This is a genomic window from Shewanella sp. DW31 (assembly GCF_015767295.1).
GTDB lineage: Bacteria > Pseudomonadota > Gammaproteobacteria > Enterobacterales > Shewanellaceae > Shewanella > Shewanella oncorhynchi.
Window position 1 is genome coordinate 1 of the sequence record NZ_JADWMP020000017.1, and the last position, 57,671, is coordinate 57,671.

General features: G+C 44.8%; 51 protein-coding genes (1 of these 51 running past the window's edge). 32 read left to right on the top strand and 19 right to left on the bottom strand.

Going from position 1 to position 57,671, the window contains the following annotated elements; genetic code table 11:
• Nucleotides 1–218: 218 nt before the first annotated feature.
• The 4 genes from GWI56_RS14405 to GWI56_RS14420 form a co-directional block, all read right to left on the bottom strand.
• Entirely contained in the window at nucleotides 219–2,483 is a 2,265-nt protein-coding gene (locus GWI56_RS14405) for an EAL domain-containing protein (RefSeq protein WP_198573272.1), read from the bottom strand.
• Between the two features lie 148 nt (nucleotides 2,484–2,631).
• On the bottom strand, nucleotides 2,632–3,846 hold the full coding sequence (locus tag GWI56_RS14410) for an RsmB/NOP family class I SAM-dependent RNA methyltransferase (RefSeq protein WP_198573273.1): 1,215 nt from the start codon (nucleotides 3,844–3,846) through the stop codon (nucleotides 2,632–2,634).
• Between the two features lie 143 nt (nucleotides 3,847–3,989).
• Nucleotides 3,990–5,261 (bottom strand): sugar MFS transporter, encoded by a 1,272-nt coding sequence (locus GWI56_RS14415; protein WP_173496672.1) that lies wholly within the window; start codon nucleotides 5,259–5,261, stop codon nucleotides 3,990–3,992.
• Nucleotides 5,262–5,402: 141 nt separating this feature from the next.
• On the bottom strand, nucleotides 5,403–7,025 hold the full coding sequence (locus GWI56_RS14420; RefSeq protein ID WP_198573274.1) for an alpha-glucosidase: 1,623 nt from the start codon (nucleotides 7,023–7,025) through the stop codon (nucleotides 5,403–5,405).
• 494 nt (nucleotides 7,026–7,519) lie between these two features.
• On the opposite strand from GWI56_RS14420, the gene GWI56_RS14425 reads away from it, so the two are divergent.
• The 5 genes from GWI56_RS14425 (at nucleotide 7,520) to GWI56_RS14445 (ending at nucleotide 15,846) form a co-directional block, all read left to right on the top strand.
• On the top strand, nucleotides 7,520–10,342 hold the full coding sequence (locus GWI56_RS14425; protein WP_198573275.1) for a TonB-dependent receptor: 2,823 nt from the start codon (nucleotides 7,520–7,522) through the stop codon (nucleotides 10,340–10,342).
• Between the two features lie 120 nt (nucleotides 10,343–10,462).
• Nucleotides 10,463–12,712, top strand: coding sequence for a glycoside hydrolase family 13 protein (locus tag GWI56_RS14430; RefSeq protein WP_242068411.1), 2,250 nt, complete (start codon nucleotides 10,463–10,465; stop codon nucleotides 12,710–12,712).
• Nucleotides 12,709–14,925, top strand: coding sequence for an alpha-amylase family protein (locus GWI56_RS14435; protein ID WP_198573276.1), 2,217 nt, complete (start codon nucleotides 12,709–12,711; stop codon nucleotides 14,923–14,925). The genes GWI56_RS14430 and GWI56_RS14435 overlap by 4 nt, the downstream gene beginning before the upstream one ends.
• A gap of 142 nt (nucleotides 14,926–15,067) precedes the next feature.
• Nucleotides 15,068–15,451, top strand: coding sequence for a VOC family protein (locus GWI56_RS14440; protein ID WP_198573277.1), 384 nt, complete (start codon nucleotides 15,068–15,070; stop codon nucleotides 15,449–15,451).
• Nucleotides 15,452–15,636: 185 nt separating this feature from the next.
• On the top strand, nucleotides 15,637–15,846 hold the full coding sequence (locus tag GWI56_RS14445; RefSeq protein WP_168825107.1) for a hypothetical protein: 210 nt from the start codon (nucleotides 15,637–15,639) through the stop codon (nucleotides 15,844–15,846).
• Between the two features lie 81 nt (nucleotides 15,847–15,927).
• Here GWI56_RS14445 and GWI56_RS21735 read toward each other — a convergent pair whose 3' ends face one another.
• The 3 genes from GWI56_RS21735 to def all read right to left on the bottom strand — a co-directional run bounded on the left by GWI56_RS21735 (nucleotide 15,928) and on the right by def (nucleotide 18,078).
• Nucleotides 15,928–16,227: a hypothetical protein gene (locus tag GWI56_RS21735; RefSeq protein ID WP_347339140.1), complete on the bottom strand. Its 300-nt coding sequence runs from the start codon at nucleotides 16,225–16,227 to the stop codon at nucleotides 15,928–15,930.
• Nucleotides 16,228–16,510: 283 nt separating this feature from the next.
• Entirely contained in the window at nucleotides 16,511–17,356 is an 846-nt protein-coding gene (gene rhlP, locus GWI56_RS14455; RefSeq protein WP_198573278.1) for a rhombotarget lipoprotein, read from the bottom strand.
• Nucleotides 17,357–17,586: 230 nt separating this feature from the next.
• The gene (gene def / locus GWI56_RS14460; RefSeq protein ID WP_011789520.1) at nucleotides 17,587–18,078 is read right to left on the bottom strand and encodes a peptide deformylase; all 492 of its coding nucleotides are present in this window, start codon (nucleotides 18,076–18,078) and stop codon (nucleotides 17,587–17,589) included.
• A 279-nt stretch (nucleotides 18,079–18,357) separates the two neighbouring features.
• Between def and GWI56_RS14465 the strand changes: the two genes are divergently transcribed.
• Both GWI56_RS14465 and GWI56_RS14470 read left to right on the top strand, forming a co-directional pair.
• Nucleotides 18,358–18,786: an MGMT family protein gene (locus tag GWI56_RS14465; protein ID WP_198573279.1), complete on the top strand. Its 429-nt coding sequence runs from the start codon at nucleotides 18,358–18,360 to the stop codon at nucleotides 18,784–18,786.
• A 216-nt stretch (nucleotides 18,787–19,002) separates the two neighbouring features.
• Complete coding sequence (locus GWI56_RS14470) at nucleotides 19,003–19,794, top strand: DUF3108 domain-containing protein (RefSeq protein WP_198573280.1); 792 nt, start codon at nucleotides 19,003–19,005, stop codon at nucleotides 19,792–19,794.
• 308 nt (nucleotides 19,795–20,102) lie between these two features.
• On the opposite strand, the gene GWI56_RS14475 is transcribed toward GWI56_RS14470, so the two are convergent.
• A complete protein-coding gene (locus GWI56_RS14475; RefSeq protein WP_113939616.1) occupies nucleotides 20,103–20,882 on the bottom strand; it encodes a class II glutamine amidotransferase in 780 nt (259 codons plus the stop codon).
• A 244-nt stretch (nucleotides 20,883–21,126) separates the two neighbouring features.
• Here GWI56_RS14475 and fadE point away from each other — a divergent pair, with 244 nt between their 5' ends.
• Nucleotides 21,127–23,574 (top strand): acyl-CoA dehydrogenase FadE, encoded by a 2,448-nt coding sequence (gene fadE / locus GWI56_RS14480; protein ID WP_198573281.1) that lies wholly within the window; start codon nucleotides 21,127–21,129, stop codon nucleotides 23,572–23,574.
• A 272-nt stretch (nucleotides 23,575–23,846) separates the two neighbouring features.
• Here the strand turns inward: fadE and GWI56_RS14485 are convergent, their stop codons facing one another.
• Nucleotides 23,847–25,004 carry a cupin domain-containing protein gene (locus GWI56_RS14485; protein ID WP_198573282.1) on the bottom strand — a complete coding sequence of 386 codons (1,158 nt, stop codon included), beginning with the start codon at nucleotides 25,002–25,004 and terminating at the stop codon, nucleotides 23,847–23,849.
• Between the two features lie 219 nt (nucleotides 25,005–25,223).
• Between GWI56_RS14485 and GWI56_RS14490 the strand changes: the two genes are divergently transcribed.
• Nucleotides 25,224–25,850: a 3'-5' exonuclease gene (locus GWI56_RS14490; RefSeq protein ID WP_105252595.1), complete on the top strand. Its 627-nt coding sequence runs from the start codon at nucleotides 25,224–25,226 to the stop codon at nucleotides 25,848–25,850.
• A gap of 117 nt (nucleotides 25,851–25,967) precedes the next feature.
• Here the strand turns inward: GWI56_RS14490 and GWI56_RS14495 are convergent, their stop codons facing one another.
• Together GWI56_RS14495 and GWI56_RS14500 are read right to left on the bottom strand one after the other, a co-directional pair.
• Nucleotides 25,968–27,014 carry a LacI family DNA-binding transcriptional regulator gene (locus GWI56_RS14495; protein WP_198573283.1) on the bottom strand — a complete coding sequence of 349 codons (1,047 nt, stop codon included), beginning with the start codon at nucleotides 27,012–27,014 and terminating at the stop codon, nucleotides 25,968–25,970.
• Nucleotides 27,015–27,118: 104 nt separating this feature from the next.
• Nucleotides 27,119–27,847, bottom strand: coding sequence for a DUF3334 family protein (locus GWI56_RS14500; RefSeq protein ID WP_028760052.1), 729 nt, complete (start codon nucleotides 27,845–27,847; stop codon nucleotides 27,119–27,121).
• A gap of 357 nt (nucleotides 27,848–28,204) precedes the next feature.
• On the opposite strand from GWI56_RS14500, the gene GWI56_RS14505 reads away from it, so the two are divergent.
• From GWI56_RS14505 to crr, 5 genes are all read left to right on the top strand, one after another.
• Complete coding sequence (locus GWI56_RS14505) at nucleotides 28,205–29,842, top strand: methyl-accepting chemotaxis protein (protein ID WP_028760053.1); 1,638 nt, start codon at nucleotides 28,205–28,207, stop codon at nucleotides 29,840–29,842.
• A gap of 208 nt (nucleotides 29,843–30,050) precedes the next feature.
• Nucleotides 30,051–30,446, top strand: a complete 396-nt coding sequence (locus GWI56_RS14510; protein ID WP_198573284.1) for an ACT domain-containing protein — start codon at nucleotides 30,051–30,053, stop codon at nucleotides 30,444–30,446.
• 28 nt (nucleotides 30,447–30,474) lie between these two features.
• On the top strand, nucleotides 30,475–30,732 hold the full coding sequence (locus GWI56_RS14515; RefSeq protein WP_028760055.1) for an HPr family phosphocarrier protein: 258 nt from the start codon (nucleotides 30,475–30,477) through the stop codon (nucleotides 30,730–30,732).
• A 178-nt stretch (nucleotides 30,733–30,910) separates the two neighbouring features.
• Nucleotides 30,911–32,614: a phosphoenolpyruvate--protein phosphotransferase gene (ptsP, locus tag GWI56_RS14520; RefSeq protein ID WP_198573285.1), complete on the top strand. Its 1,704-nt coding sequence runs from the start codon at nucleotides 30,911–30,913 to the stop codon at nucleotides 32,612–32,614.
• A 71-nt stretch (nucleotides 32,615–32,685) separates the two neighbouring features.
• A complete protein-coding gene (gene crr, locus GWI56_RS14525) occupies nucleotides 32,686–33,195 on the top strand; it encodes a PTS glucose transporter subunit IIA (RefSeq protein WP_006081821.1) in 510 nt (169 codons plus the stop codon).
• Between the two features lie 220 nt (nucleotides 33,196–33,415).
• Here the strand turns inward: crr and GWI56_RS14530 are convergent, their stop codons facing one another.
• Nucleotides 33,416–34,786, bottom strand: coding sequence for an MFS transporter (locus GWI56_RS14530; RefSeq protein WP_198573286.1), 1,371 nt, complete (start codon nucleotides 34,784–34,786; stop codon nucleotides 33,416–33,418).
• Nucleotides 34,787–35,055: 269 nt separating this feature from the next.
• Between GWI56_RS14530 and GWI56_RS14535 the strand changes: the two genes are divergently transcribed.
• From GWI56_RS14535 to GWI56_RS14585, 11 genes are all read left to right on the top strand, one after another.
• Nucleotides 35,056–35,400, top strand: coding sequence for an ArsC family reductase (locus tag GWI56_RS14535; protein ID WP_105252601.1), 345 nt, complete (start codon nucleotides 35,056–35,058; stop codon nucleotides 35,398–35,400).
• Nucleotides 35,400–36,539, top strand: a complete 1,140-nt coding sequence (dapE, locus tag GWI56_RS14540) for a succinyl-diaminopimelate desuccinylase (protein ID WP_198573325.1) — start codon at nucleotides 35,400–35,402, stop codon at nucleotides 36,537–36,539. Before GWI56_RS14535 ends, dapE begins: the two co-directional genes overlap by 1 nt.
• Complete coding sequence (locus tag GWI56_RS14545; RefSeq protein WP_198573287.1) at nucleotides 36,533–37,246, top strand: M15 family metallopeptidase; 714 nt, start codon at nucleotides 36,533–36,535, stop codon at nucleotides 37,244–37,246. Before dapE ends, GWI56_RS14545 begins: the two co-directional genes overlap by 7 nt.
• A gap of 112 nt (nucleotides 37,247–37,358) precedes the next feature.
• Nucleotides 37,359–38,189 carry an alpha/beta hydrolase gene (locus GWI56_RS14550; RefSeq protein WP_198573288.1) on the top strand — a complete coding sequence of 277 codons (831 nt, stop codon included), beginning with the start codon at nucleotides 37,359–37,361 and terminating at the stop codon, nucleotides 38,187–38,189.
• A 325-nt stretch (nucleotides 38,190–38,514) separates the two neighbouring features.
• The gene (locus tag GWI56_RS14555) at nucleotides 38,515–39,693 is read left to right on the top strand and encodes a porin (RefSeq protein ID WP_131524474.1); all 1,179 of its coding nucleotides are present in this window, start codon (nucleotides 38,515–38,517) and stop codon (nucleotides 39,691–39,693) included.
• A gap of 10 nt (nucleotides 39,694–39,703) precedes the next feature.
• Nucleotides 39,704–40,141 carry a phosphate ABC transporter substrate-binding protein gene (locus tag GWI56_RS14560; protein ID WP_028760063.1) on the top strand — a complete coding sequence of 146 codons (438 nt, stop codon included), beginning with the start codon at nucleotides 39,704–39,706 and terminating at the stop codon, nucleotides 40,139–40,141.
• 304 nt (nucleotides 40,142–40,445) lie between these two features.
• Nucleotides 40,446–41,063: a carbonate dehydratase gene (gene can / locus GWI56_RS14565; protein ID WP_028760064.1), complete on the top strand. Its 618-nt coding sequence runs from the start codon at nucleotides 40,446–40,448 to the stop codon at nucleotides 41,061–41,063.
• 193 nt (nucleotides 41,064–41,256) lie between these two features.
• Nucleotides 41,257–42,447: an 8-amino-3,8-dideoxy-alpha-D-manno-octulosonate transaminase KdnA gene (kdnA, locus tag GWI56_RS14570; RefSeq protein ID WP_198573289.1), complete on the top strand. Its 1,191-nt coding sequence runs from the start codon at nucleotides 41,257–41,259 to the stop codon at nucleotides 42,445–42,447.
• A gap of 20 nt (nucleotides 42,448–42,467) precedes the next feature.
• Nucleotides 42,468–43,538, top strand: a complete 1,071-nt coding sequence (gene kdnB / locus GWI56_RS14575) for a 3-deoxy-alpha-D-manno-octulosonate 8-oxidase KdnB (RefSeq protein WP_012197228.1) — start codon at nucleotides 42,468–42,470, stop codon at nucleotides 43,536–43,538.
• A 97-nt stretch (nucleotides 43,539–43,635) separates the two neighbouring features.
• Nucleotides 43,636–44,373, top strand: coding sequence for an 8-amino-3,8-dideoxy-manno-octulosonate cytidylyltransferase KdsB (gene kdsB, locus GWI56_RS14580; RefSeq protein WP_006081834.1), 738 nt, complete (start codon nucleotides 43,636–43,638; stop codon nucleotides 44,371–44,373).
• A gap of 45 nt (nucleotides 44,374–44,418) precedes the next feature.
• On the top strand, nucleotides 44,419–44,676 hold the full coding sequence (locus GWI56_RS14585; protein WP_198573290.1) for a DUF2897 family protein: 258 nt from the start codon (nucleotides 44,419–44,421) through the stop codon (nucleotides 44,674–44,676).
• Between the two features lie 165 nt (nucleotides 44,677–44,841).
• Here GWI56_RS14585 and GWI56_RS14590 read toward each other — a convergent pair whose 3' ends face one another.
• From GWI56_RS14590 to GWI56_RS14600, 3 genes are all read right to left on the bottom strand, one after another.
• On the bottom strand, nucleotides 44,842–45,309 hold the full coding sequence (locus GWI56_RS14590) for a hypothetical protein (protein ID WP_198573291.1): 468 nt from the start codon (nucleotides 45,307–45,309) through the stop codon (nucleotides 44,842–44,844).
• A gap of 298 nt (nucleotides 45,310–45,607) precedes the next feature.
• On the bottom strand, nucleotides 45,608–46,612 hold the full coding sequence (locus tag GWI56_RS14595; protein ID WP_028760070.1) for a rhodanese-related sulfurtransferase: 1,005 nt from the start codon (nucleotides 46,610–46,612) through the stop codon (nucleotides 45,608–45,610).
• Nucleotides 46,613–46,659: 47 nt separating this feature from the next.
• Nucleotides 46,660–46,833, bottom strand: a complete 174-nt coding sequence (locus tag GWI56_RS14600; RefSeq protein WP_198573292.1) for a hypothetical protein — start codon at nucleotides 46,831–46,833, stop codon at nucleotides 46,660–46,662.
• 144 nt (nucleotides 46,834–46,977) lie between these two features.
• Here GWI56_RS14600 and GWI56_RS14605 point away from each other — a divergent pair, with 144 nt between their 5' ends.
• Together GWI56_RS14605 and GWI56_RS21740 are read left to right on the top strand one after the other, a co-directional pair.
• The gene (locus GWI56_RS14605; protein ID WP_198573293.1) at nucleotides 46,978–47,634 is read left to right on the top strand and encodes a glutathione S-transferase; all 657 of its coding nucleotides are present in this window, start codon (nucleotides 46,978–46,980) and stop codon (nucleotides 47,632–47,634) included.
• A gap of 187 nt (nucleotides 47,635–47,821) precedes the next feature.
• A complete protein-coding gene (locus tag GWI56_RS21740; RefSeq protein WP_028760072.1) occupies nucleotides 47,822–48,019 on the top strand; it encodes a hypothetical protein in 198 nt (65 codons plus the stop codon).
• Nucleotides 48,020–48,150: 131 nt separating this feature from the next.
• Here the strand turns inward: GWI56_RS21740 and GWI56_RS14610 are convergent, their stop codons facing one another.
• Complete coding sequence (locus tag GWI56_RS14610; RefSeq protein ID WP_028760073.1) at nucleotides 48,151–49,908, bottom strand: SulP family inorganic anion transporter; 1,758 nt, start codon at nucleotides 49,906–49,908, stop codon at nucleotides 48,151–48,153.
• A gap of 184 nt (nucleotides 49,909–50,092) precedes the next feature.
• Nucleotides 50,093–50,719, bottom strand: coding sequence for a LysE family translocator (locus GWI56_RS14615; protein WP_198573294.1), 627 nt, complete (start codon nucleotides 50,717–50,719; stop codon nucleotides 50,093–50,095).
• Between the two features lie 92 nt (nucleotides 50,720–50,811).
• Here GWI56_RS14615 and GWI56_RS14620 point away from each other — a divergent pair, with 92 nt between their 5' ends.
• On the top strand, nucleotides 50,812–52,170 hold the full coding sequence (locus GWI56_RS14620; RefSeq protein WP_198573295.1) for a PLP-dependent aminotransferase family protein: 1,359 nt from the start codon (nucleotides 50,812–50,814) through the stop codon (nucleotides 52,168–52,170).
• Between the two features lie 207 nt (nucleotides 52,171–52,377).
• On the opposite strand, the gene GWI56_RS14625 is transcribed toward GWI56_RS14620, so the two are convergent.
• The gene (locus tag GWI56_RS14625; protein ID WP_198573296.1) at nucleotides 52,378–54,285 is read right to left on the bottom strand and encodes a sodium:proton antiporter; all 1,908 of its coding nucleotides are present in this window, start codon (nucleotides 54,283–54,285) and stop codon (nucleotides 52,378–52,380) included.
• A 501-nt stretch (nucleotides 54,286–54,786) separates the two neighbouring features.
• Nucleotides 54,787–55,206, bottom strand: coding sequence for a PRC-barrel domain-containing protein (locus GWI56_RS14630; RefSeq protein ID WP_028760076.1), 420 nt, complete (start codon nucleotides 55,204–55,206; stop codon nucleotides 54,787–54,789).
• A 291-nt stretch (nucleotides 55,207–55,497) separates the two neighbouring features.
• Between GWI56_RS14630 and GWI56_RS14635 the strand changes: the two genes are divergently transcribed.
• The 4 genes from GWI56_RS14635 to GWI56_RS14650 all read left to right on the top strand — a co-directional run.
• Nucleotides 55,498–55,653 carry a DUF3309 family protein gene (locus GWI56_RS14635; RefSeq protein WP_197018079.1) on the top strand — a complete coding sequence of 52 codons (156 nt, stop codon included), beginning with the start codon at nucleotides 55,498–55,500 and terminating at the stop codon, nucleotides 55,651–55,653.
• Nucleotides 55,654–55,691: 38 nt separating this feature from the next.
• Nucleotides 55,692–56,033, top strand: a complete 342-nt coding sequence (locus tag GWI56_RS14640) for a BON domain-containing protein (protein WP_198573297.1) — start codon at nucleotides 55,692–55,694, stop codon at nucleotides 56,031–56,033.
• Nucleotides 56,034–56,137: 104 nt separating this feature from the next.
• On the top strand, nucleotides 56,138–56,836 hold the full coding sequence (locus GWI56_RS14645) for a Crp/Fnr family transcriptional regulator (protein ID WP_105252418.1): 699 nt from the start codon (nucleotides 56,138–56,140) through the stop codon (nucleotides 56,834–56,836).
• A gap of 122 nt (nucleotides 56,837–56,958) precedes the next feature.
• Nucleotides 56,959–57,671, top strand: partial view of a Crp/Fnr family transcriptional regulator gene (locus GWI56_RS14650; protein WP_198573298.1) — the 5' portion only. The gene runs 55 nt beyond the window's last position; only the first 713 of its 768 coding nucleotides appear in the window; the start codon lies at nucleotides 56,959–56,961; the stop codon falls past the right edge of the window.

Genomic DNA, 57,671 nt, shown 5'->3' on the forward strand with positions numbered 1-57,671 from the left:
ATGGGCGTAATTCAGGCTATAGCCTCAAGGAACAATCACCACCGCCAGAGGCGGTGGTTTTGGGATGACAATAAAAAGAGCGCCTCGGCGCTCTTTTTATTTATTATGTTTCAATGTTTTATATCTAAAACTTGAATTATTACCTTACATCTAAACCCAATATTAAAATCAGACTGCCACTGATTAAGCCGCCCTCACATCTAGGTCAAACATCAAGGTCAAACGTCAAACCCCTTATGCAACTCAGCTTGCTTTGCCAACAGGGCAAAGAATGCAGCTTTGGGCATAGGCTTATAAAATAAATAGCCTTGAATTTCTTGAATATGATTCGCCATTACAAATTTAAGCTGGGACTCAGTTTCTACCCCTTCTGCCGTCACAGTTAAATCTAACGCATGGCTTAAACGCACTATAGCCTCCACCAACGCTTCGTGACGTTTGCCTTCATCTAATCTGTCGATAAAGCTCTTATCAATTTTAATTTGATCGATAGGGAAATTCGCCAAATAGGACAAGGACGAATAGCCAGTACCAAAGTCATCTAAGGAAATTTTAATCCCCTTAACCCGCAAACCATTAAGCACATCAATAAGATACGTATGTTGCTTCATCAGCAAAGATTCAGTGATCTCAAGGGTTAATCTATCATAGGGGAAATCAGTCACCTCAAGTTGCTCGGTAATCGCAGCAAAGGATTCCACAAAGGCATCTTGTAGTTCATGGGACCAAAACTCAAAAGTCGAGACATTCACCGATAACTTAATGGGCCAATTTCGCTCCTGCATTTCTAAAATAGTCTGCATAGCACCAAGGCGAACATCTCGACCAATATCAACGATTAAACCACTATTCTCAGCGATGGGAATAAATTCATCGGGTGGAATAAACGTTCCCTCATGCTGCCAGCGCAGCAGCACTTCAGCACGGACAATCAAGCCGGTGGTCGCATTGACTATGGGTTGGTAATAAAGCTCGAAGGTATGTTGATCTAATGCCTGCTTAAGCTGATTATGAAGGCTAGCAACACGCTCGGCATTTAGCTGCATTTGTTCAGTAAAAAAATGATATCGATTGCGACCATTTGCCTTAGAAATATACATGGCCTGATCGGCACAATTTAACAACTGTTCAAGATCGAGGGCATCTTCAGGAAAACGTGCAATCCCTATACTTACCGAGCTATAAACACCTTTTCCATCGGCTAGCACATAATGTTTTGCCACATTTTTGTTAATTGTATCTGCAATTTGTGCCAATTCTTTCTGGTTAACAACCCCAGGTAATAGCAAGGCAAACTCATCCCCTCCTAAGCGTGCAAACACCATAGTGTCATCGACACACTCGCTGATCTGTTTAACCACTTGCACTAACAATGCATCACCTTTGTCATGGCCATGGGTGTCGTTGACTTGCTTAAAGTTATCTAAATCCATCAACATAAAACTAAAGCCGGGTGTCAAACTATCGGAGGTAATTAACGCTTGGATCTGCTTGAATAACGCATTGCGGTTAGCAAGTCCCGTAAGAGAGTCATTATTGGCCTGATACTTAATCAGCTGCGCCGCTTTCTTACGTTCACTAATGTCTGAAAATAGCCATGCAAAACTGGGTTGCTGACCATTGGACTCTCGGAAGGTCGTGACGATAAGGTCAAGATAAAACTCCTCACCATTTCCCCTAAGCCCCACCAACTCACCCTGCCACATTCTGTCCTGAGCTAAATGCTCAAATAACCCCACTAATTCATTAGATTGGGATGATGCTAAAAAAATCTTAGGGTGAAAGTTAGCAATATCAGTATCTTGAGGGATAACTATATGTCTGAAAGCGGGATTAGCATAGAGAACTGCATCGTCAGAATTGGAAATAACCAGAGCAAGGGGTAACCGGTCAAAAATTTTCACAGCTAAATGCTGAAATTCCATTGCACGACTGCGTTCAATGGCTAAACTCGCCAGTCTTGCCGCCTCTGAAATGAGTTCTAAATCCTGCTCTGTTGGGGACTTTATCGTATCATAATACATGGCAAATGTGCCTAGCACTTTACCATGAGTATCTTTGATAGGTTCTGACCAGCAAGATTTAAGACCTGCACGTAATGGCAGTTCTTTATAATTAACCCAGTAAGGATGTTGGGCGATATCTTCAACGATGACACGCTGCGCATAATAGGCTGCCGTGCCACAAGAACCCACGTTGGGGCCAATTTCGACACCATTAATGGCTTGATTGTAACTGTCGGGTAAATTTGGGGCCGCACCTAATAACAAACGTTTACCGTCAACACTGAGCAGTAACACAGACCCTCTGGTTCCTACTTTTTGAGCTTCGATTTTTAAAACTAAGGCGTGCAAGATTTCATGTAGCGGTGCGCCATTGAGCAGCATAGAAAGAATACTGCTATAACAAGCTATGCTGACATTGTGGGCGAGTTTAACGTCTGCATGATCGAGCAGATCTGGAAGGTTAACGCCGTACGCCATAATTTCCTTAAGAGCAAAGTTGCAATATAAATACTGATTAACAATGTTAAATATTTATAACTTATAAGAAATTCTAGGCACTAATGTTAATTAAGTAAACCCTTTACCTGCGCGGTAAAAGGTTTACTTTAGTCTAAAAAGCAATGCTTTATTCTTGAATACGTTCAAGTTTGGCAAGGTAAAAGCCATCAAAGCCGCTATCGGCTGGGCTGATACTTTCATCCTCAATCAGGCGAAAGTTGGGGTTCTCGGCTAAAAACGCATCCACTTGACCGCGGTTCTCGCAAGGGAAGATAGAGCAAGTCGCATAGACGACTATGCCACCGACTTTGACCATGCGGCTGTAACTGCTCAAAATGTGTTTTTGCAGTTCCATTAACACGGGTAAACGCTCTACGGTATCACGCCATTTTGCATCGGGATTACGCTTTAATACACCCAAACCAGAGCAAGGCACATCAAGCAATACTCTATCGGCACTGAGCTTTAAGCGTTTAATGGTTTTACTGCTGGCGATAACACGGGTTTCGACATTGTGTGCCCCATTACGACGCGCTCGTTCCTTAAGTTTGTCGAGTTTCCATTGCTCCACATCCATGGCCAACAAGCGTCCTTTACCCTGCATTTGCGCAGCTATGTGTAAGGTTTTACCACCCGCACCCGCGCAAGCGTCGATCACTTTCATGCCAGGTTTAGCATCAAGCGCCGCCGCCACGCGCTGAGAGCCCGCATCCTGCTGCTCGAATAAGCCATCTTTAAAGCTTTGTGTACGGAACAAGGCTGAATCGGAGGTCACTTCAAGGGCGTAATCGACCCCATCAACACAGAGCGTGCTCACAAACTCAGCGGCAAGCTTAGCGGCCAGTTCATCACGAGTCACCTTAAGGCCGTTAGCGCGTAAAAAACGTTTCGGCGCAGTACTTAACGCGGCGCGCTCTTTTTCCCAAGACTCACCTAGTTGCTCACGGCCCATAACATCGAGCCACTCAGGGCAACCGTCCCACAACACAGGCTTAGTTTTCGCTTGCTCGATACGCTCAGCTAAACGCACCTCATCAACTTGCAGCGAATATTGCATTTTAGGCAGTTCAAGCCCGTGGAATAAATGCCAGGCATTAAGCAATTTAGAGCCAAAACGCTCCATCTCATCTGGACTAATTTCCGCCAGATAACAATATAAATTTAAACGACGTAGGATATCACCCGTCGTTAATGCGATACGCGCCTGCTCGGCGGGTACTAATTGCAACCCAGAAAAATGCTGAGAATAGGCCCGATCTAAGGGTTTTCCTTGGCTCAGCACCATAGTTAAGATACTGATCACTAATTCGTTCGAGCTGGCAGAAAGCGGAGAATTCAACATTTAAAAGGTCACCATGAATGATAAAACCGGAGGATCATAGGAGGTCAGGCCCTAATACGCAAGCGCGCTGGCGCCGAGTTAAGGTTAAAGCCATAAAAAAAGCGATCCTAAGATCGCTTTTTTGCCACAGTCAGTTTAACCCATTACATTTTTGAGCCTTTAGCCCCGTAGAACAGGATAAAACCATAACAAATCACGGGTAGAATAAAGGCGAGCTGAACGCCAAGATTATCCGCTAACATGCCTTGGAATAAAGGCAAAATCGCGCCGCCCACAATCGCCAAACACAGAATGCCACTGCCCTGTGAAGTGTGTGGACCTAAATCACGAAGTGCTAAGCTGAAGATCGTTGGGAACATAATCGAGTTAAATAACCCCACCCCAAGGATTGCCCACATGGCAATGCTACCACTAGTTGTCATCGCTGCAACCACAAGTAGTGCCGCCATAAAAGCATTAAATGCAAGCACTGAGCCCGCTGGTACTTTTTGCATCACCACAGAGCCAATGAAACGTCCCACCATAGCGCCGCCCCAATAATAGGCGATGTAATGGGCGGCTTCAGCTTCTGGCATACCCGCTATATGGCTTTCGCCTAAGAAGCTAACTAAAAAGCTACCGATAGACACTTCTGCGCCGACATACACGAAAATACCCACAGCACCGAGCACTAAGTGCTTGCTTTGTAAGGCACTGGTTTTACCTAGATGGGTCTGAACTTCACCTTGAACACTTTCATCATGCTCACGGATCACAGGTAAATCTAACTTCGCAAAAATCAGCGCTAAAATTGCCAAGGCGCCAGAAAGTAACAGGTATGGCAGTTTAACCACTTCTGCTTCAGCGCTCGCTTGGGCTAAATCGCCTGATACTGAACTGGCAACAGAAAGAATTAACATAGCACCAAAAAACGGTGCAACCGTTGTGCCTAAGGCGTTAAACGCTTGCGTTAAGTTCAAACGACTCGACGCAGTTTCGCGACTGCCTAAGGCATTGACATAAGGATTGGCTGCCACTTGCAGGATTGTGATGCCTGATGCCAAAACAAATAATGCACCGAGGAACAAGTTGTAAGTAGCGAGGGCCGCCGCGGGATAAAACAGCGCACAACCAATACTTGCAATCACGAGACCAGTAACAATTCCCTTTTGATAACCCAGCTTTTTCACTAAGTTACCCGCAGGGATTGAGACTAGAAAATAAGCACCGAAGAAACAAAACTGGATCAACATGGCTTGAGTATAATTCAGTGAAAACACCGCTTTAAGATGCGGGATCAGAATATCGTTCAAGCAGGTGATAAAACCCCACATAAAAAACAGTGAAGTCAATGAGATCAAGGCAAAACGATAACTGCCCGACCCATTTTCGCCAGTGCTGCTCGTGTAGCTACCGGTATTAATTGATGACGCCATAGTTATTCTCTCTGTATGTTTTTATTATCAGGAACTAATTAAGGTTACATTCCCCATGGTGCCCGTGGGCGGGTTTATATCGAACTGTGGGCTTGGGATCCCGTATCTATAACACTTCAACCGAATAAAAATGAATCATTTTCACTTTAACATTGCATAAAAGCTGGTAAATGCCGAAAACTTCAGCTGATTGTGTTCTATTTGTGCGGTTTTAAGGCCATGTCCCGTCAGCGACTCACTGATTTCAAATGCAGAGAAATCAAACTCGACCTCGGTATCACCTAAATTGAATCCCACGAACACTTTTATATCGCCTAAGGTGCGAACAAAGGCCAAAATGGGCTCCTTTGTATCAACAAATTTAATATCACCTTCAACTAACACTGGGTGTAACTTACGCCAAGCCAGAAAACGTCGATAACCGTTGAGCATGGAATCAGCATCAGATTCTTGTACATCCACAGCTAACGCTTGGTGCGCAGGTGCAATTGGCAGCCAAGGAGAAACATCACTAAAACCACTAAAGTCAGCGCCTTGCTGCCACGGCATTGGCGTACGGCAACCATCACGCCCCTTAAACATAGGCCAAAATGTTTTGCCAAAGGGATCTTGCAGCTCATGGTATTCAATTGGCGCCTCGGTTAGACCGAGTTCTTCACCTTGATAACTACATATACTGCCGCGCAGCGAACTTAGCATGGCATTGAGCATTTTGACCATGTCTGAATTCTGCTTACCTTGCCCCCAACGACTCGCTACGCGCTGCACATCATGATTGCCGATAGCCCAACATGGCCAGCCATCACCTATGCTCGCTTCCAAAGCCTCTACGGTTTGGCGAATATAACTTGCGCTGTAATCATCAGTCAGCAGCTCAAAACTGTAGGCCATATGCAGGCGATCTTCGCCCTTAGTGTAGGCAGCCATTACAGCCAAGGAGTCTTCGGCCGAGACTTCGCCTAAGGTAACCGCTCCTGGATAGCGATTGATAAGCTTTCGTAAATCTTCAATAAAAGCGATGGTTTGCGGACGGTCATTATTGTAGTAATGGTATTGATATGCGTAAGGGTTATCTTCACTGAAACCACGGCCCTGACGTTTATCCTTAGGCTTTGCCGGATTATCCCTGAGCAGTTCATCGTGATAACAGAAGGTAATGGCATCTAAGCGGAAGCCATCTACCCCCTTTTTAAGCCAAAATTCAACGTTATCCAGCACAGCTTGGCGCACTTCGGGATGATGGAAATTAATATCGGGCTGACTACGCAGGAAGTTATGTAAATAGTATTGCTGTCTGCGCGGTTCCCACTCCCAAGCACAACCGCCAAAAATCGCGAGCCAGTTGTTAGGCGCTGTACCGTCTTCCTTAGGATCGGCCCACACATACCAATCCGCCTTGGGATTCGTACGGTTTTCACGGCTCTCGATAAACCACGCATGTTGGTCCGAGGTATGACTTAATACTTGATCAATAATGACCTTAATACCTAAACCGTGGGCTTTTTCAATCAATTCATCGAAATCATGCATAGTGCCAAAAAGAGGGTCAACTTCGCGGTAATCACTGATGTCGTAGCCAAAATCTGCCATAGGAGATTTAAAGAAAGGTGAAATCCAGATGGCATCGACATTGAGACTCGCAATGTAATCCAGCTTTATGATAATGCCGCGTAAATCCCCGACGCCGTCACCATTAGTATCTAAAAGGCTACGCGGATAAATTTGGTAAATCACTGCACCACGCCACCACGTTAACTCACTCATTGTTGCCCCTTTATCATTATTCTACAGCGAACTTTCCCTAACACACTCAAGCAAACAGTTATCGTTTTGTTACTGCAGAGTAAAGTCATCGCGGCTTCTTTTGTGTTACCGAGCATACGTGAAGAGGGAAATAAGGTTCAATACACCTGCATACGTATGCAGAAAATGCAGCCAATAGTCACATGGCATCACAATGAAATTTACTTTTTATTAACAGTCACTTGATTACAAAATAAAATCATTTTATTCCCTGAGTTCACCCTCTATCACAGTCTATTCTTAACTCTGCTAGGTATTGAATACGTATGCACTCTGTTGTTCAGCTAAGAAACTCGGGAGTAGTATCTTCACCGTTGCATAACAATTTGGTCATAAACGCAGCACTTATGCAGTCAATTAAGCGCCCATATACCAAAAAAAGGCCGCAAAAATAACGCGGTGATAACGATAAACGCTCTACAAAGCGATAAAGCGACTCCAAGGGGAAGAGAGATATGATGCGATTTAAACCCAGTTTGCTAACCTTAGCGCTCATCGCCGCAGGTGCCAGTATGCACTCCTATGCGGCAGATGAAGTGACCACAGATAAGGAAGCAAAAGCAAAAGAAGCTGCTATTGAGGTTATTGAAGTTAAAGGCTTTAGAACCAGTGTCATCAAATCACTAAATGATAAACGCTTTGGAGATACCGTCTCTGAATCGATTTCAGCAGATGATCTTGGCGCCCTTCCCGATCAGTCAATCGCTGATGCACTGACTCGCTTACCAGGCGTGACCGCAGTGCGCACTGGTGGACAAGCAAGCGGCCTCAATATTCGAGGTCTTGATGGTGATTTCGTCTTTGCAACGCTTAATGGACACGAACAAGTGACAACGGGCGGTAAACGCGCGATTGAGTTTGACCAATATCCATCCGAATTAATTAGTCAAGCCGCCGTCTATAAAACACCAAAAGCCTCGCTGATTGAAGGTGGCGTCGCCGGTACGGTAGAATTAAAAACCGCAGATCCCTTAAAAAGCGACAAAGACCAATCATTTAATATCAATGCTCGCGGCAGTTTTAATGACAGAGCGGATGAGATTTCCGATGCCGATCAATATGGCAACCGTCTTAGCTTTGCCTATCAAGGCAAATTCCTTGAAGATACACTCGGTGTGGCGCTAGGCTATGCCCATTTGTACCAACCTTATGTTGCCAGTCAATTCATTGGTTTACGTTTCAACGACGATAAAAAAGATGTCAATGGCGACGGTGCTGCCGAATCAATCAGTGAAGGTTTTGAGTTACAGCAAAAAGGCGGTGATGATACACGTGATGGTTATATGGCGGCTATCCATTGGCAACCAACAGACAATCTCAGTGTAAAAAGTGATTTATTCCATTCAAAATTCACTTCCGAAAACTTTGCCCGAGGCTTTCGCGTTAAGTCATTAAAAAACGGTACTATTAGTGATGCGGTTGTCGAAAATGGTTCTATGACAGGCGGAACGGTATCAACTGATGGTACTGATAACTTTGCCGTTTTTGTTATCAATGATAACGACTCAAAATATTCAGAACTGACATCAGGCTCAGTCAATATTGAGTGGAACAATGGCGGCGCATTAACTGTCGCAGGTGATGTGAGCTATTCAAAAGCCGATGGTGAGTTCGTCAACGGCGGCACTCGTGCCGTTTTATATGATGATATAGGTAATGAAGTACGCTCAGCCGAATCAATTAATTATCAACTACATGGTTTAAGCCCGGCCGATGTCAGTTTTTCAAACGACTATACCAATACCGCGACCTTGGGTTTAAAAGAAGTGGGTATGTGGCCATACGATCAACAAAATGATCTTGTCGCCTACAAGTTAGACTTTAACTATGCATTAGATTCTGGTTTCTTAACTTCAGTTGATTTTGGTCTGCGCTACTCAGAACGTGAGTTTAATGCGCAACGTTCACAAGCCGGTTATGGTTTTGAATTTGGTAAAAACCCAACTAACCAGCCGGTGCTTCAAATGAACACTGACATGACAAATGTCGTCAACTTTGGCGGTGAATTATCTGGTTACCCTAACTTCCTTTCCGTTGATTTCAACAAAGCCATTGAGCTGGTTAACGCGCAGTTAGCGGCAACAGGACAATCCCCTTTCACCCCGACAGCAAATTGGTCTAATAACTGGACCATGATCCAAAGCGGTTCGGTCAATGAAGATGTATTAGCTGGCTATGTCCAAGGTAATCTCGAGTTTGACTTAGGCGATATGAAAGTCACGGGTAACGTGGGCGTGCGTGTTGTTCAAACAGATCAAAGCAGTAAAGGTCTACAACAAGTTGGCTATGGTCTAGGTGAAGCGATTACTGATGAACTTGGCGTGGTCAGTACCGATTATATCCGTAACGAGATAGGTAAAACCTATACCGATTATTTACCGTCACTCAACTTAACTTTCCACCTCACTGAAAATGATCAACTGCGCTTTGCTGCAGCTTCTGTGATGTCACGTCCTCCAATCGACAAGCTAAAGTCAGGCATGGGATCTTGGTATGACGATTCTGCTACACCGGGATACAAAAAGTATAATGCTTGGGGTAACACCAGTCCTCTACTCGATCCGTTTTATGCCGATCAATACGACTTATCTTACGAGCACTATTTTGAAGATTCTGAAGGTGCGGTTGTCGTAGCCTTGTTCTACAAAGATATTAAATCCTTTATCAACAACTTTACAATCCAACCATTTGATTTTGAAGGTAATGGATTTATCGTCCCAGATACTATTATCGATAATGGTGTTGAATTCCCAGTAGTGAAAGATGAAGGTCAATATCAAACTGCAATCAACAACGACAATGGCGGCTACATTCGTGGTGTTGAGTTAGGTTATACCCAAGTCTTTGATTTCCTACCCTCGCCACTCAGCGGTCTTGGCTTCACTGGCAGCTACTCGTATTCAGACAGTGAAGTGGAGTTTACCACAGATTTAAGTGGTTCAAACTTAACCATTCCATTACCAGGTTTATCAGAAAGCGTACTCAACACCACCTTGTTCTATACTCTGGACGGTTTCGATACTCGCGTCAGCATGAGATATCGTAGCAGCTATGTTTCAGAACAAGTGGCAGTTGAATCACAACTTGCTTTCTTCGATGCCGAAACGATTGTGGATTATCAAGCTTCATACGCTCTGGAAAATGGACTTAAGTTCTTATTCCAAATTAATAACTTAACTGATGAACCGAACAAAACCTATTTTGGTGAAGAACATCAGACAGGAACAATCCAATACTTCGGTAGACAGTACTTCCTAGGGTTAAGTTACTCTTTATAAACTACCCCAAATAAAGCCTGCTTCAATTAAGAAGCAGGCTTTTGCTTATATAGATTTCAGCAATGTTAAACTTCATCATGCCAGCGCATTTTACTTATTTCTCTTTAAAAGGCTTACATTATGATCCGTCAAAACCTAATGATAGCGCTTTATTTATGTTTGGTTTGCTCTTCATTTAATACGGCCTATGCAAATACCTTTGAGCCAGATATATCGACGGACGTTAAGCTTGAACCTGAGTTTTGGTGGGCAGAGATGCAAAATCCTGAGTTACAGCTGATGCTGTATAGCCGCGAACTTCCAAGCTTACCGCAGCAGATTAAGGTTGATATACAAGGAAAAGGCATCACACTTAAAAGCCTTGAGCACACTGATAACCCTCACTATTTGTTTATCAATTTAGATCTGAGTCAAGCAGTGCCGCAAACCTTTGAGCTGGTAATTTCCAACACGGACTCGGCTTCACAAACCAACACGCCTCTTTATCGCCTGCCCTATACGTTGCAAGCGCGTGTTAAGGGCAGTCGTGAGCGCCAAGGGTTTAGCAATAAGGATGTGATTTACCTTATCACGCCGGACCGATTCGCCAATGGCGACACCAGTAATGACAATCAGGCCGATATGCTAGAGCCTGTCGCGGCTAACTCTCCTAGCAATCCCAGCACCCCCTATTATCACGATGCTCGCCATGGCGGCGATATAGCAGGGATCAGCCAGCACTTAGCATATCTGGCAAAACTTGGCGTGACTCAGTTATGGATCAATCCGCTGCTTGAGAATAATCAAGCCCAGTATTCATACCACGGTTACTCAATTACCAATTTATACCGCGTCGATCCCCGCTTTGGCAGCAACGAAGATTATAAAGCCTTAGTCGCTAAGGCTAACAAGCTTGGCCTAGGGGTGATTAAAGATGTTGTGGTGAATCATATCGGCTCTAACCATTGGTGGCTCAACGATTTACCTAGCCAAGACTGGCTGAACGATGCCACAAAAACGCAGCTACATAATCGCAAATCCAAGCCTGACTTGATGCAGTCTGCCGATACTAAATCCAGTGCTATTAAATCCAGCGTTACCAGCCCCGGTTTCACCAGCCATAGGCGCACGACAGTGCAAGATCCCTACGCGGCAGCGCAAGATCATATTGATTTTGTCGACGGCTGGTTTACCGACACTATGCCAGATCTAAATCAAAGCAATCCAAAACTGGCAACCTATCTTATCCAAAACAGTATTTGGTGGGTCGAGTACGCCGGACTTTCGGGGATACGTGAAGATACTTACTCCTACGCCGACAAAGGGTTTCTCGCTAAATGGTCTAAGGCCGTAATGGCTGAGTACCCAAATTTTAATATTGTTGGCGAAGAATGGACCGCAAACCCCATCACAGTGTCCTATTGGCAAAAGGGCAAAATCAATGCCGATGGCTATACCTCAGATTTACCCAGTTTGATGGACTTCCCGCTATATGAAAAATTGATTGCCAGCCTTAATGAGCCAGAAAGCTGGGATACGGGTTTTATCAAGCTTTACGAGATGTTAGCCAACGATGTTGTGTATGCAGAACCTAGTAAGCTAGTGCTATTTGAAGGCAATCACGACACCAATCGTATCTTCAGTTTAGTGAAAGAAAATATAGACTTATACAAGATGGCCCTCACCTATGTGCTGACCGCCAAACGCATTCCGCAACTGTTCTACGGTACAGAAGTGTTAATGACCAGCCCGACAGAAGGCCGTCACGATGGCGTTGTGCGCAGTGATTTTCCCGGTGGTTTTGCCAACAGTGCCACGAATGCCTTTACCAGCCAAGGGCTGAGTGAACCCCAGCGACAAGCACAGCAATTTATCCGTACCCTACTGAATTACCGTAAACAATCCCCTGCGCTGCAATCAGGTGATTTACTGCACTTTGTGCCGCAGGATGGCATCTATGTGCAATTTCGTTGCTTATTGAATGACCCATTATCAGCTGAACAGAAAGCCGAAGCACTTAAGTCACTAACTCAACACAATTCTCAAACCCAACACAATGCCTGCACTCAGCCCTTAGCCGATAAAGTCATGGTGATTTACAATAAAAATGACAAAGCAGTCACGCTAGATGTAAACCGCTTTGCCAGTGTACTTGGCGATAGCGGCGACGCTACTGACATCATCAGTGGCAAAACCGTTTCACTCAATCAAGCGATAACATTGCCCCATGCAGGTGTCACTATCCTTGAGCTTAAAGCCAGACCGCAGCTAAATACTGGCTTACCTAGCCGTCAAACCTCTAATCATATGAGTTACTCAGCTAGCGATTTAACTCAGGCTCAAACAACTCACCCAATCAAAAACTCAACCCTAAAAGGAATTCAGTCTTGAGCTTTTTATCGCCTATCTATTCCCGAGTGACTCAGAGCCAACAAGCGGCTAAATTTCCCATAGTGGCTTTACTTATAACCAAAGCAGCGAAAGCCCAGCAGCGCCGACAGTCATCACTCAGCTTATGTTTAAACGCTCTTTTCAGCGCCTCTTTATTAACTGCCTCGCTTTTTAGCGTCTCGACCAATGCAAATACATCGGCGCAGGCGCTTGATCTTGATAATGAGTTACTGCCAAAGTCTGAGAGTGAGGTTATGACGCTTAAACCTGTGGTGTATCAAATCTTTACTCGCCTTTATGGCAATAAAAATCCAACCAACAAACCTTGGGGCACGATTGCCGACAACGGTGTCGGCAAATTTAATGATATCGACGATGTTGCACTCAATAGCATCAAGGACCTAGGCGTCACCCATGTGTGGTACACGGGCGTTCCGCACCATGCCTTGATTGGTGATTACAGTGAGATTGGCGTAAGCGCGGATGATCCCGATGTGGTAAAAGGCCGCGCAGGATCACCCTACGCAGTCAAAGATTACTACAACGTCAACCCAGATCTGGCGGTCAATCCTGCCAACCGTTTAGCCGAGTTCGAGGCGCTCATTGCCCGTACCCATCAGCACGGCTTAAAAGTGATTATCGATATTGTGCCAAACCATGTGGCGCGCCATTATCAATCCGTCAGTAAACCCCAAGGCGTGCACGATTTTGGCGAAGATGATGATACCAGTCTGGAGTACAGCAAAAACAACAACTTCTATTACGTCGTTGATAACAGTGTGAAGGGAACGAAAGGACAAGCGCATGCGTTTGAGGTGCCAAGCTTACCCGCAGAGCTTAAACCGCTGGGCGGAGAAACTCATCCCTTAAGTGACGGTAAATTCGACGAATTTCCCGCAAAGTGGACCGGCAATGGCTCACGATTAGCCAAGCCCGATGCTAATGATTGGTACGAGACAGTTAAGATTAATTACGGCGTGCGCCCCGATGGCACCTATGACTTCCCTCGCCTGCCAGCCAAATTCGCCACTTTTACTGAAGCGCAGCATTACGCTTTCTGGCAACAACATTTAGCCGAGATCCCAAGCTCTTGGATTAAATTCAATCAGATTGCCCAATATTGGCTTGCAAAAGGAGTCGATGGGTTTCGATATGATATGGCCGAAATGGTGCCAGTGGAGTTTTGGAGTTACCTCAACAGCCAGATAAAACACACTAATCCCGATGCCTTTATCTTGGCCGAGGTCTATAACCCTAAGTTGTACCGAGATTATATCCAGCTTGGCAAAATGGATTATCTGTACGATAAGGTCGATGTTTACGACACCCTAAAAGCCGTAATGGCGAGTAAAACCAGCACAGCTAATATCGCGGTGGATCAGGCAAAAGTGCAGGATATTGAATCACACATGCTGCACTTTTTAGAAAACCACGATGAGCAACGTATTGGTAATGCGGCATTTTTAGCATCGCTACAAACAAATAAACCAACGAATAGCTTCCTAGAGACCCAAGCCGTAAATCCACACTATGCCCTGCCCGCTATGGTGGTGTCGGCAACGATAGGTACTTCACCGACGTTAGTGTATTTTGGCCAAGAAGTGGGAGAAGCTGCCATCGACAATCCAGGTTTTGGTCATGCATCACGCACCAGTATTTTTGACTATGTTGGCGTCCCCGCCCATCAGCGCTGGATGAACAATGGCAAGTTTGATGGTGGACAATCAACCGTAAAGGAAGTCACTTTACGGGCTTATTATCAAAAATTACTGAACCTAAGCACAGGTAAAAATGTACCTGCGCTCTTAGGAGAATATTACTCGCTCGATGCCGGCAACCGCAGTGCACAAACCGCCACAACGGATACTCATAGCAATACAACGGATACTCATAGCAATACAACGGATACTCATAGCAATACAACGGGTTATGATGACAGCACTTTTGCCTTTGTGCGCTTTGAGGAAAATACGACCAATAAAACGGGCCAAAAACTGATTATTGTGAATAACTTTAATCAAACTCAAGCAAAGCCATTATCCCTTAAGCTGCCAAAGCCACTTATCGACCAATGGCAGTTAACGGATGGGACCTATCCACTTAAGGATTTGCTGGAAGACAATAAAGCGCAGTTGGTTGTCAAACAAGGGGAAGGACAAATTCAGATGCAACTTGTGCCGCTGTCTTCGGCCATATTCGAGCTGGAAGATTAAACGAGCAAAAGCCAAGGTGAGCTAAAAAGTGAAATCGACCGATAGCGTCACGCTAAACTGTGACGCTATCTTTTTCTAACCGTTATACTCTCAAACCTTTCTATCTTATTTGATCAACCATTAAAAATCACAAAGGAAAGCGATGTTACTCGGCATTCACCATGCAGCGATTATTTGCAGCGACTATCAAAAGTCCAAACACTTTTATGTAACCATTCTTGGCCTTACCGTGCTTGCAGAGCATTTCCGGGAAGCACGTAATTCCTATAAACTTGATTTGCAACTGGCCGATAAGAGTCAAATTGAGTTATTTTCATTCGATAATCCACCCAAACGACCAAGCTATCCCGAAGCCTGTGGACTTAGGCATCTCGCCTTTCGCGTAGCATCGATTGAAACCGCCATCGAACATCTTCATAGCCATCACATTACCGTTGAACCCGTCCGCATTGACGAATACACAGGCAGAAAATTCACCTTCTTTAGCGATCCCGACGGCTTACCCTTAGAGTTATATGAGCTATAGCACGAGTGAAATAAGGCAACATCACAGCAATAAGATGAATAAAGCTTAATTACGCTACGGGATAGTCAGCATTAGACTCAATAAAACGACGCAGCCGTTTAACCAATAGTTTAAGTAATCGATTGACTAATTTGGCGCTGTGATAAGGTCAAAGCCTACCTAGGCTAACCATTTAGGAACTCAAGATGTTTGATAATCCAGCATTATTACTATGGAGTTTAGTCTTTAGCCTCTTTGGTCTTGGCTTTTTCACCTATGGCAAACGCCAAGCGGCCCCCATCCCTTTAGTTGTTGGCCTCACCCTGATGATTTATCCCTATTTTGTCACCAATCTCGCGTTACTTATCGCTATCGGCATCGCCCTGATCGCACTGCCCTATTTTGTAAGGATATGATTTGGGGTTTATAGAAATGTTTACGAACAGATAGCTACAAAATAAATGGTGAGGCTAATACAACTTCGTATACCTCTACACTCATACCACAATAGGTTGATACAGAATCTCAGGCACTCCACGCTTCTTAAGAAAATATTGCGCCGTCTTTGTTATTTTTTCAGTATGAGAAACAGTTTTTACCTGATAATAACCGCTTAAAATTCGCTTAGTCAGCATGACCGCGAAATCATAATGTTCCTGTTGATAAGGTTCTATTACATCATTTGTTGGAATTAATTCATTTAACTCATTCATTTCTAGCCAATCCATCGCTTCAGCAAGCCAAAATAGCTTTATGGCAATGGCTAACTCGCATAATGGATGATCCGCAATTGCAATAGGAACTCATTACCATCATCTCAATTATAATGGTCCAATAAGGCATACAATTCATGTGCTGACGAGATAGTTTTTACAAGGTTTACCGCCTCTTCAACATCCTCGATTTCATAAACAATTCTATCAATAATTTCTGTCATTATATTTAAGTCCTTAATGTTTCAATCAGCCCATTTAACATAGGGTAAAGGAGTGATAAGAACTTAATACAAAGTCCGAAATAGAAATGGCCAAAACATTGAAACTCCTTTTCATTCACCTCACCCCTGATAAATGGGTTCAACTATTCTCGGCAGATGGTTAAACGGCGCACCGCAAAAATCCCCAATAGTGAAAGTATTAATAAAGATAAACTGCCACCGCCGCTGTAACCTTGTTTATGTTCAATGGTGGCAACGTGCTCTTCCTTAACCCGAGTTTTAAAACGGGCAAGCTCGTCATCTAAATTGACTATCATATCGTTCACCGCGAGATCAAAGCCCTCGTAGGATTTCTCTCTTAGGGTTGTCGTCACACCAACAGCGGTTGAACTTTCAGTTAACTGATTAATGCCTGGCGCCCTAAATAACATCTTCTGGCTACGCATATCGAAAACGGCTGTATCAACAAAGGTTTGAATCGCATTTTCATTGCCGGGGATTAAATACATGCCCACGATAGTCCAATAAAGAATGGCGGATTTGTTCTCGTGGCTTTGCATCAATTGATCGTAAGAAACCAATGCCATCACATCAACATCATGCAGGCGAGCAACCTGCTGCAAGGTTTCAAAACCTTTACCATTTTTAAGATAGGTACTTGGGATCACTTCGATACGATCGATATAGTCATATTTAACAAAGGATTTTTTCACCTTATCAAGTAATGCCATCTGAGTTCGGCTATCAATTGCATCGGCTTGCCAATGGGACGAAGGCAAGAAAGCGATGCCGACGGTAATAGGTAAACGCAGCACAGGTAAGGATGGCTGCTGGGCTTGGCGACTCTTCTCATCAGGGTATAAATATTCAACTAAGCTACTTGATACCGCATTTTTCTCAGTAGTATTACCGTTAAAAAATGCACTACAACCGCTCAGTGAAAGCATGGCGAATGAGGCTATACCACAGGCTATTACCTTAAGTTTCATTTGTTTCCCTACCGTATCCATACACTTACTGTTAATGATGAAAACTGAACCTACAACTAATGTAGATTTTGGGTTACCTTATCCATTCATCAGAGTAAAAACAAGCTGTTATGTTCACATATCACAGCATTAATCTTCCTTGATTAGATTTTAAATACAAAAAAGCCGCACTATAAATGCGGCTAGTCAATAGGTACAACCACTCTCTAAAATACAACTTAAGTCAAAAGTTAAGCGTATTTACGCACTTTTTTAAGGGCGATTTGTTGTTTTAGCATGGATAAATGTTCGATAAATACTTTGCCATGCAAATGGTCGATTTCGTGCTGCAACACTATGGCTAAAAACTCATCGGTCTCGATTTCGATAGCCTTGCCAGTTCTGTCTAAGGCTGTCACTTTAACCTTTTCAAAACGTGACACTTTAGCGCGATAACCTGGGATAGACAGACAACCTTCTTCACCGACGAATTCACCTGACTTTTCAACAATCTCAGGGTTAATCAGCACTAAAGGCTGGTCGCGACCGTCAGATAAATCGATCACGATAATGGCATCTGTACTGCCGACTTGAGTTGCCGCTAAACCTATACCATCGTCCGTGTGATACATGGTTTCGATTAAATCATCGATAAATCCCTGAACAGCTTCAATATCTTTTACAGGTTGCGCTTTACGTTTAAGGCGCTCATCGGGAATAGTTAGAATATCGAGTACAGCCATGCCAGTTATCTTCTCTCATCGAGTCAAAAAAATTGGCGCTATTATGGACTATTTGACCATTTACACAATATTTAAGCTAAAAACAGTTTAAATATTTTGTTAGTAATCGAGCTAGCCGATAAAAATATCGAGAAGTGCTTAATCCTTTAAACGTCAAATACCCTCTCATCTTCCGCTAAGCCATGCTTTACCGTTACACTAGCGTGAACTCATCAAGCAAAAGTTTTTGAGCGTGATTCTTTGTGAGTGAATACCATTAAGCTGAGGGTTAACAATTCAATGGCATCGTTTCCTAAAGAAAAATCACCACTGTATCAATATCTTGAACAAGATAAACAGAGTGTAGCGAGAAAACAGCCCCAAGCAGTGGACTTGTCTCCTATGGCGAAAATCTGGCATATCGTCGCCATGATCCCGCAGGGTAAAATCAGCAGCTATGGCAAAATTGCCGATTATGCAGGATTACCGGGACGAGCGCGTTATGTGTCAAAAGCGCTGAAAGCAGCTCCCGAACATTTGTCACTCCCTTGGCATAGGGTACTCAATAGTCAAGGCAAAATATCCTTCGAGAAAAATTCAACCTTCTTTCAAGAACAGATGGAATTATTAAGAATTGAAGGGATAACAGTGAACTGCGGCAAAATTAGTTTGTCTGAATACGAGTGGCGCCCGGATCTGGTGACTTTAGTCATGGCAATGCCATTTTAGTTTAATATATTGATCTATAAACTATTTACATCTCTATTTACAGAAACGTCGTCCTCGGCTATAACCTGCTTACAGTCGATCCGATAATTGATTTATGCTCAACTGATTGACCCAGAAACTGTGTAAGTAAGCATGCTACTCGACACTTTTTTATCAACCACTACCGACCATTCTGTAGTGATACAAGGTGAAAACCTGCGACCCAAGGAGCATTCTTTGCGTACCATTCCCACATTATTAGTGAGTTTTACCGTCCTCACTCAAAGTATGTTTGCCATGGCAGCGCCAACGCCGCTAACACCGCAGACGGCCGAATACCAAGTCAACTATGGAGACATTGAATTAGGGAAAGCCAAATACACGCTACCCAATGCCGAAGATGGCGTGTTTAAGTATCGTTTTGATAGCGATCTCAGCCTGTTATTGTTAACCGATGTGCGCCACATCTTGAGTGAATTTACTCAAAATGATACGCAGCTCAGTCCTTTGCGTTACTTACAACAACGCCAAGGTGTCGGGCCTAATTACACGGAGCAAACCGCATTCGCCAAAGCTCAAGGCTTTATTCATACACGTTACAAAGATGAAAAAGGCAAGTTTCCCTATGATGATAAAATCTTTGATCCTCTTATGGTGCAGTTGCAATTTAGGCTAGATATGATGGCAGGCAAAGAAGTGCTCGACTATAAGATGGTCAAGGACAACGAAGTCGATGAATACAAGTTTCATGTGATCGGTAAAGAACGAATGAACATCGACAGCGGCAGTTACGACACAGTCAAAATTGAAGTCGTGCGTGACAATAAAAAACGTCAAACCTTCTTCTGGATGGCGCCTGACTTAGCGTATTTGCCCGTGAGGTTAACTCACTTTGAAAAAGGCAGTAAGCAACTCGATATTAAGTTACTTAAATATCACTTCGATGAAGTGCCGAACCAAGAAACCATACCTGCAGACATTGCAGAGAAACCGCTAGTGCCTAAACTACTCGGCACGACTGAAGGTTAATCGGTAAGGCGTTGAGTTAAGATGTATAAACTTAACCCAATGATACAAAGCCTTAGCTTAACAATACTGAACTAAAGCCAAACTCATATCGAATAAAACCCAACCGTATACCTAACTGAACTATATCTAACTGAACTTAGGGCCTACCTCTAAGTTCGGTTTCGGTTAATGTTCATCGCTAATGGTTCATCACTGATTGCTAGAAGGTATGTTAGATACTGACTCGAACTTTTTAATAAAGTGACCTGAACAAAACAAAATCAACCGTAAATCCGCTCGCCCTCATTATTTAGCTCAACGGCATAACATCAGAGATCGATTAACAGCTCACCCAATCTAAACAGCTTCCAGTTACCCGGCTGCATAACGCGCCACTGTTCATTTTCGGTCAACGGGCGAGTCGCAATCACAGTCACCACATCATGGGCGGTAGTTTCCTTATCAAAATCAATCACCACATCGGTATCGATAAGTTTCGCTTTACCAAACGGCGCGCGGCGAGTGATGTAACATAAGTTATTACTGCAATAGCTCATTAAATGCTCGCCATCGCTCAATATCATGTTGAACACACCTAAGGCACGGATTTGCTCGGCCAACGTTGCGACGTAATGGAAAACTGCCAACATATCTTCAGGTTTAGTACCGCCAAACTTCTGGGCGACTTGTTCCAAAATCCAACAGAAAGCAAGTTCGCTATCGGTATCGCCTACGGGTTGATAGCGCGAGACATGAAACTTGGGCAGATAGTCCGTCAATTGACCATTATGGGCATAGGTCCAATAACGTCCCCATAATTCGCGGGTAAAAGGATGAGTATTCTCTAAAGACACACAACCGCGATTCGCCTGACGAATGTGGCTTATCACCACTTCACTTTTAATCGGGTAGGATTTGATCAATTTTGCAATATGCGATTCGCTACTCGGGCAAGCATCTTTAAAAGTACGGCTGCCTTTCCCCTCGTAAAAAGTAATACCCCAGCCGTCCACGTGGGGACCGGTTACACCACCACGTTGTGCTAATCCCGTAAAACTAAACACAATATCGGTCGGCACATTGGCGCTCATCGCCAGTAACTCGCACATATTTCTCGCCTATCATCAATCAAAAAAACTACTTATTGGCATTGTAACTAGTTGATGACATTTGTGGAATGATCAAAGCTGACAAATAATTTAAACAATTGTTTGAAAAATACTTGTATTAAAATTCTCTTAGGTTTAACTTTTATGCGACACAGGTCTGACCACAAACTATAATTGTGATCGCAATCAATAAAACACTCTATGACCTGTGGTTGGCACTCGGTCATATTTAAGGAGAATTACAGTGACTACCCTACTTTGGATCATCGCCATGATCTTAGTGCTAGGAGCCCTAGCTTACCTTCGGGTATCTTTGCTCACTGCCACTATTACAGCCGCTGTTGTGATGACAGCAGGATGGACACTCGATGTTGTCGGCCCTATCTCTTGGATCGTTTTCCTCGTGATCGCGCTGCCGTTAAATATCAGTGCATTTAGACAAAATGTGATCAGTCGTCCACTGATGAAGGTATATCGCGGCATCATGCCGGAAATGTCTTCAACAGAGAAAGAAGCGATTGAAGCCGGCACCACTTGGTGGGAAGCGGATCTGTTTGCGGGTAACCCGAACTGGAAAAAACTCCATAACTACCCAGTTGCGCGTTTAAGTGCAGACGAACAGGCCTTCCTCGATGGCCCTGTTGAAGAAGTGTGCCGCATGGTGAATCAACACCAAGTGTCACATCAACTTGCCGATCTGCCTGCCGACGTATGGCAATATCTGAAAGATCACGGTTTCTTCGCCATGATCATTAAGAAAAAATACGGCGGTTTAGAATATTCAGCTTATGCCCAATCTCGCGTGTTACAAAAACTGGCGGGCTTAAGTAGTGAATTGGCTTCAACTGTTGGCGTACCTAACTCTTTAGGCCCTGGAGAGCTGCTGCAACATTACGGCACGCCAGAACAACAAAACCATTATTTACCGCGTTTAGCCAAAGGCTTAGAAGTACCCTGTTTTGCACTGACCAGCCCAGAAGCCGGTAGCGATGCAGGCTCGATTCCTGACTTTGGTATTGTGTGTAAAGGCCAATGGGAAGGTGAAGAAGTTCTGGGGATGAAGCTGACTTGGAACAAGCGTTACATCACTTTAGCCCCTGTCGCGACAGTATTAGGCTTAGCCTTTAAACTCCGCGATCCAGAGCATCTCCTTGGCGATAAAGAAGAACTCGGCATTACTTGTGCTTTGATCCCTACCGATGTGGAAGGAGTAGAAACGGGTCGTCGTCACTTCCCGCTCAACTGCATGTTCCAAAACGGTCCGACTCGCGGCAACGAAGTATTCGTGCCATTAAGCTTCATCATTGGCGGCCCGAAAATGGCGGGTCAAGGCTGGCGCATGCTGGTGGAATGTTTGTCAGTGGGCCGTGGTATCACACTGCCATCAAACTCAGCTGGCGGCGTGAAAACCGCAGCGCTGGCAACAGGGGCCTATGCTCGCATTCGTCGTCAGTTCAAATTGCCTATCGGCAAGCTTGAAGGTATCGAAGAGCCAATGGCACGCATCGGCGGTAACGCCTATCTGATGGATGCGGTAACCACGTTGACCACTACAGGTATCGACCTAGGTGAAAAACCGTCGGTTATCTCTGCGATTGTGAAATATCACCTGACCGATAGAATGCAGAAATGCGTTATCGATGCCATGGATATTCACGGCGGTAAAGGCGTGTGTCTTGGCCCCAATAACTATTTAGGCCGTGGCTACCAAGCTGCGCCTATCGCAATTACTGTTGAAGGTGCAAACATCCTTACCCGTTCTATGATCATCTACGGCCAAGGTGCAATTCGTTGCCATCCGTATGTACTCGCAGAAATGGAGTCAGCGTTTGATACTGAATCGGGTCAAGGTTTAGCTAACTTCGATGCGGCTATCTTTGGTCACATTGGTTTTGCGACCAGTAACTTCATCCGTAGCTTTTGGTTAGGTCTGACATCAAGCCGTTTCTCTAACGCGCCTTATTCAGATAAAACCAAACGTTATTATCAACAGATGAACCGTTTCAGTGCCAACCTTGCCTTGCTCTCTGACTTAGCCATGGCAACCTTGGGTGGTAACCTTAAACGTAAAGAACGTATCTCTGCCCGTTTAGGTGACTTACTGAGCCAACTGTATCTGGCATCAGCCACGCTGAAACGCTATGAAGATGAAGGCCGTCAAACCGACGACTTGCCATTAGTACAATGGGCAGTTGAAGATGCGCTGTACAAGCTGCAAGCTTCTTTAGACGATTTACTGGATAACTTCCCTATGGGCCTTGGCGGCGTATTACGTGTGGTGATGTTCCCATTCGGTCGTCCACTGAAACGCCCAAGCGATGTGTTAGATCATAAAGTCGCTAAGATCATGCAAACACCGTGTGAAAGCCGTAACCGTTTAGGTAAAGGCCAGTTCTGGACTAATTCTGAGCACAATGCTGTGGGGATCCAAGAACAAACACTACTCGACATCATCGCGTCTGAACCGCTACATGACAAAGTCTGTAAAGCCAGTGGTAAACGTCTACCATTTATGTGGTTAGATAAAGTTGCCGCAGAAGGTAAAGCCTTAGGTGTGTTAAGCGATGCCGAAGTGCAATTACTGGAAAGAGCGGAAATTGGTCGTATGAAATCAATCAACGTTGATGACTTTGACCCAGCAGAACTGCGCCCAGAAGTGGTTTCAACCACTTCACAGGAACGTGCTGCGTAATCCACTCAGTAAGATTTAAACCACAAAAAGGAGGCTAATTAGCCTCCTTTTTTATTCCGATGACAGGGCGTGCCACAACTAAGTGAATTTAGTTGAGTTACGACCTCGACTTTGACCAATGCTTTCATTGCTCAGTATGACTGAACAGTACTATGCAAATGACATTACTATCAGTCCATTGATAAAAGATTACCATGTTAGTAAGTCGCTGACATGCCACTTTAAAAACGGTTCAGTTTTTAAACCTGTAGGGCTTTAGAGCTGATTCAGCCTTAACACTCTTCATCACTCAGGTCTTCAAAGTACCAGTAACCGAGGTTCACCCACTCAGTCAGCTGCATGAGCAAATCGGTATCAGCTAACCAGGGGGCTAAGGCGGCTTTATCTAACTGATTACTATCACACAGGAGTGGGATCACCGCGACCAATTCGGCAGAGAGCTGATACTTATCACCATTAATATAGACAACGCCTTGTCCCACATTGATATCAAAATATAAACAACGCAGTCCGCCGAGGCGAATAAGCGGCTGCTCATCGAGCCATGCGAGCACTTCGTCTTGCGTGATGTCCAACGGCTCATCGGGTAAATCGAGGGCGCATTTAGATTGAGTTAAATAGCGGCCCGAAAACTCGCTCACCAGTTCATCGGTTAACATATTAGTCAGTTGCGTGCGTAACCTCGCTAAATCGCGATTATCAACACAACCACTGCGCGTTGTCAGCTCGCGGTCTGGATCTTCAATCTGCTGTGTGCCTAAATCTTGCTCAGACAGATGATCGGCCAAAGCACTTACCATATCTTTGGCGGAAGCTGTACGATAACCTACTGAAAAACTTAAAGACTGTTCTAAGGTTATGCCGTCATGGGGGAATCCAGGGGGAATATAAAGGATGTCGCCGGGCAATAACTCAGTATCGATAATCGGTTCAAAAGCTTCTGTGTGCAGCAAAGCGGGATGCGCGGCAAACTCTTTGTGCGGCCCCAGATCGCCTACGCGCCAGCGGCGACGTCCCGAACCTTGGCAAATAAACACATCATACAGATCGATATGCGGCCCCACGCCACCGCCAGGAGTGGCAAAACTCACCATCACATCATCTAAACGCCAGCGCGGAATAAAATCAAAACATTGGATCAGGGCTTCTGCATCGGGCACCCAGTTGTTCAAGGCTTGCACGATCAAAGTCCAATCCCGTTCACCGAGATGATCGTAGGAATCAAAAGGGCCAAATTCAGCCTGCCATTGCCCCGCCTGTTGGTACACTCGCCGAGATTCCACCAGCTCATCCATGGCTAAGCCGGCTAACTCTTCGGGCGAGATTAAATCTTGAAAATGTTTGAATCCTTGGCGGATAACCAAAGGTTTTTTCTGCCAATATTCTGCTAAAAATTGCGCGGGTGTTAAGCCATTAATATCGAGTTGCATGGGTCGCTCACAAACCAAACTGTTATTCATAGAGGTAAATGCTAACAGGAAGCGAAACCAAGAAAGCTCGACCGGATCAACAAAGCATTAAGTCTTTTATCAGCGTCAATGTGATAGTGAATTTACTAACGTATTGAATTACAATCGGCTTATCTAAAAGCGTTGCACTGTCAAAGACGGCAATGCTGACACATCATTTATAGAGTCCACATAAGATCTATGCCTACATCTGCAGCTAACACTTTGGTCGTGCTCGACTTTGAAACCACAGGGCTATCGCCTAATCAAGGGGACCGCGCGATTGAAATCGGAGCTGTGCTGATTGAAAACGGCGTGATCACCCAAAGATTTTCAGAGTTGATGAACCCAGGATTTAGAATAAGTCGTTTTATTGAGGACTACACAGGGATCAGCAATCAAATGCTCAGGGATGCAGCGCCCTGCAATGAAGTGATGGCGCGTTTTGCCGACTTTATCGCCGATCATAACTTAGTCGCCCACAATGCGGCATTTGATCAGCGCTTTTTAGACGCGGAATTTGCCCAAATTCGCCATCGCTATCGAGGGCAATTTGGTTGCTCCTTGCTAGTGGCAAGACGTTTATATCAAGCGGCACCGAATCATCAGCTAGGTACTTTAGTGCGCTATAAACAGTTACCAAGCGATGGCACTTTTCACCGCGCCTTAGCCGATGCCGAAATGACTGGCCATTTGTGGCTGGCAATGCTGGCAGACCTTCAGCAAGAGTTCGGTCTCAATGCTCCCACCTTCGAGTTACTGCAAAAAATCGCCAAGAAAACCAAAGCAGATGTGCCGAAGTTTTTACGTCAATATGCGGTTAAGTGATCCCCAAAAGCAAAAAGCCGATAAATCCAAGGATTATCGGCGATGTTTCAATAAGCAAATTAAGTGCTCAACGACTTGCCAGCAAAAAACAGCAAGCTCCTAGCAATAACGGCCTGTCTATAACGGCTTAAGCGGCGCACTATCAATGCCGCAGGAACTGCGAACCACTAAGGTCGTCGGAATAAGCTGCGCACTCACCTCTTGTCCGCGGATAAGTTTGAGTACACTGTCGACTAAAATTTCACCGGCTAATTGGGTGTTCTGCTTAATGGTCGTTAATGGCGGATTGGCAAAACTCGCCACTGGAATATCATCATATCCCACCACTGCAACTTGTTCTGGGACTGAAATGCCCTTCTCTTTCAGCGCACGAATCGCGCCAATGGCAATCAGATCGCTAGCAGCAAAAATAGCATCAAACTGTGCGCCTTTGGCCATCAATGCCATAGCCGCATCGTAACCAGCACTTTCAGTGCTAATTGCCGACACTTGATTAGTGCGATCGACAGCAATATTCGCCATTTGCAGCGCTTTCACATGGCCTAAATATCTGTCCCTAAACTCGGGGCTGTGGCTCGATGCATCGCCTAAAAAGGCAAACGCTTTACGACCAAGGGAAATCAAGTGCTCTGTTGCAATCAAGCCGCCTTGATGATTATCACAACCAATGGAAAGTACTGACTTATTGTTATGCTCAGCGCCCCAGATCACAAAGTGAGTATTCTGCGCGAGCAATCGCTCCAGCTTTTGCTCGTAGTCCATGTAATCGCCGTAACCAAGCAGGATAATGCCGTCAGCTTTATTACTGTCTTCATAATCGGCGTGCCAATCGCTGGACAATTGCTGAAAAGAAACCAATAAATCATAACCTTGCTGCGCCGTTGCTCGGGTAATGGAGCCAAGCATAGAAAGGAAAAAAGGATTGATTAACGAGTCATCGTTGGTGGGGTCTTCACACAATAACAGCGCTAAGGTATGGCTATTTTGGGTACGAAGATTGCTGGCATTTTTATCGACCTTATAATTCAGCTCTTTGGCAATGGTTTGAATACGTTGGCGAGTTTCTAAATTGACTAACGGGCTGTTTCTAAGGGCACGGGAAACCGTTGACTGGGATACGCCAGCACGATAAGCAATATCAATCGAGGTCGCTTTCGATGCCATAAAGAGGATTTAACCTTAATTATTATTTTGCGTCGATACTAAAACAGTTCCACCCACTTGTATAGACGAATGCGTTAACATCCGTCTTACATTAGAGACTCTGGTTAAATGCCGAGCTGATCGAGTAAATCATCGGCTTCATTATCAATGGCACGAGTCGCAATAGCGGGTTTATCGGCCATCTTAACCCAAGGCGAAACATTCGAATTTGAGTCGTTATTTCCCCCAATCGAACTGTGCTGCTCTAACAGACTATCGGGATCGAATTCTTCATCGTAGACAAATTCATCTAAGCGAATGAATTCGGTTTTGTCCATGGCAAACTCGAGGTAAAAAATATGGTTATTTTCAGTCCTAAACGACACTCTACGGGCAACCGCATCGTCTAAGTTAGCGTCGATTGATATGGTTAACTCTTTATTAATCGTCAACATTTTTGGCTGGCTTTGGCTGATTGACGTTTGCAATTCTTTAGAAATTTTATTAATAAAATCCCCTAGAATTTGGTTCATCAGTTCGCCCATCACATTACTCACTTCATCTGACGTATGTGAAAACGCGAGCTCAGACTCAGGCATGCCCATGTTCAGCATGTAGCGACGGTAGATTTCAATCGCTGCAGAGGCGGAAAAGTTGATCACCACTAGGCCTGAAAAACCACCGTCGAAAATCGAGAAACAACCGAGATCAGGTTTAAGACGAGTACGCGCAATACTTTGTACCATACCCGCATGGGTAACATTGCTGGCACTGGTGCTAGAAAGGACGTGGGCGACTGAGTGGCATAACTTCAGTAAAATATCATCTGACGTTACGATAGTATTTGTGGTCATAATCGATTCTCAAACTGAATAATGAATTAATCTTGCGCGTAAAAGCGTAAAAAATCAAAATTAAAACAATTGATTAGCCTAATATAGCAAGATGGCAAAATTAACATAATGCTAACTTATTGATATTTAATAGATCAGATAAAACCTTCAACATAAAGCGACTTATAAAACGGCCTAACTTAATAAGAACATGCCCCATAATGCAACAGATTAAAGTTCCCTATCACTATTCCCTGCTTTAGATCAAAGAAACTCATATTTTATAACGGCTTTTACTTAATTTATGTCACAGACGATTCAATTGAGATTGATTCGCAGGTATATTGATGCACAATAATAAGCCCTTAAGGAATCCAAATGATCACGTTTTTGCGCCGGTTTACCATTTTGCAACGCTTAATGATGATGCTCCTTATGGCCGCGATAGGGACTGTGTGTTTTGCCAGTTTTTCAATTAAAGAGCAGTACAGTAATTTAATTGAGCAGAAATGGTTGCAGATAGACGGTCAGCTCGCCAGCATGTTAAGCGTGATAGATGTGCACCGTCAGGATGCGCTCAAAGGTAAGTTTAGCGAAGCAGAAGCTAAACAAATCGCCGCGGATTTAATCAATCAAACTCGCTATTCAGGTTCAGGCTACTTCATTGTTATTGATGATAATAATCAAATTCTTGCCCACGGGGATAGCGCAAATCTTATTGGCACCTCAGCATTAACCTTCAAGTTACCTAATGGCACAAATCCCTTAGCCACTATGCTGCCATTAGCGCGTGCTAAATCGAAAACAACCCTCGAATACCCTATCGCCGATCCTATGACCCGCGCGATAGAAGACAAGCTTGCTGAAGCCCGTTACTACCCACAATGGGGCTGGACAGTCATCACTGGCGCTTATCTTAGCGATGTCAAAGCTAGCTTAAAGTCAGTCATTATCGACTATCTGATTATCATGTTTTTGATTTCAGTGCCGATTTTTGCCTTCTTCCTTGTGCTTAACCATTCCATCACCTCACCATTAAATGATGCTATTGATGCCCTTGAAGATATTGCCCAAGGCGAAGGCGACTTAAGTCAGCGCATTAATGCTCAAGGTAAAGATGAGATTGCCCATCTCGCCCGCGCCTTCAACATGTTCGCCCAAAAAATTGGCGACATGGTCGGCCATTTACAACCTTTAGGCCAAGCATTAGATAAAGATGCAAAACAGCTTTTGATTGCAGTTGAAGAGTCCAATCAGAGTGCTGAACATATCCACAGAGAAACTGGCAGCGTCGCCACAGCCGTCAATCAAATGCTGTCGACCACCCATGAAATGGCGAGCAACACCCAGCAAGCGGCCGATGCGGCGAACAGCGTAAAAGAACAAGCGCAGCAAAGCCAAGTCGTGATCGACAACACAGTCAGCAACACAGAAAAACTGGTGGCAGAATTAAAAGCCTCTGAAGTCATCACCCAAAAGCTGGGCGTCGCCTCACAGCAAATCGGTAGCATTCTCGATGTGATCCGCAGCATTGCCGAGCAGACCAACTTGCTCGCCCTCAATGCCGCCATTGAAGCTGCTCGAGCAGGGACCCACGGCCGTGGTTTTGCCGTGGTTGCCGATGAAGTCCGCGCCCTTGCTACTCGCACCCAAGACTCGACCAATGAGATCCAAAAAATCATTAGCGAGATCCAATCCGGTGTAGGCTCTGTGATGAAGAGCAACAATCAAACTCAACTGCAATCCGATGAGCTGCAGGCTCAAGCCCACGAAGCGGGTAAAGCCATGGCGGCGATTCTGCAATTGATTGCCCATATCAGTGACATGAACACACAATTAGCCAGCGCCACTGAAGAGCAATCATTGGTGACCGAAGAAATTAATCGAAATATTTGTAATATTTCGGAATTAACCGAAGTCTCAGTAAAAGCTAACGAAAGTAATAGTCATGCAGCTCAGTCACTGCAAGACATTAGCCAGGACATGTCCCGCACCTTAGGCCAGTTTAAAATCTAACTAAAGTGTATGAGAACGGCATGACTTGTCGATTGGGGCGCCATAGGGCGCCCTTTTCTTTGGGTAAACCTTCTGGTAACGCTTGTTAGCCACTATCTCACCAACAATGAATTTCAACGACAAAATCCCATTAACCACAAATTCTCTGTCACGCTAACGTTTGATATGCGGTATGCTTTAGCCTTAAAAATCCAACCGAGACACTGCCATGCGAATGACCTTAGCCGTTCACCCTGAACAGTACACAATTCATAGCTTTAGCCCGAATGCCGTATTGCCCAGTGAGGTTTTTGCACAGGACATGTATTTCATTGGTAAGACCCAAGAAGGTTTATCTTTAGTCGTTTCCAGTGAAATGGAACTCGACAGCTTAGAGCAAGAACCGGGCTGGTGTTGCTTTGAAGTACTCGGGCCACTGGGATTTTCGATGACAGGCATTTTATCTAAAGTGTCTGGCACCTTAGCGGACGAACAAATCAGTATTTTTGCGATTTCGACCTTTGATACCGATTATATTTTAGTAAAAAATAATCGCCTCAAAAGTGCCATCGCCGCCTTGAAAAAACAGGGCTATCACATCATAGAATCGAAAGACGAAATGTAATACCCCTTTAAATATGAGCTCATCTACTATGTACGAAAAAACAGTCACCATTACCGCCAAACATGGCATTCACACCCGTCCAGCAGCCTTACTGGTTAAAGAAGCCAAAACCTTTGACTGTGATGTCATGGTCGAATGTAATGGTAAGCAAGCCAGTGCTAAGAGTCTGTTTAAGCTACAAACCTTAGGCTTATATTCTGGCGTCACGGTAAGAGTGTTTGCTGAAGGTGAACAGGCACAGGCCGCGGTTGAGAAAGTATCTGAGCTGCTCATTACCCTAAGCTAAGCCTTTTCTTACGCTAAAGTGCATTTATCTGCAGGTTTAACCAACACGCAAAAAACTCGCCTCGACCGTCTTGACATGCTAATGCTTTACATACAAACGCTTTACAAGCTTAGCGTCACTCAACTAGACTCGCTATCGCTAACGGACACTCAGTTCAGTGGTTAATTTAGGAAGGGATATGTCAATAACGGGGATTATAGTGTCATCGGGAATTGCCTTTGGACAGGCTCTTCACCTGCACCACACCGAACACCACCTCGATTATCGCCCTATTCCCCTGTCTAAAATCCCTCAACAACAGGGTAAATTTGCCAAAGCCTTGCAAGAACTACAGGCACAACTGACCCACAGCCAAGCTGCACTCGACAGCGACTCCGAAAATTATCAGTTGATCGAAGCCGACTTATTGTTATTAGAAGACGATGAATTAATCGAGCAAGTGAACGATGCTATTCGCACCTTACAATTGTCGGCAAGTGTGGCGGTTGAACGTATTTTTGCCCATCAGGCCAATGAGTTACAATCCTTAGATGATCCCTATTTAGCCAATAGAGCCCAAGATGTGCGCTGTTTAGGCCAAAGAGTCGTCGCGGCGATAAACGGCCATTTAGCTCAAGGGCTCGAAAAACTCGATAGACCCACTATCTTATTAGCGCAGGATTTGACCCCCGCCGAATTTGCCCTACTGCCGCGGGAAAACCTTTGCGGTATTGTACTGAAAACGGGCGGTTTAACGAGCCATACGGCCATTTTAGCCAGAGCAGCCGGCATTCCAGCCATCTTAAGTTGTCAGTTCGACGCAGACTCTATTCCCAACGGTACGCCCTTAGTGCTCGATGCGCTCGCGGGTGAACTTTGTGTCAATCCCAATCCAGACCAACAGGCAAGACTCACAGTCACCTTTCACCATGAACAAGCAAGGCGCGCAGCACTTCAAACTTACAAGGATGTCCCAGCGCAAACCCAAGACGGTCATACCGTGGGACTCATGGCAAACGTGGGTAATCTCAACGACATCACCCATGTCAGCGATGTCGGCGCCGATGGAATAGGTTTGTTTCGCACCGAATTTATGTTGATGAACGTCGCCACCCTGCCCGATGAAAAAGCCCAATACAGCTTATATTGCGATGCATTGCACGCCCTAGGCGGTAAAACCTTTACCATCCGTACCTTAGATATAGGTGCAGACAAAGAACTCCCCTGTTTATGCCAAGAAATTGAAGATAATCCCGCCTTGGGTCTTCGCGGCATTCGCTACACCTTGGCGCACCCAGAATTATTTAAAACCCAATTGAGGGCCATTCTGCGTGCCGCTAACCATGGCCCGATCCGTTTGATGTTCCCTATGGTCAATCAAGTCGAAGAATTGGACGAGGTGTTTGCACTCATTGCCCAGTGCCAAGATGCCTTGGAAGAAGAAGAGAAAGGCTATGGCGAACTTAGCTACGGTATCGTTGTCGAAACCCCTGCTGCGGTATTCAACCTCAACGCTATGCTGCCCAGACTCGATTTTGTCAGCATTGGTACCAACGATTTGACCCAATATGCAATGGCAGCCGATAGGACAAACCCGCAGCTTACCCGTGACTATCCGTCCCTTTCGCCTGCCATTTTAGCCTTAATTAACATGACAATAACCCAAGCTAAGGCCGCTAATGTTAAAGTTTCTCTGTGCGGTGAACTCGCCAGTTCACCGCAAATTGCGCCACTGTTAATCGGCATGGGATTGGACGAACTCAGTGTTAACTTAAGCTCACTCTTAGAAGTGAAAGCGGCCATTTGCCAAGGCAGCATCACACAATTTTCAGCATTAGCGCACACAGCATTACAACAAGATAGAATTGCAAGCTTACAACAGTGTATAACAAGCTATAAATAGAGACATTTATTCGTTATGCTGCGTTACAGAACAAAAACAATGACAAAAACAAGCAAAAGAGGCTCTAGATTATGGGATTTTTAAGCCGAATAAGGCGCTTGGTATCGGGCCAGACTCAATTAGCTGGCGGTATCATGGTATATGCCCCCGTTTCCGGGGATATCGTCGCCATTGAAAAAGTCCCCGACGTGGTTTTTGCTGAAAAGATTGTCGGTGATGGCATCGCTATCGCTCCCAAAGGCGAATTAATTCTGGCGCCTATCGACGGCACCATAGGTAAAATTTTTGAGACAAATCATGCATTCAGTATTGAGTCTCCCCAAGGTTTAGAGCTATTTGTTCACTTTGGTGTAGGTACAGTCGAGCTGAGAGGTAAAGGGTTTAAACGTTTAGCCCAGGAAGGTCAAGAAGTGAAAGTCGGCGATCCGATTCTGTCATTCGATATTGATTATCTAAAAGATCAAGTCGACAGCCTACTCACTCCTGTCGTGCTGGCGAACATGGAAGATGTCAAATACCTCGACAAAGCCCAAGGCAGTGTCACCGCAGGCAAAGACGTGATCTTTACGGTACAGCTCTAATTTAACCATTTCGAATAAATCGTTTATCGATTGTTTTCTGAATAATAAAAGGCTGACTCACCATCATGAGCCAGCCTTTTAAGTTTTGAAAACCAAGCCTATACACGGTATTTGAATTCGCCAACCTGCACCGATACACAGGCTTGAGAGAATCTATTTCGACCATTCTCACGCTAAGCATCACGTTCCCTGCGAATAACGGCTACAGGACTCTAGTAAACTAATCTACTTTGAACATGGCAAAATCGGGGCGCGGCAATTTATCTAAAATACTGTACAGATAAATCACCAATACCGAGAGTAAAGCGCCTGTCAAAAACAGCCACTGACCGCCAAAATGATCCAATATGATGCCACCTCCAAGGGGCGCGAGCGCAAATCCTAAGTCATAGAATGAAGCAGCCCCAAAGTAGGCGCCGCGAAGATGATCAGGGGCTAAGCGGTCGATATGCACATTCATAGTGGGGAACAAAATAGTCTCGGCGACGCTCATCACCACAATCGCACCAATCCAGCCCCAAAATAGATCCAGCGGATTAAATGCCAGCCAGATTTGTGAGCCGATCAGTAATAGCAATCCGATTTGAATCCGTTTGACGAGCGGAAAACGGGCCATGAGTTTCAATAGCAAAAATTGGGTGGAGATAATCACCATAGCATTGGTGAAAATCATGCCAGAAATTAACGCCAGCAAATCAGGCGCACCTGCGCGAGTAAGATATTGGATCAACGAACTGTCCATTTGGGCATAAATGAACATACACAAAATATTGGCAAAAATTAAACATTGCAGCAGTTTATCTTGCAATAGAATGGCGATAATTTGCTTACGGCTCACGACTGCCGCTTTTTTCGTGCTCGCCTCTGCATCAGTCGATAAGCCATTCACACCACGATTAACACCATCACTTGTCATGTCATTTACAAAGTCACTTTCACTGCCACTCGTATCGCCACTTAAATTGTCACTCGATGAGGCGCCAGTCGCCATAGCAGGTTCCTGACGGGTTTGGTGGTTAAATCCCCAATATAACAAGGCCAACAATACGGCAAAGGCCACTGCAGTAAGGTAGAAACTGGATTGCTTGCCCGTAAGACCAAGCCATACCCCCAGCATAGGGCCAACGGCGCAGCCAACGTTGACGATAAAATACAGCGACTGCATCGCCAATTCGCGTGTCTTAGGATCGGCAATAATGTCGCCAATAGCGGCGGATGTCAGCGGTCGCCACAGTGAAGTGGCCATAGAGCACAGGGTCATCACGACCACATACCCCTCGACAGAATTGGCTTCAGCCAATAACGAAAACGAGATGATATAGAGAATGCCCGTCAGGTACATCAGCTTATGACGACCGATTCTGTCGGACAATGAGCTACCAACAAAGCTCGTAAATACCGAAATAATCGCGGCGCTGGACAAGACCATGCCGACCTCAGTGGCACTTAGCGCAAATTTCTCATATAAAATAACGGCTAAGAATGGCCACACCATGTAATAACTGCCACGGGTGATAAAAGACCCAAACAAAAATATCCACATCAAGCGCGGAAATTGCTTAAATCGCTGCAATGAAACATCGCTGTGCATCTTAATCCTTTAAAAGCGCATTGACTTCAATGCTTAAATCAAACTGATTTTAATGAAAAAACAATATATACAAGGCACTTAAGTTAGACAAGTGTTAAAAAGTTAAACCAAAGCAAGTCACCAGCGATTATTATCTCTAGAAAATTAACGTTTTATTAATCACCAGATATCGGCAACACATCCCACTTGTGACATGCGACGCACAATGCCACAATGCCAGCAAAATCAATGCTTGCAAGCCAAGCGTCCATCCACACTGGAGCATCATTTTGACCCTCTACGGTATTAAGAATTGCGATACAGTGCGTAAAGCACGTAAATGGATTGAAAATCATCAACTTCCAGTTCATTTCCATGATTTTAGAGATGACGGCCTACGTCAAGAAGACCTCGAATTCTGGTGTAACACCTCAGGCTGGGAAACCGTATTCAATAAGCGCAGCACGAGCTTTCGTGCGCTCAGTGACGCAGATAAAACCGATATCGATCAAACCAAAGCCATTCAACTTATGCTGACGCAACCGACACTGATCAAACGCCCCGTCTTAGTCGTCGGTGAACAAGTGCTGATTGGTTTTGATGAAGCCGCCTATAAAAGAGTATTCTCAGTATGATGCTTGCCGACAATTATCCCGTTACAGAACTGACAAAAGCGCTGATCGCCCGCCCTTCGGTGACACCGCTTGATGAAGGCTGCCAAACCTTAATGGCTGAAAGACTCAGCGCCATCGGCTTTAATATCGAACCTATGGTATTTGAAGACACCACCAATATGTGGGCTCGCCGTGGTAATGTAGGTCCCGTTTTTTGTTTTGCGGGTCACACAGACGTTGTGCCAACGGGCGATGTGAGTCGCTGGCACACGCCACCTTTTGTGCCCACCATCATTGATGGCTACTTATATGGCCGCGGCGCAGCGGACATGAAAGGCTCACTCGCTGCTATGGTGATTGCCACCGAACGTTTTGTGGCTAAACACCCCAATCATCGTGGCTCTATCGCCTTTTTGATCACCAGCGATGAAGAAGGTCCATTCATCAACGGCACGACGCGAGTCATTGATACCTTAGAAGCGCGCAACGAGAAGATCACTTGGGCATTAGTCGGCGAACCCTCATCAACCCTAAAGCTGGGCGATGTGGTCAAAAATGGTCGCCGCGGCAGCTTAACTGGCAACTTAACCGTGAAAGGCATTCAAGGCCACGTGGCCTATCCACACCTTGCCGATAATCCAATCCACAAAGCCGCACCTTTCTTAGCCGAGCTAAGTCAGATGCACTGGGATAATGGCAATGAGTTCTTTCCGCCCACCAGCTTCCAAATCGCCAATATTAATGGCGGCACAGGTGCATCAAATGTGATCCCTGGTGCACTGGAAGTGATGTTTAACTTCCGTTACTCCACCGAAGTGACCGCCGAAATCTTGATTGAGCGAGTTGAAACTCTATTGAAAGCCTATGAGCTAGACTACGATATCAGCTGGATTTTCAATGGACTACCATTTTTAACCGGTGATGGCCCGTTATTAGATGCAACCCGTATCGCGATCCGCCAAGTCACAGGTTATGAAACCGATCCGCAAACCACAGGCGGCACATCAGACGGTCGCTTTATCGCACCAACGGGCGCCAAAGTGTTAGAGCTTGGCCCTGTCAACGCCACCATTCATAAAGTGAATGAATGCGTTAAAGTGGACGACCTTGAGCAGTTAGCCCTGTGTTATGAAGTCATTTTGGAACAATTACTGTGTTAGCACACCTTAAGATCCGTCCCGAAACCGCAAAGCTTTACGGCTTAAGCGCCCCTGAATTAGTGGATTATTTAAGCCCGTATCACCTTGGTTATCATAGCTTTGGGTTAGAGGAGAACACAGCTATCGCCTTTAAGTCTATGGCGGCAAAAGCTGAAGATGCGGGCATAAAACTCGCTATTTGCTCGGCTCATCGTCCCTTTGAACGGCAACTGGCAATTTGGAATGCCAAGGCTAGCGGTAAACGCGCGGTATTGGATGCCAATGAGTTACCAGTCAATATTCAGGGCTTAAGTGACGATGCCATAGTTGACTTGATTTTGCTCTGGTCGGCGTTGCCCGGCGCTTCACGCCACCATTGGGGTACCGATCTCGATGTGTTCGATGCGGCTCAAATTGATGTTAAAGCCCTGCGCCTTGTTGAAGCTGAATATGTTCAGGGTGGTCCCTGCGCTAAATTGCATGCTTGGCTGGTAGAAAATGCCCATGATTTTGGCTTTTACTTCCCGTTTCAGCAGGGACAAAGTGCGGTAAGTCCTGAGCCTTGGCACATCAGCTATTTCCCTGTAGCGCAGTTATTGTTGCCACAATTCGATCGTGCCGAACTGGCAATCCTGTTAGAAAACAGTGATATGTTGCTAAAAGGTGCAGTGCTCGCCCGATTAGACAGTCTAATAGATGAATACGTGCTGCGTATCGCTCAGCCCTAATCACGAAATACTCGCAAAGATCAGTCAACACAGGTTAAGCATAGCGCTATATCGTCAAAATGGGCGCCAAAATGCGGTTTAACACAATGATATATTTGATTAAGTAGGTTTTATGGATTTTTCTTCACACCGTCAACAGCTTGTTATTGCCGATCGAAAATTAAGTTACCTTGATGTCGGCTCAGGCCCTGTATTGTTGTTTGGGCACAGTTATTTATGGGATAGCGCTATGTGGGCGCCTCAAATTGCCACCTTAAGCGCCCAATATCGCTGCATAGTGCCTGAACTTTGGGGCCATGGTCAGTCAGATTTACTGCCCAATAACAGCAAAACGCTACTCGATATTGCCGATCAAATGCTTGAGCTAATGGATGCTCTTGAGATAACTCACTTTAGTGTTGTCGGACAATCTGTCGGTGCTATGTGGGGCGCAGAATTGGCACTGAAAGCACCAACAAGAATTAAAACCCTCATTATGCTCAACAGTTTTATCGGTTTCGAACCCGAAGTCACCCGTGCGAAATATGATGGCATGCTGGATATGATCAGCGCCGCTAAGGCGATCCCTGCGCCGCTGATCAGTGCAATTTCACCTTTATTCTTCGCCAATGATGCCGCGAATAACACTCCTGAACTGGTTATGGGCTTTGAACAGTCCCTTGCCAGTATCACAGCGGAGCAAATCCCCACGATAATTAAACTTGGACGAATGATTTTTGGTCGTCGCGATACCATGGAATACGCCGAGCAATTGACGCTGCCCTGCCTCATCATGGCTGGCGTGGAAGATAAGGCCCGCAGCGTATTGGAAAGTTACCTGATGAGTGATGCCATTGACGGCAGCCAACTTGTGCATATTCCTGCGGCAGGACACATATCAACTCTCGAACAAGCGGAATTTATTAACCAACATTTAGCCGATTTTATGGCTAAACATTATTAATTAATCGCTAAATCTACGCTTAAAGGTGCGAAAACTCGCATCTTGAAGATGAGTATTTCTACTTAGCACATGTTACTAATATGTGCTTATATCAATATTGCTCACCCATACTTAATTCCTATTTTATGGATAAATACATTAGGCTTTACTTTATTAAAGTCTGTTATTGAGCACGCCTCGTTTCATTAAACTCACCTGTTAAACCTCTATTAACAAGTAAAGACGTTGTTTTTGTTCCAAGCGGCTTAAAAAATGTTGCACAAAGGTGAAATCTACTAATTATCAACTACCTTTATACTGTATTCCCTCAACAAGGTATTCTGCCATGAGAAAAAGTACAGTTGCCCTCTGCGTATTCAGCACACTTTATATACCGTCTCTTTATGCCGATGTTCAAATAAATGGATTTGCCTCTATTGTCGCGGGCTCGAGTCTAAGTGACGATAAAAGCTATTATGGTTACGATAAAGAACTCGATTTTAATAATGATTCCAAAGTTGCCTTACAATTTACCGCCGATCTTGGTAGTGGCTTAAGAGCGACTGCACAAGTGCTATCCAGAGGCAGTAACGATTATAGCGCTGAATTCGAATGGGCTTATATCTCCTATGACATCAGCGACAAACTTATGCTTATGGCGGGTCGCCAACGTTTTAATCTCTATAAATACTCCGATTATATTGATGTAGGCTATGCCTATCACTGGATCACTCCGCCCCGCGGAGTTTATTCACTGCCATTTAATTCAGGTGAAGGTGTAGGCTTAGTTTATGCCGATTTATGGGGCGATACCGAAGTAGGTTTAACCTATAAATACATTACCACTTCAGTTTCTGACTACTCGCCTACAGGTTCATCAACGCCTCCTGCGCCCTTCTCCGCCGAGGGCCACATAATGAACTTTAACTTTGTAACCTCAGGGTTTGAGTACGGTTTAAATATTGGCATAGTCACCGATTTCTCCTACGAATTACCCGCACTGCTTGGCTTAGGTAATGCAATTTCTCAAACCGGACTCTTTACTCAGCAAGTGGTTGATGATCTTTTACCGATTAATGACAGCGCGTTACTCATTGGCGCTAACGTTAAATATGATGCTGAAAAATGGTTTATTTTGGCCGAATACACACGAATTGATGTCGATCCCAGTAGCTTTAATATTCAAGATTCAGCCTTTGTTTCCGGCGGGATCCGCTATCACGATTTCACCTTCCACTTAACCTACGGTATTGATAAAGGTGAGCCCCAATACGATGCCTATGACGCTATGTTACCTGTTTACAATGGTCTGCCACCGGCAAACCAAGCTGCACTCGCACCGCTTGTTTTTGGAACACAAGCGGCGCTTGAAGCACAGCAGGAAGACAGCGCCTACTACATCATAGGCACCCGCTGGGATTTCCATCCTTCTGCCGCACTGAAACTAGAGTACACCAACTACAGTAACGACAAACCGTCCTCCGATGAACAGTTGCTGAGTATGGCAATAGACTTAGTTTTTTAAGGAGTTAAGCATGAAACTATTAATAAGTTCTCGGTTGATGATAAAAACCTTAGTCGCCAGTGCGCTTCTACTTGGCAGTGCCTGTGTTCAAGCCGAAATTGCCGTCGTGGTGCACCCTTCTAATACGTCAGAAATTAGCGCTGCGGATATTTCACGGATCTATTTAGGCAAACTCAAGTCTTTCCCCAGTGGTGGCACTGTCGTCGCACTCGATCAACCTGAAGGCACGCCCGCACGTGATGCCTTTGTTAAACAGATCCTTAATAAAACCGAGAGTCAGTTAAAAGCCTATTGGTCAAAACTGGTCTTTTCAGGCCAAGGTCAACCGCCCAAAGTCGTCGACTCCAGCGCTGAAATGCTCGCATTGATTGCCGCCAATCCCAATATGATCGGATTTGTTGACGTCAGCGAAGTAAACGACAGCGTGAAAGTGATCAGTAAGTTCTAACCCATACTGCATCATCCTTGTCCGCCTTAACCTGTGGCGGACAAGGTTTCCACTCAGCATTTGTGCGATATAAACAACAAACACACTATCAAAATCAAATGGTACTTGAACCCTCAGAGAGGGCTTATCCATTTGCAGTACTATTAAGAAAAAATAATCTCGATTTTTCAATATCCTGATTCAAACCTTAATTGGATAGACCAGCAGAGCCAAATTTGCTGGTATACTCTTGCTAAAAATGTGCTGCTTGCATGAATTAGAGCATGAGAAGACATTTTATATGTCAATAAAACAATAGGTTAAAATGAAACTACTCAAACCTTTATTCGACAATAACCGCCGCTGGGCCGGACGTATACGCCAAGAAAATCCTGATTTTTTTGAACAATTAGCGAAACAGCAACATCCTGAATACCTGTGGATTGGCTGCTCAGATAGTCGCGTACCCTCAAACCAAATCATTGATCTTATGCCCGGTGAAGTCTTTGTTCACCGTAATATCGCCAACATGGTGATCCATACCGATCTTAACTGCTTATCTGTACTGCAATACGCCGTCGATGTGCTCAAGGTGAAGCATATTATGGTGGTGGGTCACTACGGCTGCGGTGGTGTGCGCGCGGCCATGGGTCAGCAACGCTTAGGACTCATCGATAACTGGCTCGGGCATTTACGTGATATCTATCGTATTTATCAAGAAGAATTACAACAGATGGACGAAGCCAAACGTTTTGATCGCCTGTGCGAGCTAAACGTGATTGAGCAGGTTGCTAATGTGACCAGTTCAACCATAGTGCAAGAAGCTTGGGATCGCGGCCAAGAAGTGGCGGTACACGGCTGGATTTACGGCATTGATAACGGTTTACTGACAGATTTAGATGTCACGGTTGACCGTGAACATGGTTTAGCCAATCCACGCTAACAGCCTGAATATAGGCTTTTAACCCTTAGCTGAGTGTCATCTATGCTCAGATAAAACCTGCCCCTGTGCAGGTTTTTCTTTTTCCATGACAATTTTCAGCAATAAAACATCGCAAGGGTCTATTACGCCAGTTATAATCCGCCAGTTAATTGCAGGCGACCTATGCGCCACAAATTCTAAGGAGATACCTTCCATGCCCGGTTTTGAATTATTTGGTCCTGAAGAGAAGCAGGAAGTCGCTGACGTTATGGAAAACGGTTTTACCTTCCGTTACAACTTCGACCATATGCGTAATGATCGCTGGAAGACGCGCGATATGGAGCAACTACTTTGCGAGAAGATGAACGTGAAGCATGCTCACCTTTTATCAAGCGGTACTGCTGCGCTGCAAACGGCCATGATGGCTGCAGGCATTGGTGCTGGCGATGAAGTTATCGTGCCACCTTTTACCTTTGTAGCCTCAGTTGAAGCGATTTTTATGGCAGGCGCTATTCCGATTTTTGCCGAAATCGATGAGACATTGTGTTTATCTCCAGAAGGTATCGAAGCCGCGATTACCCCACGCACTAAAGCCATCAACTTAGTGCACATGTGCGGTTCTATGGCGAAGATGGACGAGATCAAAGCCGTCTGTAAAAAACATAACTTACTGATTTTAGAAGATGCTTGCCAAGCCATCGGTGGTAGCTACAAGGGCCAAGCCCTAGGTACTATCGGGGATGTGGGTTGTTACTCATTCGATTCAGTCAAAACCATCACCTGTGGTGAAGGTGGCGCTGTGATCACTAACAACACTGAAATCTACAACAACGCGCATATGTTCTCCGATCACGGCCATGACCACATAGGTAAGGACCGCGGCGCTGAATCACACCCAATCATTGGCTTGAACTTCCGTATTTCGGAAATGAACGCCGCCTTAGGTTTAGCGCAATTACGTAAACTCGATACCATTATCGATATCCAACGTAAAAACAAAAAAACCATTAAAGATGCGATGGCCGCTGCTATCCCAGAAGTGACCTTCCGCCTGATCCCCGATCCAGAAGGCGACTCAGCGGGCTTCTTAACCTTTATGTTGCCAACCGAAGCGCGTACTATTGAAATCAGCAAAAAACTGGCTGAAAACGGCGTCGATGGCTGCTTCTACTGGTATGTAAACAACTGGCATTATTTGAAAAACTGGAAACACATTCAGGAGCTTAAGGCATCTGCTGCGTTACCAATCACATTAATCGCCGACAGACCTGACTATACTCAAGTTTCTGTGCCTAAATCCGATGCCATTATGAGCCGCACCATTTCTATGCTCATCAAGTTGTCTTGGACCGATGCTCAGATCGCTGAGCGTATCGAAAACATCAAGAAAGCATTTGCCCAATAATTCTACGGGAGTTTGTTGCAATGAGTTTTAAGAATTTTAAAGTAGTTGAAAAAATGATCTTCGGCCGTGGCTCATTCGTCCAATTGGATGAAGTGTTAGCTGCTGAACGTAAAACCGCCGACGACTTCGTGGTATTTTTAGTCGATGACGTGCATCAAGGCAAAGCCCTTGAAGGCCGTATCCCAGCTAAAGCACAAGATATGGTGATTTGGGTTAACGTTGATGAAGAGCCAAGCACCATTCAAATCGACACGTTAACAGAGCAAGTTCAAGCTTTTAATAGCAAACTGCCTGTCAGCGTAGTGGGTTTAGGTGGCGGTTCAACCATGGACGTGGCTAAAGCGGTATCGCTGATGCTGACGAACCCAGGTGGCTCTGCCATGTACCAAGGTTGGGACTTAATCAAGAACCCAGCGGTACACCACATTGGTATCCCAACGATTTCTGGTACTGGTGCAGAAGCGTCACGCACCGCTGTGTTATGTGGTCCAGTGCGTAAGCTAGGTCTGAACTCAGATTACACAGTATTCGATCAAATCATCATGGATTCTGAGTTAATCGAAGGCGTTGAAACGGACCAATGGTTCTACACAGGTATGGATTGCTATATCCACTGTGTTGAATCTTTACAAGGTACCTTCTTAAACGAGTTCTCTAAATCCTACGCTGAAAAAGCCATGGATTTATGTCGCCAAGTGTACTTAGACGACCATGTAGATAAAGACGACAAGCTGATGATGGCGTCTTTCATGGGCGGCATGAGCATAGCCTATAGCCAAGTGGGTGCCTGTCACGCGGTTTCTTACGGTCTGTCTTATATCTTGGGTTACCACCACGGTATCGGCAACTGTATCGCCTTTGACGTGTTAGAAGAATTCTATCCAGAAGGTGTTGAAGAGTTCCGTTTGATGATGAAGAAACACAACATCACACTGCCGAAGAACATCTGTAAAGATCTGCCAGACGAAACCATAGCGAAAATGGTTGCCGTGACTAAGAGCATGGGTCCACTATGGGCTAACGTTTACGGCGCGGGTTGGGAAGAAAAAGTCACAGACGAAATGTTGACTGCCCTGTTCCGTCGCATCTAAGCTCTAACACATATTAAAAGGGCTCAATTGTGAGCCCTTTTGTCTATATGCATTGTATTTCTACACTGTATATCTTTGATAAAAGTAGGATAATTTGATGAATGTGACTCTGTTAATCCCGGCTCGTTACGGTTCAAGCCGCTTCCCGGGCAAACCCTTAGCCCCGATTAACGGCAAGCCAATGATCCAACACGTGTATGAACGCGCGTCGTTAGCCAAAGGCCTCACCAATATTTATGTCGCTACCGATGATGACCGCATTAAAGCGGCCGTTGAAGGTTTTGGCGGCAAAGTGGTCATGACCAGCCCAGAAGCGGCATCGGGTACAGATCGTATCAATGATGCGATAAACCAACTGGGACTGAAAGATGACGACTTAGTGATCAACCTACAGGGCGATCAACCCCTTATTGACCCAACATCCATCGAGCAAGTCATCAGCCTCTTCGAGCGTCACCCAGGTGAGTTTGAAATGGCCACCTTAGGCTTTGAAATCGTGAATAAAGCCGAGCTTGACGATCCTATGCATGTGAAGATGGTGTTCGATAACAACAACTATGCCTTGTATTTCTCTCGTTCGCGTATTCCTTTTGGCCGCGACACCCAAGATTACCCCGTTTATAAGCACTTAGGTGTGTATGCTTATACCCGAAAATTCGTCCAAGCCTTCGCCGCCCTGCCATTAGGACGTCTAGAAGATCTGGAAAAACTCGAGCAATTACGTGCATTAGAATACGGCCATAAAATCAAAATCGCCATTAGCGCCTTTGATTCTATTGAAGTTGATACGCCAGAAGATATTCGTAAATGTGAGCAACGTTTAGCGGTTGATTAATCGCCCGTTAGGTGTGCGCGAGTCAATTCGAAACAGGAGCTGAGTATGTCGACCTTAGAAGTCTGGATCATTATTATTTTGATCGTCGGTGTCATCGCCAGTAATCTTGCTGCGTTGAAGTACAGTGCTAAGTTCAAACTGCCGCAGTTCGGTCAACATGGTAAAGATAAGCAGATAAAGTCAGATACTGCCAAGCCTTCGGCAGCAGAGAATGATGCCGATGCGGCTTCAAGCAAGCCAAGTTCTGCGGACTCAGAACCCAAAAAAGCAGATCAAAGCAAAACTGAACCACCTAGGGGCTAAGCTCAATGGCGGCTTTTAAAAGTGAGTCTAAAGATGGCTTTTGAACACGCCTTTTAAAGGCTGCGCTATAAACACTGAGCAATGACGTTCGCAAACATAGAAAAGGCGCCACAGGCGCCTTTTTTGTCTCTCAAATAACAAGCTAGCCAATGCCACTCATCAGCCTTAGGCTTTTTTCGCTGATGTGCGACTCAATGGCTGCTCCTCAAGGTGCGCCACTAAAAAGACTAAAAAATTAAACAGTAATTTTATCCTAAGATTATGATTTTTATCGGGCTCTGCCGCGACTAACTTCTTTAAGGATTTAATTCTAGAATAGGCATTCTCAACTAAATAATCGTTCTCTTTCCCTATATAAGTCGAAAAACCAGTAAATTCACCAATAAATTTCAGTGTCACTTTACGGCGATTTAACGCAGTGAGTGCTGCGCCCTCTTTCAGTTTTGCCTCAAAAATACTGCATTCTAAACCGCTGGCGATCGCACTTTGCGACAAACCGCTGCTTAACGCATCGGCCAGAAAACCCAAATTGGCTTTTAACTCAAAGGCAATCGCCTGCTTACTGGCGCTCGATTGCTGCCAGCGACTGCGTTCCTTATCGAAAATATCGTATAGCTCTTTCCAAATGCTCATGCGCTTTGCCTACCTTGCACTGAATCGCTCCTTTCGCGTTATAGCACTCGACGTTTTTTAAATGCTAGCGTTGTTAATACTAACGTTTTTAATACTAGCGACTGAAAGTTATCATAAATTTAAGGTTTTCGGCATAGCGCTATGATAAATAATGGTTTAAAGCACATTCACACTAAAACTAAAATCGGCATAAAAAAATGGCCCGAACGAGTCGGGCCAGAGTGCAAGCTACCTGAGTACGAAATGAGCTCAGTGCGAACTCATGACTAACTCACTACTCATCTAATGACATATAAAGTTAAAGCGCTTGCGATTTTTTCGCGTTATTTTTCTCGGCGGCGAGTCGACGCTGCGCTTCTTTTTTCTCACGGCGCGCTTCAATCACTTGATTTACATCACTACCGATATGCGCTTCGTTACGGGCTTTTGCCAGATTCACTTGACGTTCACGCTCAACGAAACGTTTACGCTGCTCGTCAGAAATTTTATCGATACAATGTGGGCAACTGACGCCTTGCACATAGGCAGGACTCTGTTTTTCAGCTTCGGTGATTGGCATACGGCAAGCATTACATTGATCGTATTGGCCTTTCTTCAAGTCATGATTTACCGCAACGCGGTTATCGAATACGAAACACTCGCCTTCCCACAGGCTTTCTTCCGCTTTCACTTCTTCGAGATATTTAAGAATACCACCTTCGAGATGATAGACCTCGTCAAAGCCTTGCTCTTTTAAATAAGCAGTTGATTTCTCACAGCGAATACCGCCAGTACAGAACATGGCGACCTTCTTATGTTTAGCAGGATCAAGATTCTGCTTCACATATTCAGGGAATTCTCTGAAGGTTTCAGTCACAGGATTAATGGCATTCTTAAAGGTGCCGATTTGCACTTCATAGTCGTTACGGGTGTCGACTAAAATCACGTCCGGATCAGAAATCAGCGCATTCCAATCTTGAGGCTTCACATAGGTGCCAACCACTTTAAGTGGGTCAATACCTTCGACGCCCATAGTCACGATTTCGTTTTTCAGCTTGACTTTAGTGCGGTAGAACGGCATTTCATCGTCAAATGACAGCTTGTGAACGATATTGTCTAGGCCATTTTGGCTATTAAGCCACACTAATAACGCTTCAATTGCTTCTTGAGTGCCAGCAACTGTGCCATTGATCCCTTCACTTGCGAGGAGCAGAGTGCCTTTGATCTCGGCCTGTTCCATCATAGCGAGTAATGGCGCTCGGATAGATTCAAAATGCGGTAACGACACGAATTTATATAACGCACATACGACAACTTTAGCCATAACACCCTCTTTGCTGGCTGGAACTTAATTTCCAGTGCATAAACAAATCAATCATCTGCAGCCTTGCTGCAGATCCCAAAAATAGCGCGGAATTCTACCTGAGTCACAGCAAGATAAACACAGATAAAATACAGGGTCTTTAATTCTTTACGCACAGTGGTGAGAAAAATCATTCTATGATGGCAAATTAAGCAGAAATCCCAGTATGAAAGCGTTACCATCTGCGCCCTTTGAATATTGCATGATTGGCACGCAACATTCGCATTGGCATACTCGCGTCGTCAATAAGCATACATAAACATGCTGACGTCAGCTTTAGTCGCATCAACTTCCACGCATGGCGCCGCACAGTAGAGGAAATCCGAATGACTCTAGCCGTCTTATACACTTTTCGCCGTTGCCCCTATGCAATGCGAGCACGTTTGGGACTCTTGTTAGCCCAATGCAATGTTGAAGTCCGTGAAATCACCCTTAAAGCCAAACCACCACAAATGCTAGCTGCCTCACCTAAGGGTACTGTGCCGGTATTAGTGCTAGCAAACGGCGAGGTGATTGCCGAAAGTCTTGAGATCATGCGCTGGGCACTCACGCAAGCCGATCCCTTAGATCTGCTATGTCAGCAAAGCCCTGTAATTGAAGATAAAATGGCACAACTTATCGCGCAAAATGATCAGCAATTTAAACCATGGCTTGACCGCTATAAATATGCCGACCGTTACCCTGAGCAAGCGCAAGCTTATTATTATCAGCAGGCGAGTCATTTCCTCCTGCAACTTGAAACATGCTTAGGGCAACACCCCTTTTTAGTCGCCGATACACCTCGCCTTGCCGACTACGCAATCGTACCTTTTGTACGCCAGTTTGCCGCAGTGGATCTTAAATGTGCACTTAGTGATGATTTTCCGCGAGTCGCCGCTTGGCTAAATCGACTTATTTCGAGTGAAATATTTATTCGTGCGATGGAAAAATATGTGATCTGGGACGCTAGCCATTCTCCAATTTGCTTGTTAGGAGACGTGTAAGCCAATAAGATTTAAAGATTATTTTTATTTTATGTTATAGCCATCGGTAAAATATTCGAGTAAGGTATTTGCCACTAGGTAACTAATTTAGCTAATCGTAGCTAGACAATCTTCTCAAGAAAAGTAACCACGCCTAAAGACTCAAGGACGTGAATGATAGAACACAAGGATAAGACAGTTGGAAAATATGGATATTAATATCGTTATTATGCTTGGGGGCCTGGTGCTATTGCATTGTCTATTTGCCCTTCGGGCTTTCAAGAGTAAAGTGGATCTCAGCACCAACAAAAAGTGCTTATGGTGCCTACTGAGTCTGATACTCGGCCCTATGGGTTATTATGGTTTTCACGGTTTTATTCCCCTAGATAGAATTCTCAAAGACTAAACGGTAAAACTGAATACCTTCAAAAAGCCAGTCATACCATTGATTTAATTATCAAATTAAGAAAAAATAGCGCAACCTTAAGCTGCGCTATTTATACGACCCAGTTTAATCAAACAAGGCATGACAGTTAACTACAAATGACTGTGCAACAATACCGAGTCATCAGGAACTTTTTGGATCACAGGCGCTTGCCCTTCAGCCAAGGCTTGTTTATAGCTTTGATTCATTTTAAGGGCGAGATACAAATCTGGCCGGATCAAAATACCCCCCTCCCCTGTCTGCATGCCCGCTTGCTCAAACCAACTCAGCATCTGCCGTTTACGTCCCGCAAGCACTAAACGAACGCCACGTTTTTTAAGCAATTGATGTAAATCAGCCAACATGGCCATCACGCTTAAATCCAAATGGGTAAAACAAGGCACTGCATCAATAATGATGCAATCGACAGGCTCAAATTCCCGAATAAACTTTTCCAGTAAACGACGCTTAAAATACGTCGCATTAAAGTAAGTTAACGGCGAATTAAAGCGATATATAAATACTCCTGGAACCGATTTAGCTTTACCCGATTCATCGACACTACGGATAACGCCCTTATGATCTAAACCAAGCACTTGATCCGTAGGCCGCATCACAGTAGCGAGGAACTGGAATAAACCCAGTAATACAGCCAAGGTTATCCCAGGGATAACCCCAATAAACAACACAGAGAACAAAGTGATACAGGCAAGTAAAAAAGCAGACCTATCCCGCACTCGTAGATTCCACAGTGACTTTAAATCGATAAGCGAGATTGAGGCAATCACCAGCACCACACCTAAGGCGGCACTGGGGATGAACTTCAAAGGCGCAGTGAAAAATAGCGCCACAACACCAATCAATACCGCCGCAATGATAGACACTAACTGGCTCTTACCACCATTGGCATCATTAACCGCAGTGCGGGAATCCGCGCCGCTCACCGCAAAACCTTGAGATATGGCAGACGCTATATTGGCTATTCCTAACGCCCTGAACTCTTTATCGGCATCTATATCGTAACCGTTTTTTGCCGCAAAGCTTCGAGCCGTCAACATCATGCTCACAAAGCTCACCATGGCTAAGTTAAGCGCCGGTACCACAAGCTCACGGGCAATACCTAAATCAAATACAGGCGCTTGGAATGAAGGTAATCCAGAGGTCACTTCTCCGACGACGCTAATATCAAAGCTCGTCAGGTTAAACACCCAAACAAGGAAAGCTGCCATCGCCATTGCGCACATAGAAGCTGGCCATTGGGGACGAAACCGTTTCACTAAGGCATAAGTCGCTAGCGTCACAATCCCCATAGTCAATGTCGGCCAATGGGTTTTGGATAAGTAGGAAGGCGCACCGCTGAGGCGTTCGATTAGATAACGCTCATCGAAGGTAAAACCGAAGATTTTTGAAAACTGTCCCACGATAATGGTAATTGCAACGCCATTAAGCAACCCCATCAAAATCGGCTTTGATAGAAAATCGGCGAGCACCCCCAGCCTAAAACGACTCGCAATCAAGCACCAAAAGCCTGTCATGGCCGTCATGGTCATCACTAACTGCCAGTGCTTCATGCTATCCCCTGCAGCTAGGGGCGTGACAACCGCGGCGATAACAGCACAAGTCGCCGCATCTGGACCCACGATTAATTGTTTTGAGGTGCCAAATAGTGCGTATACCAACATTGGTAATACGCAGGAATACAAACCCACGGCAGCATTCACACCTGTGAGCTGGGCATAAGCAATCGCTACGGGTAATGCCACAGCGGCAACGGATAAGCCTGCGCGCACATCATCCCTAAGCCATTGCTTTTCATATTGTAATAATTGCGCCAATCCCGGCATAAACGAAATCAAACTAGGGAACTTCACTCGGCAACCTCCATATACACACTATCAAGATAAGCAACAAGTATAACTGAGACTGAAAATGTTCAGCTAAAAGGTCATTACCTAAAAAGCCATCAATAGTATGTTGGTTATGGCATAAAGCCAATCATTACGCGAGTGTCTTCCTCAGAATATTTATAGGCTTAGGCACTTAATTCAAGCCAAGCTAGCGTAATATCATAGGTAATGACACTAAAAGCAAGCTGCCCATAAACCAATTAAAATGGCGCTTACGTCTATCGGTATTGAGTTTCTTACTGATCGCTGCACCGACAAATACCCAAGTAAATGATGCAGGAAATCCCACTATGTTGAACATTAATACGCCAAGAAACGCACTCAACCAAAAGCCATCGCCACTTAATGTAAAAGCGCTACACAGGGTAATTGTCGACATCCAAGATTTAGGGTTAATCCATTGAAATAATGCAGCTTCAATGAGCGTCATAGGTTTTCGTCCATCATCCAAATGCGTGCTCTGCACTGGCGACGTCACTAATTTGTACGCGAGATACAGCAAATATGCTAAAGCGAAATATTTCAATACTTGGTGCAAGACCGGTAATGCTTCAAACAAGGTACCGAGGCCGAATAATACCGCAAGATGTAAAGAGGTCGAACCCAAGCGGATCCCTGCAATATGTGGCACGGTACGCAGCACACCAAAATGCGCTCCAGAGCTAGCTAAGAGAATATTGTTCGGTCCAGGAGTCATTGTCATAGTAGCGCAAAACAGCGCGGTCGAGGCCATTAAAGTCCATAATTGTGGGTCATAAAGCAGTACAGTATTCATATTCGCCTTAAATTGTATGCATACATTTGTTGACATAAAAAGATGCAATAAATAATATACGGAGAATATTAGAGATCAATGGATTTATTGTCATGGGTACAATCTGGACGCCAGACCTAACGACTTTTTCAGGCCCGAAATATCAGCGCTTAGTCAGTGCCATAGAACAAGGCATTTTGCAGAAGGTGTTAACCCAAGGCAGTAAACTGCCACCGCAACGCCGTTTAGCTGATGCCTTAGGCATCACAATTGGCACTGTAACCCGCGCCTATGCATTGGCGGAACAAAGGGGTTACGTCGAAGCACGAGTGGGAGATGGCACCTATGTCAACGCCTCCCCTGTACCTGAAATGGGTAACGTACAATTGAATATGGCGACCTGTCAGCAGCCACTCACAGATCAAATCAGCACCCTAAGCGATTGCCTCAGCCAATTAGCGAAAGACCCCACTAAGTTGAGTCAGTTACTCGGTTATCGCGCCAGTCCATTAGATCAACACCAACAAGTGTTCCACCAATGGTTAAACCAACGCGGCATACAGCAAACGCCCGAGCAACTGGTCTTTACCCATGGCGGCCAGCAAGCTATTTTTGCCTGTTTGAGCGCATTTTTATCAACAGGCGATGTACTGTTACACGAGCAATACAGTTATCCAGGCGTGAGAATTTGTGCTAAACAGCTTGGCGTCACTAGCGTTGGTGTGCCCCTTACCCACGAAGGATTAGATCTACCGCGCTTTGAAGCCCTATTACAGATCCACAACCCTAAATTAGTCTATCTCACGCTGAATAATCAAAACCCCACTTGCATTCAGTACAGTGAATCACAACGGCAGAAAATCCTTGAGTTATCAGAGCTATATCAATTCTATATCATTGAAGATGACGTGAATTATTGTTTACCTGAAGAATGGCATTCGCCCCTGTGGCAATTAGCAAAACAGCTGGTGATACCACGGGTAATTTATATTTCCAGCCTGTCAAAATTGTTTTCTGGCGGCTTAAGGCAAGGCTTTATTCTGGTTCCTGACCCCCTTATCGCCCAAGTGCGACTCGCTATTCATAGCCAATGCTGGATGGTGTCGCCGCTGAACATTGAAATAGCCTGTCAGTTGATAAAGAAAGGTCATATCACTGCAGAACGAGATACGCTCATACGTCAACGCCAACGTCACTGTATCGCCATGGGCGAACGACTGGGATTAACCCAAACTTGGCGAGGGTTAAACGGTTGGATACAACTGCCAGAAGATATCAAAGCCCATCACCTCGTTACCGCACTGGCCGCAAAAGGCATATTAGTCCGTAATGGTGATGACTTTAATTGCCATGATAATTTTATCCGCTTGAGCCTTGGTGGCGCCGAAAACGACACTCAATTCAATCTCGCGGTTGAATGCATAGAATCGACCATACGTTCCTTAGTGCAAAATGCTTATTCAGTAGTGTAATGACTGCTTGTATAAGAGCTAACTTTCTGCATAAACATGGCTTTCTAGCCAAGTCATTTTAATACTCTTTTTTGGGATGTAATCTATAGCTGCAGTAAGATTGACCATAAAACTCACGCAGCTATGATGCCTTGAATGTGCTATTTGAGAAATATTTTTCAGCTAGTCAAAAAATATTTCGATAATAAATTTCTTGGTAACAATAACTTACCCAATAGCGTCATCACCTTCACTTTCATGCTCTTCCGTTTTTACCTTTGCTAAAGCAGATTCTGCTGCTTTTTCTTGGGCTTCCCGCTCTGCAATCGCTTGCTGCACTTTGGCTTCTTCTAAAGCTTCAATTGGCAATAGACTGATAAGCTCAATGCCATTCGGAAATACGGTATCATTACCCGAAACAACGACGACCTTACCTTCTTTTGTCAGGTAAATCAGTGGTATTGCCGTCTCACCGTAACGTTTACGAAAATGTTCAAAGCTGAAGTTTTCGGTTAAATTCGTTACTTTAAGTTGAGCGCCTTTCGCCATTAGGCTGGCTATCTTGGCATACGACACTGCATCACCAAACAAACATAAACGTTGCTTATAACTTTCAGAGAGCTGGTGGCGTGCACTGCCTACTTCGGTATTATTAAGACCAAAAACTTTTTTAGCACCAAAAAAGTCTTGGAAATGAAAGCTCACTAACGGGTTTAACTGTCGGTAAGGTGAAATAATCAACACGCGGCCAATTCCAGTTAAATCCATATAAGTTTCAGCATGTTCCGAAACAGGATTACCAAAATACACTGGAATATTATCCATACGCGCGAGCCTAATGTTGTCCCAGTTATTATCAGCCAGTAGCACTTTGACATCTTTGGCTTTTAAAATTTTCGCTAACTCTCTGGAAAATTTAGAGGCACCAAAGATCAATAAACCTTGGGCAGAATCGGCTTTAACCCCAAGAAATCGTGCCCAACGTCCCGCCGTTAAACTTTGGACCACCACAGTGCCGATAATAATTAAGAACACTAAGGGCACTATTGCATCTGCGCCCTGCACATTGTTGGCTTCTAACTTGATTGCAAATAAAGAAGATACCGCCGCGGCCACAATACCTCGAGGGGCAATCCAGCATAAAAACCACTTATCCGCTTTCGACAGAGATGTGCCGATACCAGAAACCCAAATACTCAGCGGTCGTGCCAATAACATGGTCACCGCTAAAACACCCAGTCCACCCCAACCTAAGCCGAGCATGGCATTAGAATCTAATCGCGCCGCCAGTAAAATAAACAGTGCAGAAATTAACAGTACGGTTAATGTTTCTTTAAATTCAAGGATTTCAGCAATATCCACACCACGCATATTCGCAAGCCAAATGCCCATAACCGTCACAGTCAATAAACCCGATTCTTCTTGTAATAGGTTCGAGCCGACAAAGATACCCAGCATTAAGGTCAAAACGGCGGTATTACGCAGATAGTGTGGCAATAGGTTGTGTCTTAAGATTTGTCCCGTTAGATAACCCGCTACTGCGCCAAGTCCTAATCCGAGGGACAACATAGAGCCTAAGGCATAGAGCACATGCGTCGTTTGATCGCTGGCAACGGTTATGTATTCAAAGACTAACACTGCGAGCAGCGCGCCTATTGGGTCAATCACTATACCTTCCCAACGCAAAATACTCGCCAGCTGGGATTTAGGACGCACACTTCTGAGCATTGGCACGATAACGGTAGGTCCAGTCACTACCACTAGCGCCCCAAAGAGCAATGCAATTTCCCAACTAAAATCCAGTAAATAAAAGGTGGCCATACTGATACAGGCCCAGGTGATCACGGTACCGATAGTCACAAGATGCGTCACCATACGACCATGATCTTTGATTTCTTTGAAGTTAAGAGTCAAAGCCCCTTCAAATAAAATCACGGCGACCCCGAGGGAAATTATCGGAAAAAGCAAATCACCAAAAATCGCATCAGGATTGAGGAATCCAAGCCCAGGGCCTAAAGTGAGCCCACATAGCAACAAGGGTAAAATCGCTGGTAACCGAAGTTTCCAGCCAAGCCATTGACAAAATAACGATAGCACTCCAATTAGCGCTAGCATGCCAGTAATGTGTTCAACCATATAAATCCTTTAGATAACTGAGCTAAATACTAATGAGCTTAGCTTTAATGACGCAGATGACAACAGCATGAACAGTAAGCTGAAATTATCTATTCGATATATCCACTGTTAAATATGATTCTTCCCTCATCACCTATGGAGAAAAAATCAAGAAAACGGAGCAATCTAGCGACATCAAGTAAAATAAGCTGTAGTACAAATCCGAAAACATCAGATTTACCTTAAATAGGGATTTAAACTTAAAATAGAAAAACAAAAAAGCCTTATCTTTCGACAAGGCTTTAATCATTTGATGAAGCGAAGAAATTGATCAGCGATACACGCTGGTGACTTTCGATAATACACTAGCTCAAAATTTTATCGTTATTAGGTTGCAAATAAGCAAATTCCTAACAACTAAAATGCGTGTGGGCTCTACTCACTTGATAGACACAACCACACTTATACATATTTACCGAATCCAAATAATAACGCAGGGGATAAATCCCCTGCTTAACACCATTAATCCCTACGGCTACCGTAGTAATCGTGCAGTTCGTTTTCCCATTCAACATCTTTCATATTGGGCCAATGGCCTTTGTCAAAGCCCGGCGCCGTTTTGAGTCGCTCTAATGATATGTCCATGACAAAACATTTTTGCTCATGATTAAGTGTCAGCATCTTCCAAGGCACTGCAAACAGCTTTTCTCCAAAACCAAAATAAGTACTGAACGACAGTACCGCATACCCGACGTGGCCCGTTTCCACTTCAAGCATAATTTCTTTGATATCCCCTAAGGTTTCACCAGAATTATTAACAACATTATTGCCGATCAGTGTTTCAGCGCCCATCAGATATGGGCCGGGTCCTTGTGCCAATGATGGAGAAGCGAACTGTGGATTGTTGTAAATACCGTAAACATCGCGATCATGATAATTCATTTTGTTGACCTCTTTATTAGCGCAGCCCATGAAACTGGACAACGGAATAAGTGAAATACCAAACGTTGGTTTCGAATTGAACATGTCCGTCATTGGACATAAGTTAGAGTATGCATCTCTACAATCACTCGCTCTGTTCGGCATACCGCTTATCAGTTAATGCGAATATAAACACATCGACTCGTCAGATCCCTGTAAGTGCGCCACCGTACCGACATCCCATTTACTACGGCACAGACTCATGTTACCCAGTGCAAAATTGCCCCGGTATCAGGAAGATTAGCCATGTCAATTGCGACTATTTTATTGATTATTTTAATTTTGTTATTTCTCGGCATGCTCCCCACTTGGCCCCATAGCCGAAACTGGGGTTATCGTCCTGGTGGACTTATAGGCATAGTGCTACTGGTGCTGATTATATTGCTGTTAACGGGACGCGTTAGCTAATGCCCCCATTTTTACTCTTTATCAAAAAGGATAATCTGATGAGAACAATTAAAATGTTAAGTATCTTCCTGCTGGCTCTAGGCTTAGTCGCCGTGGCCAGTTGCAGTTCTGCATACAACAAAGAAGGTACTGGCGAGTATTTAGACGACAGTGTGGTCACCACCAAAGTGAAAGCTGCCATTTTAGGTGATAAAAACTTAAGTGTGGCCGAGATTAATGTTGAAACCTTTAAAGGCGTGGTCCAGCTCAGCGGGTTTGTTAAATCGCGTGAAGATATCAATACTGCGGTAAAACTAACAAGCAAAGTCCCCGGCGTTATTTCAGTCAAAAACGATATGCAACTAAAATCTGGCGCACTTTCACCGCAACTAAAAAACTAGTCATTTAATCTCCATCATTCCGCAGCCCCGTTCTGATGCTGCGGCTCTTCTTTTTGCAGCAGATTTTCTGGTGCCAAGTCAATGCCACCACAGGTTGAACCGCTATGCCCACTCAACACCAAGACACATTAGCCCCACAAATTCAGAACCGATTAATCCGTCATCTGCCAGTGGTGGAACAAGCGGATTTATTATCGCAAGCTGAATTAGTCCAACTTAACTTTGCCGACTTACTGTGCAAGCCTGGCGAGTCATATCAATATGTCTATTTTCCCTTAACGGCTTTTATTTCTTTGATTGCTAAACTCCCCAAACATCCGGCATTGGAAATGGGTTTGATTGGTTACGAAGGTATGCTTGGGGCGACGACTTTGCTGGGCACTCGGCAAGTGCCTTCAGAGGCGATAATCCAAGGTTCTGGTCAAGCTTGGCGGCTCCCCATTGAAACCTTTGAAGGCTTACTCGCTCAAAATACCAATCTGAAGCAAATAGTAGAGACTTATCTATACACTTTGTTATGCCAATTATCACAAAATGCAGTCTGTGCCCATTTTCACTCCATTGAGTCTCGGCTAGCACGTTGGTTGCTAATGAGTCACGACCGAATTCAGACTGATGAGTTATATCTAACCCATCAATTTTTAGCCGACATGCTGGGTGTTAGGCGAAGCAGTATTACCGAGGCCGCAGGCAATTTACAGACCCGAGGTAGCATTTCATATAATCGTGGGCGATTACATATTCTTGATCGGCAAGCTCTACTTGCCCGTTGCTGCAGTTGTTATCACTCAATGCGCACTTAAGTGCATATTTTCCACTCGACGATTCAAAAAACCTGCCATTATGTTCGCTACCGTACATAGCATAGGTGTTTCTCGCTGTAACCTGAGTTAGCGACATCACCAAACAAGGACACGCTATCATAATGGACACACTAAAACTGAAATCTGTATCAGAGCGACCGCCACCGGAAACTCACTTCCCGCCAGAATCCAATCGGTTGTTATGTGAATTGCCAGAAGAAGTCAAACAACGTATTTTCCCGCATCTGGAACTGGTTCCATTAGAACTCGGACAAGTAGTCTGTGAAGCAGGCTCAAAGCAGCGTTATGTGTATTTCCCGCTGGACTCGATTATTTCGCTGCTATATGTGATGGAAAATGGGGCATCCGCTGAAATTGCTGTCGTTGGCAATGATGGTATGGTCGGCGTTGCACTGTTTATGGGAGGAGAAAGCACCACGAGTCGCGCTGTGGTGCAAAGTGCTGGCGTTGCCTATCGCTTGCTTGGTCAGCGGCTTAAAGACGAATTTAACCGTCATGGCGCCCTGCTCCATCTGTTACTGCGTTACAGTCAGGTGCTACTGACCCAAATGGCCCAGACCGCGGTTTGCAATCGACACCATAGTATTGAACAGCAACTGTGTCGTTGGTTACTGCTTTCGATAGATAGACTGCCCGATGATCGCGTGTTAATGACACAAGAATTGATTGCCAATATGCTCGGCGTACGCCGTGAAGGTGTCACCGATGCGGCAGGAAAACTGCAACGCATGGGGGTAATCAATTACAGTCGTGGGAATATTGAAGTGGTAGATCGCGCGTTACTAGAACAAACCTGTTGTGAATGTTACGCAGT

Coding starts and splice junctions, on each gene's coding strand:
- GWI56_RS14605 (WP_198573293.1), top strand. CDS start 46,978: ATGACTCTAGCCGTCTTATACACTTTTCGCCGTTGCCCCTATGCAATG.
- GWI56_RS14595 (WP_028760070.1), bottom strand. CDS start 46,612: ATGGCTAAAGTTGTCGTATGTGCGTTATATAAATTCGTGTCGTTACCG.
- kdnB (WP_012197228.1), top strand. CDS start 42,468: ATGAGTTTTAAGAATTTTAAAGTAGTTGAAAAAATGATCTTCGGCCGT.
- dapE (WP_198573325.1), top strand. CDS start 35,400: ATGCTTGCCGACAATTATCCCGTTACAGAACTGACAAAAGCGCTGATC.
- GWI56_RS14515 (WP_028760055.1), top strand. CDS start 30,475: ATGTACGAAAAAACAGTCACCATTACCGCCAAACATGGCATTCACACC.
- GWI56_RS14640 (WP_198573297.1), top strand. CDS start 55,692: ATGAGAACAATTAAAATGTTAAGTATCTTCCTGCTGGCTCTAGGCTTA.
- kdnA (WP_198573289.1), top strand. CDS start 41,257: ATGCCCGGTTTTGAATTATTTGGTCCTGAAGAGAAGCAGGAAGTCGCT.
- GWI56_RS14420 (WP_198573274.1), bottom strand. CDS start 7,025: ATGAGTGAGTTAACGTGGTGGCGTGGTGCAGTGATTTACCAAATTTAT.
- GWI56_RS14630 (WP_028760076.1), bottom strand. CDS start 55,206: ATGAATTATCATGATCGCGATGTTTACGGTATTTACAACAATCCACAG.
- GWI56_RS14615 (WP_198573294.1), bottom strand. CDS start 50,719: ATGAATACTGTACTGCTTTATGACCCACAATTATGGACTTTAATGGCC.
- GWI56_RS14600 (WP_198573292.1), bottom strand. CDS start 46,833: ATGGTAACGCTTTCATACTGGGATTTCTGCTTAATTTGCCATCATAGA.
- GWI56_RS14490 (WP_105252595.1), top strand. CDS start 25,224: ATGCCTACATCTGCAGCTAACACTTTGGTCGTGCTCGACTTTGAAACC.
- def (WP_011789520.1), bottom strand. CDS start 18,078: ATGGCTGTACTCGATATTCTAACTATTCCCGATGAGCGCCTTAAACGT.
- GWI56_RS14505 (WP_028760053.1), top strand. CDS start 28,205: ATGATCACGTTTTTGCGCCGGTTTACCATTTTGCAACGCTTAATGATG.
- crr (WP_006081821.1), top strand. CDS start 32,686: ATGGGATTTTTAAGCCGAATAAGGCGCTTGGTATCGGGCCAGACTCAA.
- GWI56_RS14560 (WP_028760063.1), top strand. CDS start 39,704: ATGAAACTATTAATAAGTTCTCGGTTGATGATAAAAACCTTAGTCGCC.
- can (WP_028760064.1), top strand. CDS start 40,446: ATGAAACTACTCAAACCTTTATTCGACAATAACCGCCGCTGGGCCGGA.
- GWI56_RS21740 (WP_028760072.1), top strand. CDS start 47,822: ATGGATATTAATATCGTTATTATGCTTGGGGGCCTGGTGCTATTGCAT.
- GWI56_RS14410 (WP_198573273.1), bottom strand. CDS start 3,846: ATGTTGAATTCTCCGCTTTCTGCCAGCTCGAACGAATTAGTGATCAGT.
- GWI56_RS14500 (WP_028760052.1), bottom strand. CDS start 27,847: ATGACCACAAATACTATCGTAACGTCAGATGATATTTTACTGAAGTTA.
- GWI56_RS14425 (WP_198573275.1), top strand. CDS start 7,520: ATGATGCGATTTAAACCCAGTTTGCTAACCTTAGCGCTCATCGCCGCA.
- GWI56_RS14510 (WP_198573284.1), top strand. CDS start 30,051: ATGCGAATGACCTTAGCCGTTCACCCTGAACAGTACACAATTCATAGC.
- ptsP (WP_198573285.1), top strand. CDS start 30,911: ATGTCAATAACGGGGATTATAGTGTCATCGGGAATTGCCTTTGGACAG.
- GWI56_RS14620 (WP_198573295.1), top strand. CDS start 50,812: ATGGGTACAATCTGGACGCCAGACCTAACGACTTTTTCAGGCCCGAAA.
- GWI56_RS14550 (WP_198573288.1), top strand. CDS start 37,359: ATGGATTTTTCTTCACACCGTCAACAGCTTGTTATTGCCGATCGAAAA.
- GWI56_RS14485 (WP_198573282.1), bottom strand. CDS start 25,004: ATGCAACTCGATATTAATGGCTTAACACCCGCGCAATTTTTAGCAGAA.
- GWI56_RS14625 (WP_198573296.1), bottom strand. CDS start 54,285: ATGGTTGAACACATTACTGGCATGCTAGCGCTAATTGGAGTGCTATCG.
- GWI56_RS14415 (WP_173496672.1), bottom strand. CDS start 5,261: ATGGCGTCATCAATTAATACCGGTAGCTACACGAGCAGCACTGGCGAA.
- GWI56_RS14555 (WP_131524474.1), top strand. CDS start 38,515: ATGAGAAAAAGTACAGTTGCCCTCTGCGTATTCAGCACACTTTATATA.
- GWI56_RS14440 (WP_198573277.1), top strand. CDS start 15,068: ATGTTACTCGGCATTCACCATGCAGCGATTATTTGCAGCGACTATCAA.
- GWI56_RS14590 (WP_198573291.1), bottom strand. CDS start 45,309: ATGAGCATTTGGAAAGAGCTATACGATATTTTCGATAAGGAACGCAGT.
- GWI56_RS14585 (WP_198573290.1), top strand. CDS start 44,419: ATGTCGACCTTAGAAGTCTGGATCATTATTATTTTGATCGTCGGTGTC.
- GWI56_RS14645 (WP_105252418.1), top strand. CDS start 56,138: ATGCCCACTCAACACCAAGACACATTAGCCCCACAAATTCAGAACCGA.
- rhlP (WP_198573278.1), bottom strand. CDS start 17,356: ATGAAACTTAAGGTAATAGCCTGTGGTATAGCCTCATTCGCCATGCTT.
- GWI56_RS14405 (WP_198573272.1), bottom strand. CDS start 2,483: ATGGCGTACGGCGTTAACCTTCCAGATCTGCTCGATCATGCAGACGTT.
- GWI56_RS14445 (WP_168825107.1), top strand. CDS start 15,637: ATGTTTGATAATCCAGCATTATTACTATGGAGTTTAGTCTTTAGCCTC.
- GWI56_RS14495 (WP_198573283.1), bottom strand. CDS start 27,014: ATGGCATCGAAAGCGACCTCGATTGATATTGCTTATCGTGCTGGCGTA.
- GWI56_RS14430 (WP_242068411.1), top strand. CDS start 10,463: ATGATCCGTCAAAACCTAATGATAGCGCTTTATTTATGTTTGGTTTGC.
- GWI56_RS14475 (WP_113939616.1), bottom strand. CDS start 20,882: ATGTGCGAGTTACTGGCGATGAGCGCCAATGTGCCGACCGATATTGTG.
- GWI56_RS14530 (WP_198573286.1), bottom strand. CDS start 34,786: ATGCACAGCGATGTTTCATTGCAGCGATTTAAGCAATTTCCGCGCTTG.
- kdsB (WP_006081834.1), top strand. CDS start 43,636: ATGAATGTGACTCTGTTAATCCCGGCTCGTTACGGTTCAAGCCGCTTC.
- GWI56_RS14465 (WP_198573279.1), top strand. CDS start 18,358: ATGGCATCGTTTCCTAAAGAAAAATCACCACTGTATCAATATCTTGAA.